A 57,671-nucleotide genomic window follows, 5' to 3' on the forward strand; every position below is an offset into this window, starting at 1 on the left:
AACTCCGGCTTAGACCCGCTCACCTCGCTGAAGATAGACGAACTGATAAAGGAAATCACCTATGAGTTCAACATCACGACGATTATCGTGACGCACGACATGAACTCCGTCATCGAGATTGGCGACAACATCATGTTCCTGTACCAGGGCAGAAAGGTGTGGGAAGGCACCCGCGACGAGATCATGGACTCGGATGTGCCGGAACTGAATGAATTTATCTTCGCCAACCGCCTGATGCGGGACGCAAAGAAAGTAGAGGACGGCGGGGGAGGCCACCACCATCCTTCCTGACACTCCCTATATAAACATATCAACGCGGAAGCCCGGCTATAGCAACCGGGCTTCCGCGTTTACATAGGGCAGGCAAAGCAGCCGCTTATAGCTCAAACAGCATCCCGGCTACGGTGGCCGTCATCATGCAGGCCAGCGACGCGCCCAGCAGCGCGATAAAGCCCAGCCGCGACAGGTTGCCCTGCTGGTTTGGCGCCATGCTTCCGATGCCGCCAATCTGGATGGCGATGGAGCTGAAGTTGGAGAACCCGCAGAGCGCGTAGGTCGCCATCACGATAGCCTTCGGCGACAGCGTGCCCGCATCCTTCATCTCTGCCAGGTCCAGGTAGGCGACAAACTCGTTGATGGCTGTTTTCTGGCCGAGCAGGCTGCCCACCTGCAGCGTATCCACCCACGGCACACCCATGATAAACGCGAAAATCCTGAAAATCTGCCCCAGTATATACTGCAGCGAGAAACCGTCGAAGCTGCCGCTGGTGGAAGCGACCACCCATTCGTTCAGGCCTGTCCAGTCTCCGACCAGGTCGGTGAGCAGGTAGTTGACGAGGGCAATCACGGCGATGAAGGCCAGCAGCATGCCACCCACGTTCGCAGCCAGCTTCAAGCCATCCGCCGCCCCCCTCGAAAGCGCGTCCACCAGGTTCACGCCCAGTTGCTCCTCGTTCATCTCGAGTTTTGTGGTAATCTTCTCCGGCTCGGTCTCCGGCACCAGTATTTTAGACAGCACAATGCCTGCCGGGGCGTTCATGATAGAGGCGGTGAGCAGGTGCGCCGCGAAAACGGCCCGCTGCGCCGGGTCGTCGCCCCCTAAAAAAGCCACGTAGGCGGCCAGCACGCCGCCGGCCAGTGTGGCCATGCCGCCCGTCATCAGGCACATCAGCTCGGAGCGCGTCATGCGGGCAATGAACGGTCGCACCAGCAGGGGGGCCTCCGTCTGGCCCAGAAAGATGTTGCCGGCGGCAGAGAGGCTTTCAGAACCCGAAAGCCGCATCCCCTTCGACATGACCCAGGCAATCCCGAATACTATCTTCTGCAGAATACCCAGGTAGTAGAGGCCGGAGGAGACCGTGGAGAAGAAGATGATGGTGGGAAGAACAGAGAAAGCGAATATATAGCCCAGCCCCCCGTTGTTAGCGGGGTTGGCCAGGTTGCCGAAAAGGAACTCCGCCCCTGCCTGCGAGAAGTCGAGAAAGATGACAAAGCCGCGGCTCACTACCGCAAATCCATCCGCCACCAGCGGCACCTGCGTCACCAGCACGCCGAACAGCACCTGCAGGAAAACACCGAAGACAACCAGCCTCCAGTTAATCAATCTTTTGTTTTTTGAGAACAGGAAAGCAATCGCAAGCAGGAGAAGCAAGCCAACGACTCCTCTTAAAATGTCAAACATACTGAGGGGAAAAATTTGCCAAAAGTAGATGTTATATCTTATAAAACAAAAAGGCCCCGCACCACAACGGTGCAGGACCTTTTTGTTTTATATATGGCCTATGTTTTAATTCCGCTTGTTCAGTTCGTCCCTGATTTTTGCCGCCCGCTCATAGTCCTCTTTCTCCAGCGCCTCGTTCAACATCTTGTTCAGGTCGTCCACCGAAGTCTGGTTAAGCGGCTCCCTGGCGCTTGAAGAAGCGGATGAGGGAGTGCTCTTCACAGCCATTTCATCCGATTCCTCCTCTTCGTCCTCCAGGTCGCTGAGGATGATGCCCGCCTCAGACAGCACGCTCTCCACGGTATATATGGGTACCCCGAAACGGAGACCGATGGCAATGGCATCGGAGGGGCGCGAGTCGAGCTCAAAATCCCGGGTGCCGTCGGTACACATAATCTTGGAGTAGAACACGCCTTCTTTTAAGTCTGATATCAGAATCTCTGTTATCGTCACGTCCACCTGCTCGGCGAAAGTCTTGAACAGGTCGTGCGTCAGGGGGCGGTTGGGGTTGATCTTCTCTATCTGGATGGCGATAGACTGCGCCTCGAACATGCCGATGATGATCGGCAGCCTCCTGTTTCCGTCTCTTTCCCCAAGCACAAGCGCAAAAGAGCCTGTCTGAGACTGGCTTGATGAGAGACCAAGTATCTCTAACTGAATTTTCTCCACAGTTTTCTTTTATTCTATTTGTCTAAAGCTTTGGCAGCTTCTATCAGTTTCGGCACTACCTCAAACGCATCGCCCACAATGCCGTAATCTGCGGCTTTGAAGAACGGCGCTTCCGGATCCTTATTTATAACGGCAATCACTTTAGAAGAGTTAACCCCGGCCAGGTGCTGTATGGCGCCGGAGATGCCGATGGCTATATATAAATCAGGGCTCACCGTGATCCCCGTCTGGCCAACGTGCTCGTGGTGCGGCCGCCAGTCCATGTCAGATACGGGCTTGGAGCAGGCCGTGGCCGCGCCGAGCACCCTGGCCAGGTCCTCGATCAGGTGCCAGTTCTCAGGGCCTTTCATGCCGCGGCCACCAGACACCACAATGGATGCCTCGGGCAGCAGCACGCCGTCCGTCTCCTGCATCACGGTTTCCTTCGGTGCCCCGGCAAAGTCGGCATCGGCCAGATCCGCTGAGAAACTCTCTACGGCGGCGGTGCCGCTACCAGCTGTAATATCTATGGAATTCTTCTTGATGGCAATGATTTTGAGGTCGGCTGTGAGCGCCACGTCGGCAAATGCCTTGCCCGAGAACACGCCGCGCGTCACCACAAAGCTCCCGCCTTCCATATTAGGCAGCGTTGTGACGTTGGTTGCCAGCGAGCCGTTCAGGCGCACCGCCAGTTTGGCCCCGATGGCCGCCCCGATGTTGGAGTTTGAGAACACCAGCACCTTTGCGCCCTCCTGCGCTGCCGCACTGGCGATTACTTTCACATAGGCATTGGCCACAAACTGGTTCAGCCGGGAGTCTCCGTCATATAAAACTTTTGATATCCCCTGTTCCCCCAGTTTTGCCAGGGCATCCTCATGCACCTCCCCGATGGCTACGGCCGTGGCCGATGTGCCCAGCTGCTGCGCCACCCGACTTCCGTAGGTGGCTGCCTCCAACGACGATTTTTTTATCTCTCCGCTGAGGCCTTCTACAAATACTAATACAGACATAGCTTATAGTACTTTAGCTTCGTTTCTCAAAAGTGTAATCAATTCCCCGGCGTTTTCGGGAGCTATCATCTTCACCCCGCTTTTCTTCTCCGGCTTGCTGTAGCCCACGTAATCGGCCTTCACGTCGGCAGCAACCGGCTCCACAGCCTTCAGGGGCTTGGTGCGGGCCGTCATGATGCCGCGCATGTTCGGGATACGCGGCTCCGACATGGGCTGCTGGGCGCTTGCGACGAAAGGCAGCTTTACCTCCACAATCTCCTTGCCCCCCTCAATCTCCCGCTCCAGGCGGGCCGTGCTGTCATCCACCAGGTCCAGTTTAAAGGCCGGCACCACCGACGGTATGCCCAGCAACTCTCCCACCATGCTGTGTACCTGCGAGCCGTTGTAGTCAATCGACTCCTTGCCCATCAGGATGATGTCATACTGGTTTTCCTTTGCGACGGCTGCAATCTGCTGCGCCACGAAAAAAGAGTCCTTCGGGAAAGCATTTACCCGGATGGCATCGTCTGCGCCGATGGCGAGCGCCTTGCGGATGTTTGGCTCCGTGTCGGCCTCCCCCACGTTCAGTACCGTTACGGTGCCTCCCTTGGCCTCTTTCAGCTCAATGGCTCTGGCCAGGGCATACTCATCCCATGGGTTTATCACGAATTGCACGCCATTTTTATCAAAAGCCTTGTTATCAGCCGTGAAATTTATTTTGGCCGTGGTATCCGGTACGTTACTGATGCAAACTAATATTTTCATGGGTAGAAATGTTAGCTTTTTAAATTTTAGATTTGTGCGAAGTTAGTTAAAATATAGCCAATACGAAATGAACGAAAGCAGACTGGAACAGCTCTACGGGTTTCTGAAAGATGACCCAAACGACCCCTTCCTTCTATATGCCATCGCCACGGAATACCGGCAGGCGGATCCGGAAAAGGCTCGTGAATATTACGAGAAGCTACTGGCTGAGCACGAGAGCTACGTTGGCACCTACTACCACGCCGCTAAACTGTACGAGGAAACCGGGCAGAACGATATGGCGGAGCAGACATATAAAAAAGGCATGCAGATCAGCCGCCGCGAAGGCAACATGCACGCATTCTCAGAACTGCAACAGGCTTACAACAAGATGATGGGCCTCGACTACGAAGACGACTGATCGGCTACCTGCCATCTCGTGCTGCTTTAATCAAAAATAGTATGCATGCAGCACATTTGCAAGTATGCTGCTAAAGCTGCTGCGATGTAGATAAGGATGTAGTTTATCCCGGGGAAGGCAGGGTTTAACACGGCGGATTGCCTGTACCAGCGTGTCACCCTGCGTAGCCTTTTCGGCTAAGCAATAGAGCAGTGAGCGGCAGGCCATATATAACAGGTCATCGATAAAACAAATCCGCACCGCCTATGCAGGGTAGACTTCTTTTATATGCTTTACTGAACGAAACCTGCCGCCCATATATAAAGTTATATATAAAGATTTGCAAAAGGCAGAAGCCAGGCTGAAGCAGTTGAGCGATACCCCGCTGCGTCTTTCTTTTTATTCGCAGATCTGTTCGAAGAAGCGCACTTTGGCGCTGTGCGGCACTAGCCTCAGCCCCTTCGGCACGTTCTGGTGCGACTCCTGCATGTGGTTTTTATACCATGCGTTGTAGCTTTCCTCGCCTGCCCAAAAGGTCATCATCCATATCTCATCCGGGTTTTCCTGCGGGCTCAGCACCTGCATCCGGATAAAACCCGGTGCGCTGTCCACAAAATGCGGCCTGTTGATAAAGGCTTCTTTCACCTGGGGCGCCATCTCATTGGCGATTGTAAAGGTACTTAACGCTACAAACATAAGGGTGTGATTGACACTCTACCAAGTGTTTTTAGGCCCTGCATCCGCGCAATGCAGGAGCGCCCCTGGCAGAATGGGTTCATATATTCTACAAAGACAACCAAATCGCGGCACAAAATCAAATCCGCCACCGCGCATTACACAGATTTGCCTGTAAGCATCCTGTGTTTACCTGCCGCCAAAACCTCCGTTTTATATCCTGACACCCTATATGGACATCATCCGTCACCCGCCTTGGCACCGGAATTTTATGTGATTCCTGGAAGTCCCGCGCCGTCGCTTTGCTTAACTGCTGCTACCTTCTTCCATATTGCGTACCTTTGGTGGGATGACCCGAAAGCTATACCGCCTGCTCGGCCTGCTTCTGCTCGTGCTGCCTGTGGCGGCGCGGGCCCAGGTGCAGCCAGACACTTCCACCCTCAGCAAACCCCGCCTGATAGCCGTGGGTGCTGGCTTTGGGGCGGCCTATACCGCCACGCTGGTATCGCTGAACAAGGCCTGGTACACTGGAGACCGCACTGATTTCCATTTCTTCGACGACAGCCACGAATGGCGCAACATGGACAAAGCGGGCCATTTCTGGGGAGCCTTCCAGCAGAGCCGCGTGGGCATCGACATGCTGCGCTGGGCGGGTGTGCCCGAGCAGAAAGCTATCTTGTATGGTGGCCTCACGGGAATTCTGCTGCAGACGCCGATTGAGATTTTCGACGGCTACCAGCCGGAGTATGGCGCATCGGTAAGCGATGTGCTTGCGAACACGGCCGGGGCCGCCGCGGTGGTGGCCCAGCAACTGGCCTGGCACGATATCCGCATCATGCCCAAGTTCTCCTTCCACACGACCCGCTACGCCGCTGTGCGTCCAAACGTGCTGGGCAGCGAGCTACACGAGCAAATTTTGAAAGACTACAACGGCCAGACCTACTGGCTGTCGGCAGATATAGGCGCGTTCCTAAAGCCTGAAAGCAAGTACCCGAAGTGGCTGAGCATCGCGGTGGGATATGGCGCGGAGGAAATGGTATATAACCACGAGCCTGGAAACGAGGCCGCAGGCTTTCAGGCGCACCGGCAGTACTACCTCAGCCCCGACCTGAACCTGATGCACTTCAGAGGCCGCAGCAAGGTGCTGAACACGGCTTTATATATCCTCAGCATGATAAAAGTGCCGGCACCGGCGCTGGAGTATAACCGGCAAGGCGGCCTGAAACTGCACCCGCTCTATTTCTGATTTTATATGCCTTCTCAGACGCAAACTACCGCCTTAGGGCACCGGACCTGATAAATCCGTACCTTTGCGAAAGCCATGTTGAGGCGCTTAGCACGTAAAGCCATATATAAGCTGCCATCAACAAACAACTAGAAACGAACAACGAAAATATGAACGTAGGAGACCGCGTGCGGTTGATGTCGGGCCGCGAGGAGGGCATTATTACCCGCATTTTAGATAATAACATCGTAGAAGTAGCCATCGACAACGATTTCACGATTCCGGTGGCGCGCCGCGAGGTGGTGGTGATTGCGAAGGAAGAGGAAACTTACCTGAAAAAGGACGAAGGCATACAGCCGGCAACTAAAAAAGCGACGGCCGCCCCGCTGTTGGCGGCGCAGGGCATCTACCTGGCGCTGGTGCATCAGTCGGATGAGTTGCTGGCCGTGACGGTCATCAACAACTCTGACCACGATGTGCTGTTTACGTCGGGCGAGGAGCGCGAAGGGAAGTACCGCGGGCTGCAGAACGACCGGCTGACACCCAAATCCACGCGCGTGATATCGCATTACCACCTGAAGGACTTCGAGAGGTGGCCCAGCCTGCTGGTGCAGTTCATCCAGCACCGCAACGGGAGCCCCACCCTGTACGAGCCGGTTACAAAGCGGGTGCAGTTCAAGGCCAGCTCGTTCTACAAAAGCAGGAAAACAGCGCCTGTGCTCAACAAAGAGGCTTATCTGTTCCAACTCGACCAGAAGCCGGTGGCAGTAAACACAGACAAGATCGCGGAGCAACTGCTGGAGGCCACAGCCCAGCACGAGCATTTTAAGCTGCAGGCACCGGAGCACGAAGTGGACCTGCACATCGAGAAACTGGTGGACGACTTTAGCGGCATGAGCAACAGCGCCATCCTCAAAGTGCAGTTGGAGAAGTTTCAGGACAGCCTGGAGCGCGCCATGGCCTCCAACATGCACGAGATCGTGTTCATCCACGGAGCCGGGAACGGCGTGCTGCGCAAAGAGCTGCAGAAAGTGCTGAGCCGCATGCCAGGCATCAAGTTTTTCGAGGATGCCCGCAAAGAGAAATTCGGCTACGGCGCCACGCTGGTGAAACTGAAGTGAGTTTGAAAGTTTAGAGTGGTACAGCTATCTGAAGCTATGCGCTAAAAATGGCTTGAATACAATGATTTATTTTGTTCGAATGAGAACGCTCAAACTCTATAATTTTCTAAATTTCTAACTCCCAAACTGCAATCCGAACCACAGGTCCGGATTTATTGTTAGCTTTACAGCACAAAAACTTAACAGCAAGCCGTCTTATCGCCGCGAAAGCTTTCGGGGAGGAAAGTCCGGGCAACACAGAGCATCCTACTTCCTAACGGGAAGGGTCTGTTTCGGGAACGAAACAGATACAGCCAGTGCCACAGAAAATAACCGCCCTGTTTTAAATTATGAATTAGAAATTCAAAATTAGAAGTGACTCATTTTTAATTCATAATTTTTAATTTATAATTAAAGCGGGGTAAGGGTGAAAAGGTGCGGTAAGAGCGCACCAGCGGCTGGGTGACCAGTTCGGCTGGGTAAACCTTAGGAGTTGAAAGACCAAATAGGTCCCGACTTACGGAGTTGCTCGCTCCTTGGCAGTTTCGGCTGCCTGTCGGGATGGGTAGGTCGATGGAGCCTGCGCGCGAGTACAGGCCTAGATAAATGATAAGATCCCGACTCATCGGGAACAGAACCCGGCTTACAGGCTTGCTGTTATTTTTTGTGTTTCTCCCTAAGCAGCTCTATATAAAAAGAGCCCCCACTGTACAAGCACACCTTTTCAGGCCTGGTATCATGATAACCCACCCACTAAAGCTGATCATGGTCCAAAGCCTTAGTGGGCAGGTATCAGAAAGGCAGTCCTACTGCAGTTGGTTCAGTTCCTCTACGGTGAATGCGTTTTGACGGCCTTTCAGGCTTTCACGCACTTTTTTCACCTCTTCGGCCGTCACCTTGCTGGCGTTGTTCTGCCACGACTTCCGGATATAGCTCAGCAGCTGTGCTACGTCTTCGTTAAGCAGATCTTCATCATAGCCAATGCCCGGCATGTCGCCGTTAATTTCGGGGGCTTTGTACAAATGGCCGTTCACCGTCACAGGGCCGGTCAGGCCGAACAGCACAATGGGAATGAGCTTGTCCTTGTCTCCGGTCACCCATTCCGACTTGTTCAGCGGCGGAGCCAGCGACCGCACACCGTTGCCGTCCGGGCCGTGGCAGGTCTGGCAGGTGGAGGCGAACATGGCTGCCCCTTTCGGGAACTCTTTTCGCAGAGCCTCCGGGTTCCGGTTTTTCCTGGCCTCGTTGGTCCGTGTAATTACCCGTTGCAGCCTTCTATTAAATGTAAGCGAAGTATCCGGTGCGATGGACGCAGTTATTTTCTGAAACGCCTCTTCCCGGTTCTCCAGGTTGCTGATGACGGCATCGGCTATATACTCATTCGAAGGATACTTTTTAACTAGCTGCTGCAGCAGCTTAGTTGCGGCTGCCTCATCAAGCGGCCGGATATGGTTCGCCAGGAAAGCCACGTAAGGCGCTGCCAGGGTATCGTTGCTGGCTACCAGTTGTTCCAGCACCGGCACGACCTGCCTGAAATTTGTCTTATCCAATACTGATGGCAGCACACTCAGCGCCTGCATCCGTACCGGCCACACCGGCTGCTTCAGCAGTGCCAGCACCTCTTCGGTTTTCAGGGCACCCAGTCCTTCCAGCGTCCAGAGCGCGTGCATCGCCTGCAGGGGCTTGTCTGTTGCTTGCGCAGCCTGCCGCAGAGCCGGTATCGCCGCGGTATAGTCCCGGTCTATCAGCATTTGCTGCGCATTGTCGCGCACCCAGCCGTTGGCGTGTCCCAGTAGTTTCACCAGTTGCGCCGGGTCTTCCGGCAGATCCACCATTTTAGCTTCTCTGTTCTCAGGAACTATCCTGTAGATGCGGCCATACTTCAGGGGCAGCGTCAGGTCACGGCTTTCAATCTGCTTCTGCAGGTAGTCAGTCAGGTAGGTTTTGTGCTGGATGATGCCGCGGTACATGTCCACCACATACAGCGCACCGTCCGGGCCGTTGTACAAACTCACCGGGCGGAAGCGTTCGTCCACGCTCGCCAGAAACTCTTTCTCTTTGTAAGCCTGCTCTCCGCCGGTGATGTAGCCGCTTTCGCTCAGGACGTTGCGCTTGATAAGGTTTGCCGAGGGCTCCGCCACAAACACGTTCCCTTCGTAGGCCTCGCCGAACAAGCCGCCCCGGTACACCGCGGGCCCGCTGGCCGCCGTAAAGTTCACCAGGCGCAGGCTGTCGTCCAGGGTGCCCTCCATATATCCCCTGTTCACGCCGGGCGTCGGCCGGATGGGGTAAACCCTGTTGTTGGAAACGATTCTTTCATTGAAACCTGCCACATCGCGCTGGTGCTCGTTCGCGGCCCCGAAACCCGGCGAAAAGTAATCCCCCAGCAGGTTTGCCGAGTTTGTGTTGTAGTACAGCCGCCCGTAGTTGTCCTGGGTGATGCCCCACTGGCCCCGGAAGTGCGTCTGCTCTATCAGCCACTTGTCGCCCACTTTCCGGTAGCTCTTGGCCGATTTGGCGTTATATATCCAGTTGTCCATGGCCCGCAGCAGGCCGTTGGGTTGGTGCTCCACGTTGCCGCCCACGGCATACTCGGCATCCACCAATGTTCTTTTCCCCGGCTTGCCGTCGTTTATCTCGTAGTACCAGAGGCTTGGCGGCTCGGCCACCAACAGGCCATTGTCCACCAGGGCAATGGCTCGCGGCAGCACCAGCGAATCCAAGAAGATGATCCGCTCATCGGCTACGCCGTCCTTGTCTGTGTCTTCCAGAATAACGATTTTACCGTTCGGGATGTCTTCGCCGGTTCCGGCCGTGTCGGGCATATAGCCGTCCATCTCCACCACCCACATGCGCCCGTCGTAATCGAAGGTGAGGGCAACGGGGGTGCTTACCAGCGGTTCGGCGGCTACCAGCTCCACGTCAAAGCCCTCCTCCACCTGCATCAGGCCAAGGGAGGCTTCCGGAGAAACGGGGGGCGATTCTTCCAGGTTATAGCTAACAGGCACCTGCCGCACGGCTTCTTCCTGCTGCGAAGCTGCGGCCTTCTCCGGCGTTGTGGTCTTGTTGGCCTGGCAGTAAAACAACGTACACGCGGCAGTTGTGGCGATAATCAGGTATTGATTTTTTTTCATCTTACGCATCCACTTTCTATATGGCAAAAGCTCTTATGGCTAACGGCGCGAGCGCCAGCTTCTATATATAAGGCTATAACTCCACCGGCTTCATGCGCCTGGTCAGCAGGTGTATTATCAGCCAGGCCAGCAGGTAGGCAAACCCGCAGATAATAAACAGGATGTTGTAGCCGGCCGTGATGTTACCGAGCTGTTCATAATACTGCAGCAGCGCCCCCACGAGCAAAGGGAAAAGAGTAGAGGCGATGGACCCGGACATGCCGCCGATGCCGACCACTGAGCTTACCGCCCTTTTGGGTACGATGTCTGACACGATGGTGAAGATGTTGGTGCTCCAGGCCTGGTGCGCCGCCGCCGCCAGACTGATGATGCCAACGGCCACCCATATATCCGTGGCGTACCTCGCCAGTATAATCGGCATCACCACAATGGCCACAATCAGCAAAGTGACTTTCCGAGCCTTCAAAACGGGCCATCCCCGCTTAATCATATAGGACGACAGGTAGCCACCCCCGATGCTGCCGAACGTAGTGGCGGTGTAGACCACGGCCAGCGGCAGGCTGGGCTTGGTCAGGTCCAGGTTAAAGGTGGTGGCGAAGTAAGAGGGCAGCCAGAACAGGAAAAACCACCAGATAGGGTCTGTCAGCACTTTACCCACGATGAACACCCACGTCTGCTTGATGCGCAGGAGCTTACTCCAGTTCAGCGTGCCTGCGCTTTCCACGACGGCCGGCTCGTTGTCTATATGGATGAAGGCGTACTCCTCGGGGGTGATTTTTTTGTGGCGCGAGGGCACCTCATAGAAGAGCCACCAGAATATCAGCCACACAAAGCCCAGCGCACCGGTAATGATAAAGGCCTCCTGCCAGCCGTAGGCACTCAGCAACAAGGGCACCAGGAGCGGCGCCGCCACGGCCCCGATGCTGGTGCCGGAGTTAAAGATGCCGGTGGCCAGGGCGCGCTCCCTCTTCGGAAACCATTCCGCCACCGCTTTCACGGCCGCCGGAAAGTTGCCGGCCTCCGCCAGCCCCAGCAAACCTCTTACGAGGCCAAACCCCAGCGTGGTGCGCGCGGCGGCGTGCAGGATGGCCGCAATGCTCCACACGGTAACAGAAACGGCATACCCCATTTTGGAGCCTATCTTATCGATGATGGTGCCGAAAATGATGTAGCCCAGGGCATAGGAGGCCGAGAAAAACATGATGATGTACCCATAGTCCAGCTCCGACCAGTTGAATTCAGCCTCCAGGGTAGGTTTCAGCAGGCCGATAACCTGCCTGTCGATGTAATTGATAGTCGTCGCAAAGAAGAGCAGCGCGCAAACTATCCAGCGGTAATAACCTGTTTTGGCTATCTCCGTGGCAGCCTCCTGGCCTGTTTTAACTTTCTCCATGGTATATACTGTTTTCTGTTGATGAGGCTATATATAAATGTGGTTCTAAAGCCTGAGGGCTTGAGCCGTTCAGACCGTGGCTAATTGATTACCCAATCAGCAGACAAGCCAAAGCTTTGTAAGAAATAATCTCGGTTTTTAACCGGTTAAGTATAAAGGCTGTGCCCTCCGGTTTCTCTTCCGGCTTTGCCCCTTTCTTTTGGGGCAAAGCCAGGCGGCGCGCCTTACAAAATGGTGATGGGCACCTCCGCCCCTTTCCGCTCGGAGGAGACGTAGCCGGCATAGATGGTGGCGATGACGTCTGCGGCCAGGCTGCTGTTACTCTCCACCGGTTCCCCGAAGGCCGCAGACCTGTAGAAGGCGTCCATCTCGTGCTGGTAGCCGGCAAACCAGGCCTCGTCCGGCGACATGGACGACCAGCCCTGCTTTGTCTCGGTTTTCTCCACCACATACACATCCTTGAAATAATGCTCTGACGGGGTGTACGCCTGCATGGCATTGTTGGGGTGGATGTTGCAGATGGTGCGGTGGTTGCTGGTGTTCACCTCTATCCAGTTGTGTACGCCGCCCAGCACCAGCTCGCTGGCAAACACATCGGCGATGGTGCCGTCCTCAAACACCACGTGCAGCATGGCAAAGTCTTCGATGTCTTTGTAGGTGGTCCTGAGGTTGCCTTCGTCCTGGTAGCCCGGCATGCGGGTGATGGCGTGCGTACGGGCGGTGATGGTCTTCGGGCGGATGGCTTTCCCGTTACGTACCCGTCCTTCCACGTGCTTCAGGTATATGGCGGCCGACAGTGGGTGGCAGCCTTTCCCAATCATGGAGCCGCCGCCGGAGAACTTCCACTGTCCGTAGGCCAGCGAGTGCGAACCGGAGTGAGACTCCTCGCCGTGCATCCAGATGATCTGGGCGCCTGTCTTCTCCAGCACCTCACGCTCTTTCTGGATGGCGGGGGCATATACCCAGTTCTCGGCATACATAATCACGCCTTCACTTTCCTTTTCGACCTCCAACATCCGGCTGAGGCTTTGCAGTGTTTCCTCCAGGCCTTTCTCCCGCGAAAAAGTGTCTCCGCTGAACCCCTCGCTGCCGTCGCCGAAGTACCCGGTGAAGGGCTTTTCCACGATCACGTGCCTGTTCTGCTTCAAGGCTTGTATCACAATCGGCTCGTGCGTAACGGGCGGGGTGCAGACGTGCAGTATGTCGCTTTGGCTGATTAAATCCTCCAGGCTGTGAAACGCCTTCAGGCCTCTGGTGTCGGTATACTCCCGCAACTCATCCGCAGAAACGGAGTACACGCCCACTATTTCCACCTTGGCGCTAAAAACACGCTGCAGCGCCTCGTAATGAAACCTGGCGGCGAAGCCGGAGCCAATGATCCCGGCCCGAATAACTTTTTTATCCATTGTGTAAGCTGGTTTGTATATGCTTCAATGCTTTATATATGGTGCAATATTTGGCGCAAGCGCCTATGCTCGTGCCTGACTTTCCTGAGCTTCTCCCTTAATAGGTAAAGTAATCCCGGGCGTTGTTGTAGCAGATGTCCTGTATCATTTTGCCTATCCAGGGGATGTCGGCGGGAAGCAGGCCCTGCTCGATGTCATCGCCAAACATGTTGCACAGCAGCCTGCGGAAGTACTCGTGCCGTGAATAGGACAGGAAGGAGCGCGAGTCGGTGAGCATGCCCACAAAGCAGCTGATGAGGCCTATGTTGGAGAGGGCGTTCATCTGGTCCTTCATGCCGTCCAGCTGGTCCATAAACCACCACGCGGAGCCGAACTGTATTTTGCCTTTGATGCCCGCACTCTGGAAGTTGCCCGTCATGGCGGCGAAAGCGGCATTGTCGGCCGGATTCAGGTTGTAGAGGATGGTTTTGGCGAGATGGCTCTCCTCTTCCAGGCCGTTGAAGAAGGCGGCCATGTTGGCGGCCTGGGGAAAATCGCCGATGGAGTCGTAGCCGGTGTCGGGGCCGTTGGCCTGCAGCATGCGGGTGTTGTTGTTGCGCAGCGCGCCTAGGTGGAACTGTTGCACCCAGCCCTTCTGGTAATACATTTTGCAGAGCGCGTGCAGCACCATCGCGGCAAACTCCTGCTCATATATGGCCGCCTCTGTGTCATCACCTTCCACGACGTCAGCAAAAACTTCCACGAGCTTCCCGATCTGCGTTTTGGAGAAAGGTATATAGGCCAGGCCGTGGTCGGAGACGCGGCAGCCGTTGGCATGGAAAAAATTAACGCGCTGCTGCAGCGCCTCCAGCAGCGTGCCGATGCTGTTGATCTTCACCCCGCTGGCCTCTGAGAGCCTTCGGAGGTAGGTTCTGAAGGCCTCCCCTCCCGCCAGGTTCAGCGCCTTGTCGGGCCGGAAGGAAGGCAGCACTTTTACCTTGAAGCCGGAGGCGGCTATCTGCTGGTGGTACTGCAGGTTATCCACCGGATCATCCGTCGTGCCGACCATCTCGACCTTAAAGTGCTCCAGCAAACCCCGCGGTGTGAAGGCAGGCTGCTGCAGCAGCTCGTTGCAGCGGTCATATATGGCTTTGCCGTTTTCCCCGTTCAGGAGTTCTGTCACGCCAAAAGGATTCTTCAGCTCCATGTGCGCCCAGTGGTACAGCGGGTTGCGCATGGTATGGGGCAGGGCCGCCGCCCAGGTCATGAACTTCTCCTCGTCGGTGGCCTCGCCGGTGATGTACTTTTCCTCGATGCCCAGCGTGCGAAGCGCCCGCCACTTGTAGTGGTCTCCGGTCAGCCATATATCCGTCATGTTGGCAAAGGGCTTGTTCTCGGCGATGGCCTGCGGCGACAGGTGGCAGTGGTAGTCGATGATGGGCATGTCTTTAGCGTAGGCATGGTACAGCTCTTTCGCGGTCTCCGTCTGCAGCAGAAAATCCTCGCCCATAAAACTGTTCCCGGTCCTTCTGTATGTTTGTTTTGCCGCTGTGGGCGCTTCTGTGGCTTCTTCTTTCATAGAGCTTTTATTTAACATTCATTGATCGTGCGATTCCCATCTCCAGCCCGCGCAGCTCGGCCAGCCCGCGCAGCCTGCCGATGGCAGAGTAGCCGGGGTTGGTGACTTTGTGCAGGTCGTCGAGCATCTGGTGGCCGTGGTCGGGGCGGAACGGAATGGGCTGTTCCCGCCTGCTGTTGAGGAGAATGAGCTCTTTCATCACCGCATACATGTCCACGTCGCCCTCCAGGTGGTTGGCCTCGTAAAAGTTGCCGTCCGCATCCCGCTGCGTGCTGCGCAGGTGTACGAAGTTGATGCGCTCCCCGAACTGCCTCACAATTCCCGGCAGGTCGTTGTCGGGCCGCACGCCAAACGAGCCTGTGCAGAAGCACAAGCCGTTGCTCAGCGACGGCACCGCCTCCACCAGGGCCGCTACATCGGCGGCCGTGCTCACCACCCGCGGCAGCCCCAGGATGCTGTAAGGTGGGTCGTCCGGGTGGATGACCATTTTCACGCCTGCTTCCTCCGCCACCGGAACTACCTCCTGCAGGAAATAGATGAGGTGCTGCCGCAGTCTGTCGGCATCAATGCCCGCGTAGGCGTCCAGCGCCTGCTGAAACTGGCCCAGCGTAAAGCTCTCTTCGCTGCCGGGCAGCCCGGCGATGATGTTGCGTTGCAGGAGTTGCTTCTCCTCCGCGCTCATGGCTTCAAAGCGCTGCTTGGCCTTTTCCAGTTCCTGCGCGGTATAGTCCTTCGCAGCGTCCTTTCGCTGCAGCATATGGACATCAAAGGCGATAAAGGCGGCCTTCTCAAAACGCAGGGCTTTCGAGCCATCCTCCACCGTATAGCTCAGGTCGGTGCGGGTCCAGTCCAGCACCGGCATGAAGTTGTAGGTGACGATGCGGATGCCGCAGGAGGCCAGGTTCCTCACCGACTGCCTGTAGTTTTCTATATAGGTTTTGAAATTCCCGGCCTGGGTTTTGATGGCCTCGTGCACCGGCACGCTTTCCACCACGCTCCACACCAGCCCGGCGCGTTCCACCTCCGCCTGGCGCTTCCTGATTTCCTCCACGGGCCACACCTCCCCATTGGGTATATGGTGCAGCGCCGTCACGATGTCGGTGGCACCGGCCTGCCTGATGTCCTGTAAGGATACCGGGTCTTTCGGCCCGTACCATCTCCAGCTCTGTAACAAGGGCATATATAAATACGATTAAATTTTTCCTAACCTAAACTCCGCTGAAGGCGTTGAAGCCTCCGTCCACCAGCAGCGTCTCGCCGTTCACAAATTTAGAGGCGTCGCTTAAAAGGTAGATGAGCGTGCCCGTCAGTTCCTCCGGGTTGCCCAGCCTGCGGAAAGGCGTGTGGTTGATGAATTTCTGTGCCCGATCCGTATAGCTTCCGTCCGGGGCCAGCAACAGGGTGCGGTTCTGCTCCGTCAGGAACACGCCGGGCGCGATGGCGTTCACCCGCACGCCGTCGCCATACCGCAGCGCCAGTTCCACCGCCATCCACTGCGTGTAGGCCTCCACCGCTTTTTTGGCCATGGTATAGCCCAGCACCCGCGTCAGGGGCCGTTGCGCCGTCAGTGATGAGATGTTGACGATGGCCCCCTTCCCCTTCTCCGCGATCACGCGCCCAAAGATGTGTGTCGGGATGATGGTGCCGAACAGGTTCAGGTCCACCGCTTTCCGGGTGTCTTCAATTTTAGCGTCGAACAGGTTCTGGTCGGGCATGATGGTGGCGCCCGGTATGTTACCGCCCGCAGCATTCACCAGCCCGTCAATCGTTCCCCAGGTTTTCAGCACTTCCTCTTTTGCGGTGTTCATCTGCCCCTCGTTCAGCACATCGCCCAGAATGGCGATGGCTTCGCCGCCAGCGGCCTTGATGGCGGCCACCCGCTCGTCGGCCCGCTCCCGGTTGCGCCCCAGAATGGCCACTTTGGCCCCAGCCTCGCCCAAGGCCAGCGACATGGCCTCGCCCAGGATGCCGGTGGCCCCCGTCATCACGATTACTTTGCCTGCTAATGAAAACTGTTCAATTCCACTCATGTGTTTGTGTCAGGTTTATAGGGTAAACTCTGGTAAATGCCTGGCTATATATGCTATATATAAAGCGTCCGGCTAGGCAGGGAAAAACAGACAAAGCTCTGCGCCAACTGCGTCGGCTCGACTGTATCACCCAGGTTCTATATGTCAGTAGCCCTGCAAGTGCTGTAGCCTATTTCAGTCGGCTTGCACACAATCGATTGCATATATGGCCCGAAAAAGACGTTCCTGCTATTATGTCTATCCAGTCCCCGGTTTCATTCATTTAAGTTAGGATAAATTATCAAGAGCGCAAACTTATCCGCCGCTTGAAGCGCGTTTGATCACTTCCACAGGGGTCGTGAGCGAGATGAGGCTTCGGCCGGGCTTTACCTTCTGCCGCACCAAATCCATGATGAGCCGCGCGGCCAGTTCGCCCATCTCATGCGGAAACTGCTCCACTGACGTGATGGACGGCTGGATGATCTGTGCGCGGGGGTCGTTGGAGTAGCCAGCCAGCTTCAGGTCATCCGGGATTCTCAGGTTGATTTTCCTGGCGTACTCCAGCACCGCAATGGCCGTGGAGTCGTTGCAGGTGAACACGGCATCCGGATATGGCTTGTCCTTAAAAAGCGTCTCGCAGGTCTTCAGGGCTTTCTCTTTGGTCAGCTCGTGGAAAAAAACGATGCTTTCGTCCAGCGGTATCCTGTGTTTTTTCAGCGCTTCTTTGTAGCCCGCGTACCGGTCGCGGTACAGGCTGCAGCTAAGTGGGCCGCTGATGTGCGCGATGCGGCGGCAGCCCTGCTCCAGCAGGTGCAGCGTCGACTGGTAGCCGCCCTGGAAGTCGTCGCCCTGTATCTTGTGGGCGGGATAGCCGTTCGGCACCCGGTCGTAAAACACGAGGGGCACGTTTGCCTTCGAGAACACATCGAATGCGGAGAAGTCCTCGGTGTACAGCGTGGCCGAAACTATCAGGCCTTCCACGCGCAGGGCATGCAGCACGTTCACGAGCTGCTTCTCCAGCGCCGGCGACTCGTTCGACTGGAAGATCATCAGGTTGTAGTCGCATTTGTGCAGCTCGTTCTGGATGGCCGTGATAACCGCCGACTGGAAGTACATGGATATGCGGGGCACAATCAGGCCGATGATGTTGGACTTGCTTTTGCGGAGGCTGGAGGCCATTGCGTTGAGCTGGTAGCCCGCCTTGTCCACCGCCTGCCGCACGCGCTGCTTCGTGTCCTGGCTTACGTGCGGGTGGTTGCTCAAAGCCCTTGAAACGGTGGACGTGGAAAGGCCAAGCTCAAGGGCAATATCCTTCAGCCTGTGCTGAGGCTGTTTACTGCTGTCTGAACTGCCACTGTCCTCCTGTTTCATATGTGTCTTCAACTATAAAGAATTCTAACTCCTCCCGGCTACGCCATTCTGTATGGCTGGCATAATATATATAATCCATCCAGGAGTAAAACTATGGCAGCCTGACCTTTATGGAGAAAACTCGCAACCCCGGAAAAGAAGGCTATAGAGGTTTTCCCTTGCAGCCCAGCCATATAGCGCGGCAGCCCCTGGCTATATGGCTGCTGGCCTATATATAGCCGCTGCCGCAAGCTTAGCTCGCGACCACTTCCTGCTTCGCCTCGTCGAAGGTGACGCGCTTGCCCGTTTGCATGGCCACCCGCGTCATGATGTTGGCGACGGAGTGGTTGTAGCCGGCCTTCACCGACGCGTGCGGGGTTTCGCGGCTGCGCACGCACTCCATCCAGTTGCGCATGTGCAGCGACGTCATCGGGTCGCCGCCCGTGTTGGCAGCCGTGGAAACCTTTGCCTGCGAGGGCAGGGTATATTCCGCCAGCAGGTTCGCCTGCATACCCATGTCGTCGGCCATATCGGCTGTCAAGCCGCCTTCGGAGGTTATTTTGTTCGTGTCCAGGTTCAGCATGCCGCCGTTGGAGTAATAGAGCTCCTTCACGCCCCCCGCCGAGTTGCTGAAGCGGGAAGAGTACACCACCTGGAAGCCCTTGCCCGGATCATCGCCCGGACCGTAATCGAACACAGCTGTCAGGGTGTCCGGGTTTTCGCGGCCGTCCGCCCACATATAGATGCCGCCGTTGGCCGCCACGCTGCGGGGGTGCTCCAGGTCCGTGAACCAGTGTACGGTGTCTATCTGGTGCGACATCCACTGCCCCGGGATGCCGGAGGAGTAAGGCCAGAACAGACGGTACTCCAGATACTTGCGCGGGTCCCATTCAACTTTAGGGCGGTTCATCAGGAAGCGGTCCCAGTCGGTGTCCTCCTTGCGGATCTGGCTCACCAGTTCGGGCCTTCGCCAGCGGCCGGGCTGGTTCACGTTCCAGGTCATCTCCACCATCTTGATGTCGCCGAACTTGCCGGACTTGATGTACTCGTTGGCGGCTATATAGTTCGGGGCGCTGCGGCGCTGCGAGCCGATCTGCACGATCTTGCCGGTGTCTTCTACCGCTTTGAGGATGGCGCGGGCGTCTTCCATGGTTTCGGCCATCGGCTTCTCCAGGTACACGTCCTTGCCGTTGCGCACGGCCTCCACGCCCATCAGCGCATGCTGGAAATCCGCGGTGCTGATGATGACGGCGTCGATGTCCTTCTTGGAGTGCAGCTCGTCGTTGTTGCGGTACTTCTTCAGTTTAAGCCCGTGCTTCTCCTTCGCATAGGCCTCGGCCTCGTCGCGGCGGCGGTTCCATATATCCGACACGCCCACAAACTCGAAGTTCATGTCTTTAGCGTGCTCCATAAAAGCCGGGTACAACGAGTGCCTGAACCGGTCGGAAAAACCGATGATGCCCACCCTCACCCTGTCGTTCGCCCCCAGGATGTTCCCGTAACTTTTGGCGCTAAAGCCCATCACAGACAAACCAACTGTTCCCATAACAGCTTTTTTGAGAAAATCTCGGCGGGCATTGTTCTCCTTGTGCTCCATGTTTTTGTTCGTTTTGGAATACGCTTGAAATTTATCTGATCCGGGTTTGCGGCAAGCTGCGCGCGGGCAGCGGCGCTGCGTTATCCGGCTTTGCTACAACTCCTTTATTTTGATGCTCCGGAAAGAGACGTTGTTGCCGTGGTCCTGAAGCAGGATGTGTCCTTTCTCCGCCTCCCCGAAATTCGGCCAGATTTTATACTTGCTCTTCGCCACCAGGTCGCGGAACTCCTCAGAGCCTCTTTCATACTCCAGCACTTTTATGCCGTTCAGCCAGTGCTCTACCGTGTTGTCGGGTTTCACGATGATGCGCGCCCGGTTCCACTCACCAATAGGCTTCAGGAAGCGGGGGTTTTTCTCTGAAGTCTTCAGGTCGTAGAGCGAGGCGATGGTGCGGTTGCCGTCGCGGCCCATTTTGGCGTCCGGGTGCCGCTCGTCGTCCAGCAACTGGTACTCCAGGCCAATGGCCGAGGCGTTCTCCACGTCCTCCTGCTCCGTCACAAAATACTTGATGCCGCTGTTGGCTCCCTCCGTCAGCTTAAACTGCAGTTGCAGGTCAAAGGCGTCGTATTCTTTCTCCGTCACAATGTCGCCGCCGTTCACCGACTCACCGCCGCCCGACTCCAGCACCTGCAGTTCGCCGTCCTGTATGCGCCAGCCGCCCTCCGGGAACTTGTCTTTGTAGGCGCCCCGCCAGCCCTCCGTGGTTTTGCCGTCCCACAGCAGCGTCCAGCCCTGCGCCTTCTCCTGCTCGGAAAGGGTGTTGGGCACCAGGTTCACCACAAAGGCATCGTGCCCCTCGCGGTGGGTCAGGTTATCCGTCTTGATGCGGATGTTGCGCCACCGGATTTCTTTCCCCGCATCTTCCGCGTCGCCAATGGAGTGTACCTGCAGCGCGATGAGTCCTTTCGGCGTCATGTCATCCACCACCGCGGCCACGGGCACGTCGTTTATCCAGGTCTTGATGTTGTTGCCGATGGCTTCGATCCGGGCCTTGTTCCACTCCCCTTTTTTGAAGGCCGACTGGGCCTCCGGATTCAGCGAGAGCGGGTACAGCCAGCCGCGCCGTGCCTCGTCATATATGCCGCCGGTCCATTTTCGGTCGGAGGGGTCCAGTTCGAACTGGTAGCCATGCACGCGGCCGTCCATCACGGCGGGGTCGGAGATGCTGCGGAACTGAACGCCGCTGTTGATGTCGTTGTCCAGCATTACCTCGAACTCCAGGATATAATCCCCATATTCCTTGTCGGCGGCCAGGAAGCTGTTGGGCGAGTCCATCACGGTGGTGCCCACGATGGTGCCGTCCTCCACCCTGTAGTCGGCCTTGCCGTTCACCTGCTCCCAGCCCGTCAGATCCTTCCCGTTGAACAGATCCGTCCAGCCGCTCTCGGCCGCAGCGTCGGCACTTTCAACCGTCTCGGTGCTCTGCACCGTGTCGGAGCTGTTCGGGGTGCATCCGTACTGGACGCCGGAGATAAGAAACGGCATAAGCAAGAGAGAGAGGCGACTTCTTTTCATTTTACGGTGGGTTAGTTTATGGTGAATTATGTGCTGTGTGCCGTGCATCACGATTACAGGAACTACTCCAGACAAGAGCAGAACAGCCTGTGCCAAGGCAAGCTATATCCTCCTATCATTGCAACAGGAGCCGTCGTCCGCTGGGTATTTTCAGCAGGAGTCACGCCCACCCTGTGCTGGAATCGATTGCATATATAATTAAAAAATATTTAATATCATACAAGGCCCGCAGTTATTATTGCAGAAAAACAGTGATTGGTCAATTACACGAACGGATATAGGACTGCCCCATCCTCCCGCCTCGCCCCCGGATGGAATGATGCGCCGGCTTTCGGTGTTCTCAGACAGAGATGGGCATCGGGCACAAATTTGCGGCGAAACAATTGAGTGACGGGACACAGTTTATATATAGCTGCGCTGTCTGCAGCAGCCCCCTTTTCCCGGCAGCGGAGGAGTTTGACGCGGGCTGCGGCTTTCCGAGTTTCTGGAACCATGTAGCGGACCACGTGCGGCAGCAAACCCTGCGCACCTACGGCCGGACGCGCGAACAACTGGTCTGCAGCCGCTGCGGCGCACACCTGGGCCACCTCTTTGCCCACCCCAACACCCCAACCAAGGTCAGGTACTGCATCAGCAAGAAAGCCATCGTAAAAGCAGGAGGCGCATAGGCCGCCTATGTAGCCGGAAATGGAATGGCGCTTGTATATAGCTTACCACAGGCTGTCGAAGCTGTACCTGGCGTTGCTCCAGAACTCGTCTAACGCGATGATGCGTGGCTTGAAAAAGGATATAAGCCGGGGCCATTCGTCCTGGTTGAATACGTTGGCCGGTGCGATCTCCTTGTATATCCTGCTGATGGTTTTCCCGTTCTCGTCGGCGGTGTGCAGTTGCCACTCCCACTCCTCTCCCAGGTAATCGTGCAGCACGCCCTTTAATTCCCGGAACTGGTCGTAATAAAGCTCCTGCAACTCCGGGTCCGGATGCGCCAGTTCGATGCCGACGCAAGCTTTCCGGTTGTCCGCCTGCATCCTGAAATAGACGTGCTTCTGGCCTGTCCTGTAATTCAGCCAGTTCACTTTTACGCCGTCGGCGCCGGGGTGTGGGGCGATATACTGCCCCAATGTCGTCCAGAAAGCCTGCCGCAGCTGCGACGCTTGCTCTTTCTTGTACATCAAGCCACAATTAATTATATACCCCTTTCAGCATGGCGTTGCACATCGGGGCGGTTCTACATAAACTGCTCCATCGGAGGCATACTCTGCCGGAGGCGCTACTTTAAAAAGGAGATGTCGCCGCCATGCCGTCCCATCACCCATATAAGCCCTTTTTCCTTTCAGCAGGCAGCGTTCGGGTTTGGGTAGGTTCCAACGTTGTCCTCTTCCGGCGCATCGAGGCAGGCAAAGTCTTTCTCCACCAGCACCTCGACCTGGCTGCCCTTCCCGGTGTCCGCCTTCCCAGTCAAGCCCACCAGTTCCGTTTCCGTCCACTGCAGCGCCAGCTCCCGCGGCACCCGGACGGTGGTGGTACACGCTTCGAAGTGAACGGTTAGCTCCGGGACAGATGACGCTTCCAGTACAAAGCGGAGCTGGTCGGCGGGCTCCGGGCCGAAGGCCGTCACTTCTGTCAGCTTGCCCTGCTGTCGGAAAGCGGCTACTTCCGGCTGCTTCAGCCTGAAGCGGATGCTGTTCCCTGCGATTCTGACTTTCATAGCTTTTTATATGTTTTTAACCTGTACGTGAAAGGCCCCTGCGGTGTCATTATTCACTCCTCCAAAGAAAACCACTTCTTCAGGAGGAAGCAAATGAAAGTGCTGTGCGGCAGGTATTGGCACAACCACCTGAGGCCGCCCATTGTTTTGCACTTACCGATGAAGGGTGCGTGGCACCAAAAAATCCACTGCTATATGCAGTACAGGCGCCTGTGCGGGACCTGCTGCCCATCAGCCTGCAACTAAACAGGTACATTACCGTTGCTAAGAAAGAAAATCCTAACACTTGAATATAAACTTAGCTGGAACTGCCGGTTTCAGCTATTTACAGACGACACTATGAGAAAAATCACCATCACAGGTTTTATAACCACCATCCTGCTTCTGTTCAACTCCTGCGTCACCAACCCGGTGACCGGCGAGCGCGACCTGATCCTGATGTCGGAGGAGCAGGAGAAAGCGCTGGGCGCGCAGTCAGACCCGGCAGTGGTCGCTCAGTTCGGGCTGTACCCGGACGAGAAGCTGCAACAGTTTATCAAGGAGAAAGGGCAGGCCATGGCGGCCATATCGCACCGCCCCGAGCTGAACTACACCTTCCGGATATTAGACTCTCCCGTGATTAACGCCTTTGCGGTGCCGGGGGGCTATGTGTACTTCACGCGCGGCATCATGGCGCACTTCAACAACGAGGCGCAGTTTGCGGGGGTGCTGGGGCACGAGATCGGGCATATAGCGGCGCGGCACTCGGCACAGCAGCAAAGCAAGGCCACCCTGGCGCAGGTGGGCCTGATTGCGGGTATGATTATATCCCCGGAGTTTGCGCAGATGGGCGATGCCGCCGCACAGGGGCTGGGCCTGCTCTTCCTTAAATTTGGCCGAGATGACGAGCGGGAATCGGACAGGCTTGGCGTGGAATACTCTTCCAAAATAGGATATGACGCCACGGAAATGGCTGACTTTTTTCTGACCCTGCAAAGAACCCAGGAGCAAAGCGGCGCGGCGATCCCCTCCTTCCTCTCCACGCACCCCAACCCGGCAGACCGCTATGAGACAGTGAACAAACTTGCCACCGAATGGAAACAGAAACTGAGCCTGACCAACGCGCAGGTAGACCGCAACAGTTACCTGCGGCTGATTGACGGGATAGTTTACGGTGAGGACCCGAGGCAGGGCTTTGTTGAGAACAGCACTTTCTACCATCCGGAGCTGAAGTTCAAATTCCCGGTACCACAGGGGTGGAAGCACATGAACTCCCCGCAGCAGTTCCAGATGGTGGCGCCTGACGGAAAAGCGATGATAGCGCTGACGCTGGCCCCGGGCGAGACGCTGGAGGCCGCCGCGCAGCAGTTGCTGCAGAATTACCAGTTACAGCCGGTGGAGTCCAGAAGCGTGACCGTGAACGGGCTGCCCGCCCTGGCCATCGTGGCCGACCAGCAGGTACAGCAGCAGGCACAACAACAGGCGCAGCAACCGCAGCTTCGCACCCTTATATACCTGATCCAGTATGGCGGCAACATCTACAGCATGATCGGCGTGTCCGGCATCAACGATTTCAACAATCATGCCCCGGTGTTCACCTCCACCATGCAGAACTTCAGCGTGCTGAACGAGCCTGACAAGCTGAACAGGAAGCCGGCGCGCATCAAGATCGAAACAGTGAGCAACTCCACTTCACTCCTGCAGATTTTCCAGCGGAACAATGTGCCCGAGGCGCGCGTGGAGGAACTGGCGATACTGAACGGCATGCAGCTGAAAGACCGCATCGAGAAGGGCACCATGATAAAACTGCTGACACAGTATTAGCCCATAAATCCATACGTGCTACGCAGCGGGCATATATGACGCTGTTTTTTGCCGGGCTTCAGAAAATCAGAACAATTTGGCCCCTGCGGTGTAACAGTATAAGTCACCAACAAAGAATGTATGTCCAGCTTATTCAGTCCACTCCAGATCAAAGACATCACCTTCCGGAACAGAATCGCCGTTTCCCCGATGTGCCAGTACTCCAGCGAAGACGGCTTCACGAACGACTGGCACCTGGTACACCTGGGCAGCAGGGCCGTGGGCGGCGCGGGCCTCGTGCTGGTGGAGGCGACGGCGGTGTCGCCGGAGGGCAGGATTACGGCCGATGATGTCGGCATCTGGAAAGAGGAGCACGTGGCGGGGCTCCGGCGCATCGCTTCCTTTTTGGAGGCAGAGGGCGCTGTGCCGGGCGTGCAACTGGCCCATGCAGGTAGAAAGGCAAGCCACACAAGCCCCTGGAAAGGCGGACATGCCATTTCTCCAGACGAAGAAAACGGCTGGCAGACGGTGGCGCCCAGCGCCCTGCCCTTTACCCCGGATGAGCCCGCTCCCACCGCACTGGATGAAGCAGGCGTTCGGAAAGTGGTTGCGGATTTCAGGATGGCGGCACAGCGGGCTTTGGTGGCCGGTTTCAAAGTGATAGAAATACACGCGGCCCACGGCTACCTGCTCCATGAGTTTTACTCGCCACTCAGCAACCACCGCGCCGACGCGTACGGCGGCTCCTTCGAAAACCGCATCCGCCTGCTGCTGGAGGTGACGGCGGCCGTGCAGGAGGTATGGCCCGAGAATTACCCGCTCTTTGTGCGCATCTCGGCCACCGACTGGACCGAAGGCGGCTGGACCGCAGATGACTCGGTGGCATTGGGAAAAATACTGAAAGCGAATGGCGTAGATTTGATAGACTGCTCGACAGGCGGCAACGTACCGAACGCAAAAATTCCGGTTGGCCCGCTCTACCAGACGCCTTTCGCCGAAAAAGTAAAGAAAGAGGCTGGCATCAGGACGGGGGCAGTCGGGATGATCACCACCGCTGCCGAGGCAGAAGCCATCATCGCAGAAGGCAAAGCCGACCTCGTGCTGCTGGCCCGCGAGATGCTCCGCGACCCTTACTTCCCGCTGCACGCCGCCCAGGAGCTTGGCGCGGATGTGCCGTGGCCCGTGCAGTACCAGCGCGCAAAGCCGAGAAGGTAAATCATATCACGATTTTCGGAGCACGTACTTCGCATCACGTAGCACGAAGAAGGACTTTGGATGATAAATTTGTGGCAGGCATCATGCCGGTACTGTGGATTTATATATAGCACGGGGCTGGAGCTTTCTCCGTAGCCCCGTGCTATATATGGCGGCAGTTTTACGAGGTCCTGACTTTGGCGATGCGCCAGGCCATAAGCGATGTGCCGTTCACATTCCCCGCCGCCGCAGAACTTGTGGCAGGGTCTGATATCAGCTTATACTACAAGAATGAATAACCGTATATGAGACACAGCCAAACCTGACATTCGCTATCCACTCCCTATATAAAATCACTCCCTATATAAAAAGGAGAGCCGATGGGCTCTCCTTTTTATATATACTTCGTGCCAGCTTTCCTGACAGATGCGTTCGCTCCGGGGTTAATATATGCCCGAGCTGTCAGTAGCCCCGGCGCTTTGCCTGCTCTTTCAGCGCATTCAGTTCATGCTCAGCTGCCTTTAGCCTGCTTTTGGCGGCTTTTTCCCGCTGCTCCGCTTCTTCTGAGTAGCGCTCTGCCTCTTCCACGTCCCTTTCCAGTGATTCGATTTCCATCTCCTGCGCCCTTACTGCCGGGTCGTCTGAATAGCCGCCGCCCCCTAATACTGAGCAGCCCATCATAAACGGGAACAGCACGATGGCGGCACCGCCCACAGCCTTTGTATATATATAAGTCGATGTTTTCATATGTTCATTTAGATTGGTTCACTCCTACTTACGACGCAGCCTCCCGCACGGTTTTGGCGCCACTGACAGGCTTCCCTACCATACAGTATAAATAGCAGGCACTCCCAAGCAGCTGCCCTCTTTTAATTTTTCCTGAGAAAAAACTCAGAACATATTTTTGTCTTTTCAGTTTTAATCGTAATTTTACGATGATAAAAGACTCCAATGGGAACAAGTAAAACTGAGGCATTCACTCAGACAGAGGTAACGCTGGCAAAATACGCCAAGGCGCTGGCGCATCCGGCGCGCGTGGCGATACTGCGGATACTGCTGGAGCGCCGGGCCTGCATCTGCGGCGACATAGTGGAGGAACTGCCGCTCTCGCAGTCTACGGTGTCGCAGCACCTGAAAGAGCTGAAAGAGGCCGGGCTGATACAGGGCGACATTGACGGCAAGAAAGTTTGTTACTGCATTGATGCGCAAGCCTGGAAGCAGGCCCAGCAGGTGCTGCACGGGCTCTTCTCCGGCTACCGCCCCTGCGACACCAGCTGCTGTTAAAAAATTTGCCCAGTATCATCGCAATAATACGATGACATTAGATACAAGATGTTAGATGCAAGACACAGGATTTTTCCGATTTAGATATACCGGCCATGAACTCATATATCCTAACCGCCACATCAGCGCATCTTCAAAGATTTGAATCAACATTTATATATAGTAACACTAAAAAATAAGACCATGAATAACGCAGAAGAACTGAAGAAGCTTGTAAAGGAAAAGTACGGCGAGATTGCCCTGCAAAGCAAGGAGCAAAACGAAACCTCCTGCTGCGGCGCCACCGGCTGCTGCACCGTGGATTATGCCATTTTCGCGGATAATTACACGCAGCTCGAAGGCTATAACCCCGATGCCGACCTGGGCCTGGGCTGTGGCGTGCCGACAGAGTTCGCGCAGATAAAGCCCGGCGATGTGGTGCTGGACCTTGGCTCCGGGGCCGGCAACGACTGCTTCGTGGCACGCGCCATTGTAGGCGACACCGGCAAAGTGCTGGGCGTGGACATGACGGAGGCCATGGTTGCCAAAGCCCGCGACAACGCCGAGAAACTGGGCTTTCACAACGTGGAGTTCCGCCAGGGCGAAATCGAGGACCTGCCTTTGGCCGCCAACCGCGCCGATGTGGTGATCAGCAACTGCGTGCTGAACCTGGTGCCGGACAAGCGCAAGGCTTTCTCAGAAACCTACCGCGTACTGAAGCCGGGCGGCCACTTCAGCATCTCGGATGTGGTGCTGGTGGGCGAGCTGCCGGAGGGACTGGTGCAGGCGAGTGAACTATATGCCGGCTGTGTGTCGGGGGCTATTCAGAAGGAAGATTACCTGCAGATCATCCGCGAGGCAGGCTTTGAGAACGTGACGGTGCAGAAAGAAAAAGTCATCCAGGTGCCGGACGAGATTTTGAAAGACTACCTCAGCGAGGACGAAATCCGCGCCTTCCGTGCCAGCAACACGGGCATCTTCAGCATCACAGTATATGGCGACAAACCCGCCGCCGCTGCCTGCTGCGCCCCCGGCTCCAACTGCTGCTAACTGGTTGCTCCCACCGTGTCCTATATAGGTGCGGTGGGGCTTTATATATGAATTGCCTATCCTATATGGAATTATATCCCCCACTAAACGCAACCGTGCAGGAACTGGAGCAGGAGTTCCACCTGATTCAGACAGAGAGGAAGCAGCGCCTGCAACAGCTGACGGCCTATATACAACAGAAGCAGGCGCAGGACCTGCCGGTGCAACTGAATTTTATCTGCACCCACAACTCCCGGAGAAGCCATATGGCCCAACTGTGGGGATTGGCCGCCGCCACGCATTATGCTATTCCATATATAGCGTGCTTCTCGGGTGGCACGGAGGCAACGGCCTTTAACCAAAATGCCGTGAAAGCGATGCAGCGGCTGGGCTTTCGCATCGATAAGGGCAGTGATGCAGCGAACCCTGTTTACCAGGCCTGTTACGCCCCGAATGTACCGCCAGCGCAGGTTTGGTCTAAAGTAGTGACGGACGCCGCGAACCCCGCTACCGCCTTCGCCGCCATCATGACCTGCACCGACGCCGACCAGAACTGCCCCTTTGTCCCCGGCACCGAGCTCCGCCTCGCCCTTCCTTTCGAAGACCCGAAAGCATTCGACGGTACCCCAGAGGAAGAAGAAAAGTATCTGGAGCGGGCACGGCAGATAGGACGTGAGTTGCTGTATGCATTTCACCAGTTAAAGAAGAAGTAGTTTTTTTAACAAAACAGAAGCGGCTGTTCTTCCTGGCCACAGGTGAACAGCCGCTTCTGTTAGATGCTGGCAGGTGATTAACAACTTAAGAATCTCGGCGACCGCCCTAAATTGAACGATCCCTTTTACCCCTACTCAGCCGTGAAGGCGAAAGCCAAAGCAGGATAGGCTCCTTTTTCCTTCGCCAGAGAGGCAGGCAAGTGTACTTTCACTTTGTCTCCATCCTTTGTCCACTTCACGGCCTTCCCGTTCTGCAGAAGCTTTATTTTACTCCCCTTCCTTGGGGAATTCCCTGTCCACTCAATTGTTCTCGGTACGGCTCCGCCTTCTGGCAGGCAGGCAATGGCATAGCGCTGGCCCTTCTTCCCTTCGGTGAAGTAGGTGCTGCCATCCTGGTAATGTGCTGTGGCCCGCGTGTTATAGATGGCCTCGCCATTCGCATCAAGCCATTTCCCGACAGCCGCCAGCCGCTTTACCGCATCTTCCGGCAGCGTTCCGTCCGGCTTCGGGCCCACGCCCAGCAAGAGGCTTCCCCCTTTGGCTACTACTTCCACCAGGGTGTGTATGACTTTGGTGGGAGACTTGAAATCGTCTCCCGGCACATAGCCCCAGTTGTTTCCGAGGGTCATGCAGCTTTCCCAGGGGTTGTTGATCTGATGCTCCGGCACCCGCTGCTCTGGCGTCTGGTAGTTCTCGTAAGGGCCGTGCACGGTGCGGTCCACGATCAGCAGCCCCGGCTGCGCCTCCCGCGCCATGGTGGCAATGGCGGGCATGTCTACCTCCTGGCTGAACTCGGGTATGGGAGCGCCCCAGGAACGCACCTCGTCGTTTACCGTGTGCAGCGGCCTTACCCAGCCGCCGTCCAGCCACAGGATGTCCATCGAGCCATAGTCGTGCATCAGTTCACTGATCTGGTTGTAGGTAAATTGCTGGTACTGCTTCCAGCGCCAGGGGTGCTTGCGGATGTCGTAGTTCACGTTGCGGTTCGGGGTGGCGTACTTTGGCCACCAGAAATACTCCGAGTGCCAGTCCGGCTTCGAGAAATAGGCCCCTATCATGAAACCCTCTTTCCGGAATGCGTCAAACACATGCTTTGCCACATTGGCGCGTGGGTTGCTGCCGAAAGGCCCGTTCGTGATTTTGAAGTCCGTCTGCTTCGTGTCGAACATGTTGAACCCGTCATGGTGCTTGGTGGTGAACACCAGGTAACGCATGCCTCCCGCTTTGGCGGCGCTTGCCCACTGCTCCGGGCTAAAGTTGACCGGGTTAAACTCTTTGTTCAGCCCCCAGTACCATTCCTTGAAATCGGGGTAGGCGATGGTGCTGTCGCGCTCAATCCAGTCTTCGGAGCACAGGGCCCACGACTCGATGATGCCCGGCACCGCATATAGGCCCCAGTGGATGATCATCCCGAACTTCTGATCCTGCCACTTGTCCAGTTTTTTCAGCACCAGCGGGTCGGTGGGCGCCTCGTAGCTGGCAGACTGGCGGTGCAGGTTGTCCGTCTGGGCCTGTAAAGGGGTAGCGGCACCCATGGTTAAAAGCAGCAAAGCAACCGCCTTCGCCGAAGCTGCTTTTTTGTATGTACTCAAAATCATAAAATTCTATAATTCACACCTGCCCCGGTAAGCTGGCCATATATACTTTCGCTGAAATGCAACACCTGCCGCCGAAAGTTACGTGCAGTTTGATGTCTTAGCATATTGTCTGCTGTAAAACGCGGCAGCGTCCAATCTTAATAAAACATATATGGATAAGCAACCTGCGATTCGCTTTAGCTACTTATCCATATATAGGTTCTGGGGAATATATTTTTTACTGCCCCCCCTCGCCAAAGTCCGGCGCGGGCTTGTCGTACCACACCCGCTCCTGGCTCAGCACATTCAAATCTCTGCTGCCGAGGGTAAAGCCTTGCTCCGTTAAGGCGTCAGACCAGTTTTCGCGGTTCAGCTCGCCCGGGTCGATCAGCCAGAAACGACGCGGAATCGGCTCGTTGAACGGCTCCCGGCTGTAGTAATCAGAGCCGTAGGCAGGGTACCCTGTTCTGCGCACAAACACAAAAGCCTCGTTTGCCAGGCGGTAGAAGTTGATGTACTGCTGTATGTAAATGCGCTCCAGATCGTTCTCCCCGTTCAGTTTCACCTCCGGGCCTTCTATATAGGCCTGAATGGCGGCCTCTGCGTTATCTTCCGAAAAGGCGGTGGCAGAGCCTGCCTCCCGCGCAATCTCGTTCATGGTCCGGATGGAGGAGGCGATGCCCTGCTCGTACCACTCTGCCGCCGTTCCTTTCGTGTCAATGCCGCCGCCATAGCCTTTCTGGATAAACTCGGCTATATAGAAGCAGGTCTCCGCGTGCGTTACCAACACATGCACGAAGTTGCCGCTGGCGTTGTCGAGGCGCGGCGAAAAGAAGCGCCGGTTGATGGTCGATATCAGGTTGTACCGGAGCGGACCCACCTCCAGCGGTGCGCTCATATAGGCGGCTATCTCCGGCCTCGTGGTCCAGTCGGCAGGGCCGCCCTGGTACATGATCAGCGGATCGCTGGGGTCAATGAAGGCTGGGAGTTGCACGTTGTATTTGTCGAGCGAATCGCGGAAGCTTCCTGTCAGGTCGTTCGCATCGAAGTACACGGGCAACCGGGGGTCTTCTGCCTCCTTCATGAAACCGACCAGCGAGAGGCTGCCAAACCTGCGGCTGCGGTAGTCTATGTCGCTGGGGTTGAAGGGCGAGAAGTTTGTGTTCCGGTACGACAGTTGCTCCTCGTCTGCCACAATCGGCCCGGTTTCGTCCTGCATGACCTCCTGGAAAATTGCCTGGGCTTTCGCTGCATCCTGGTTCTGGTAGCGCACGGCAATCCGCAGTTTCAGCGTGTTGGCCAGCTTCGCCCACTTGGTGTAGTCGCCCTGGTAATAGATGTCGGAGGTGCCATAGGATTCCTGATCAGTCAGCGAATTGTTGCCAAGCGCGCCGATGGCCCTGTCCAGCTCGACCAGCCAGGTGTCGAGCAATTCCTTCTGCGCGTCATATTTCGGGCTGTACATGGCATCGTAGCGCCCCTGCACCGCTTCGGTGTAAGGAATGGAGCCGTTCATGTCCGTCACCTTCAGGCCATGCAGCACCTGCAGCACATAGGTGACGGCGGCCGCCTTCTGATACCTGTCCTTGTCCGGCTTTGCCTCTATCTGCCGCCGAATCTCAAAAAGGTTTGGCAGGATTTCGTTGTAGTAAGCGCTGTAGCGGGTGTTTACGTTATCTGAAAGCTCAAAGGGGCTGGCGCTCATATGCTGGGTGTACCGGAAAAGCTGCTCCAGGCTCTCCCATATCCACTCGGTGCCCTGGTAAGACGCAACCCGGTCCTCGGCGTAGGCCAGCAGGAATTTTATATCCGGATCATCGACTACGGTCTGGCTGGTGTTTATCTCATCGAAGTCTTTCTCGCAGGAGTAAGAGATGCCCCCCAAAGCGGCAATGAGCGCGAGCGCCGCATATTTCTTTATCTTTATCATGTTCTTTTAAGTTGAATTGGTGGATGTGGCCTCCGGCTTAGATGCCGAGCCTCAGGGTAAAGCCCATGTTGCGGACCATTGGCAGGAAACCGTACTCTCCTGCCACCGCCGTGCTGTTCGACAGGTTGGAGGCCGGGTTGATGTCAAACGGCAGGCTGTTGTACAGGTAGCCGAGGTCTCTGCCCACCAGGCTCAGGCTCAGCGAAGTCAGTTTCAGCTTGCTGTAGATGCTCTCCTGGAAATTGTAGGACAGCGACACCTCCCGCAGGGCCACCCACGAGTTTTCCCAGATCATCAGGTCAGACACGCCGGTGGAAGAGGAACCATAACGGTAGTAATACTGCGGCGCGTGCGTCGGCTCCACAAAGCCCTGCTCATATGCCTCCTCGAAAGTCATGCCTCCCACGTCCACGCTGCTGCCGTCCGGAAGCGTCACCATCTGGCCTGGTGCAAACACGCCCTCCACGATGATACCGTCGTCGTAAGTCTGGCCGTCGTAGGCGCTGGTCCAGGTAATGCCGCCATGCTCCGCGTCTCTTCCGAAAAGCGTGTTCGGCAATACGCCCGTGTGCGTGCCCAGCCTGTAAGACGACAGAATGATGTCGCCGCCCACTTTGGCATCTATCAGCACGCCGAGGTTCAGGCGGCCCAGCGTGAAGTTGTTCTGCAGGCCCCAGCGGTACTTTGCGTTTATATCACCTATCGTCTGCAGCTCGTTGCTTCGGGCCGGGAAAGCGGCCCGGGCATCAGAGCGCCACGACAAAACGGGCTTCCCGTTGTTGGGGTCGTCCACGGGGTTGCCGTTTTCATCCTCCGCCTGGTACTTCTTGGAATGGATTCGCGAACGGATGATGCCGTAAGACTCACCGGCTATGGCGTACGTGCCCACCTCGAAGATGTCACCGCCCAGTTTAAACTCCTTCACGCCCTCGCTCAGGCTGATGATTTTGTTTTTGTTGTGGGAGATGTTGCCGCTGATGTTCCACTGGAAATTGTTGGTCAGCACCGGCGTGGCGTTCAGGGCAAACTCAATTCCCCGGTTCTGGATGTTGCCCGCGTTGATAATCACGGACCGGACGCCTGACTCCTGCGGCACCTGTATCGGCAGAATCTGGTTTTTGGTATTGTCCTGATACACGGTCACATCGAAGCCGACCCGGTCGCTGAGGAAGCGCATCTCCAGGCCCAGTTCTTTCGCAAGTTTCCGTTCCGGCTTCAGGTTTGGCTGTATGCCGTTGGAGTTGTTGAACGTGGAGAGCGAGATGTTCTGCCCGTTGATGGTCGCGAAGCCGTTGAAGATGAAGCCGGGGTTCAGGGTATAGGGGTCCGTGTCCTTTCCGAGCGCCGCCACGTTTGCCCGCAGTTTCGCGAAGGAAACGGCTGTGGGCAGTCCCAATGTCTCTGAAAACACCCATGACAAACTGGCCGATGGGTAGTTATAGAAATTGTTGCCGGTTCCGTCAGAGTAAGTCAGGGCCGAAGACCAGTCGCCGCGCCAGGTGGTTTGCAGGTACACCTGATCCCGGAAGGCAAAGTCGGCGCTCGCGTACAGCGAGTTGAGGTGCTTGTTGTAAGTGATGCCGCCAGCCACCTCGTTCGGCAGCCGCGAGTTCGTCACGAAATAACCGGCGGGGATGTTCAGGCCGCCTGAAGTGCCGATGCTGTTGAAATCGATCTGCGTGCGCTGCGTCTCGCCGCCTATATAGCCGTTAAAGTCGAAGTCTTCGCTGAGGGTTTGGGTAAAAACGGTCATCCACTTCAGGAAGCCGGTGTTCTTGGAGGTCTGGGCAAGCGAGTAGTAGCCGCCATCGCGGTTGCTCTGTCCCGCGAAATTGTATCCCTGTCCCAACTCGCGCACCTCGTTGTTCTTATAGATGTTGTTCACGTTGCCCTCCAGCACCACCTTCATCCAATCCGTTACTTCAGCTGTCAGGGCGATGCGCCCGCGCATCATCTGCTCCTTCTGCACATAGTCGTTCTCGTAGAGGCTGAACCAGAAGTCGGCGCCGGGCACCTTGTTCGGCTCATTGGGGTCCAGCGGGCGGGGCACGCCGCCGAAGGCGCCGATATAGTTTTCGCGCTGGCGCCAGTAGTCGGTGTCGTAGTTGCGCGGGAAAATCCAGGTATAGGCCTTGCCGAAGTTGCCGGAGGCAAAGGCATCCTGCGAGTTCAGGTTCGGCGGGTTCTTCGCCTCTGTGGCCGTGTAGTCTCCGCTTAGGTCAATGCTGAATATATCGTTGAATATATGGGTGGCGCGCGCGCTGAAGCCGTTCTTCAGCATCTCGTTGCGCGGCACCACGCCCCGGTTCTCGTCGTGGCTGTAAGACACCCGGAAGGTGGATTTATCGGTGCCCCCCTGTATGGCCACGTTCGTGTTAGAGGACACGCCCCTGTCAAAAGCCTCCAGGAAGTTGTCGGGCTGCGCCTCGTAGCGGGTAATCGTGCCGTCGTAGTTCAGCACCTCCTGCCCGTCCAGGCGCGGGCCCCAGTTCTCCAGCTCGCGGTTGATGCCCGGGTCTATATAGGGCATGCCGGTAATCGGGTCGATGGGGAACACCTTTGTCCGGAAGTTCTGATCGGAGCCGTAGTTGGGCTCCCGGAAATCCGTGAAATAGGCGCCTACGCTGCCGCCCCCGAACTCGTTCTGGAACTGCGGCCCTTTGAACGGATCGGCCACATGCACCGACTGCGTCACGGTTATGCCAAGCCCTTCCTGCTTCGAGCCTTTCTTGGTCGTGATCAGCACCACCCCGTTGATGGCCCGCGCGCCATATAAGGCGGCGGCGGCAGATCCCTTCAGGATGGAGATGCTCTCGAAGTCCTCCATGTTCAGGTTCTTGAGGTCGTTGCCGAAACTGCGCCCGCTGAGGCCGTTGACGTCATTGTCCAGTATCACCCCATCGATCACGAAAATTGGTTGGTTGTTGGTGCTGAGCGTGGAGTTACCGCGAATCTGGATTTTCGAGTTGCCGAAAACGCCTCCCGCGCTCTGGTCAATCTGCACGCCGGCCACCTTGCCCTGCAGCGCGTTCACGGGGTTGGCTTCCAGTTGCGTCTCCACATCAGAGGCCTTGAGCTCTGTGACGGAGTAGCCCAGTTGCCGCTTTTCCCGGCTGATGCCGAGCGCCGTCACCACGACCTCCTCCAGCCGCTTGGTGTCTTCTTCCAGGACGATGTTCAGGACAGCGGCATTGTTCACCGGCACCTCTTTCGTGGCATAGCCCAGGAACATGACCTGCAATACCGCATCCGGGGCCACGGCAATGTTGAAATTACCAGTGGCATCCGTGGCAACGCCGTTGCCCGTGCCCGATTCAATCACGCTCACGCCGGGCAAGGGCGTGCCTGAGGCGTCTTTCACCGTGCCCGTCACGTTGCTTTTGGTCTGCGCAAAACCAACGGCGCTGCACAGGAGCGTCAGGAATAGAAATAGTATCCGTTTCTTCATATGGATTGGGGGTTATATAAGGTGTAAAAGCAAGCACAGAATATTCATCGGCCATATATAGCTGGCACAACTAAAGGCAAATCAGCTGCCTACGCCCGTTTCAACGCGGCTGGTAAAACCTGCAGAAGCAGGTGACCGCCAGCCTGAGCCTACAGGGTAAATAATTTATATATGGTTACTAACTGGTAATCAAAGGGCTTTGGTCCGCTGCAGTCCCACAGTTCCAGGGAGGTGCGGACTGTGGAAAGCCTCCCGCCGGATGCATTGCGCCCATGTTTGGGCAGCTCCTGCAGGATAGATAGAAGCATCCTGTTCTCTGTGGCAGAACTTCCACTGGTGGAGGCGCATACCCGACAGCGTGCTGCTAATTTCGAATAAGCCCGGCTGCTTCCTGAAATAGTGTTCTAATGTATATGTTAAAATAAGTAAAAACAAGTATTTTTAAATTATGTTTGCGCGCACACCACCTATGTTGCCGCAAACACCGCTAAAGCGCATGCCATGAACATATTTAAAGTTGCAACAGAAAAAGGATTATATAGGACGTTGAATTTTGACTTAATTTAGCAACTTAGCAGGTCCCGGACTGCTCCGCCCCGCTCTTCCTGTATCAGGCAGATGCCGGTGCCCACAGACCGTGACGCAGTTTCAGCAAGCCATAGCCAGACACCTTTTATACCAGATTTATACCAGCGCCCCACCGTATGAGCAAGAAGAAAATCAGGATCAAAGACATTGCACAACTGGCGGGCGTCTCCGTGGGCACCGTCGACCGGGTGCTGCACAAGCGCGGGAAAGTGTCGGAAGAGGCCCTGCGGAAGGTGCAGGACACCCTGCGCGCCATCGAGTACAAGCCCAACCTGATAGCGCGCACCCTTGGCTCCAAAAAGATATACCGCATCGCAGCGCTCATCCCGGATCCGTCTTTAGACGAGTACTGGAACCTGTCTTACCTCGGCATCGGGCAGGCGGAGGAGGAATGGGCGCAGTACGATTTCCATGTGGAGCCTTTCTTCTTCAACCTCTACGACAGCAACTCCTTCCGGAGCGTGGCTGAGGCTGTGTGCGCCAGCGCGCCTGACGGTATTCTGGTGGCCCCTGTCTTCTATCAGGAGGCCCTGCCTTTTTTCGGTTTGTTAAATGCCAAAGGGATTCCCTACGTGCTTTTCAACACGAACATACCGGAAGTGGAGCCGCTGAGCTTTATCGGCCAGAATCTTTTTGAGAGCGGGAAAGTAGGCGCAGAGCTTCTCTATCTGCAACAGAACACAAAGGGCACGTTTGCCCTGCTGCACATCAATGAAAACAGCCTCAACTCCGTGCACCTGCTCGAGAAAGAAAGAGGCTTCAAGGAATATTTCAGGGAGAACAACCTGCAGGCGGATATCCAGGTGTTGGACTCAGGCAACGGAGAGGGGGCTTCGGTGGAGAAAAGAATCGGGGAACTCCTGCTGCACCCGGAACTGAAAGGCATACTTGTCACTACCTCGAAGGCCATTCCGCTGGTGTCGTCCCTGCTGGAGAAGCATGGGAAGCGCGACATCCGGCTGGTGGGGTATGACTTGTTAGAGGAAAACATTCACTACCTGAAAACGGGCGTCGTCAACTTCCTGATAAACCAGAACCCGAAGCGCCAGGCATTTCTGGGCATCACATATCTGGCCAATTACCTGCTGCTTAAAAAAGAGCCCCCGCGCACCGACCTTTTCCCGCTCGAGATCATCACCCGCCAAAACCTGAAATCCTACCTGGAATCGGAGATACACTGAGGCGTCCATATGGCAGTGTGTGCCTCCATATCGCCGCCGTTGTTGGTTTTATCACCAACACCGATATAGTTACTCCCCCGCCTCAAAACTTAATCCGCTGGATGCGCACGGCGTTCAGGATGGCCAGCAGCGCTACGCCAACATCGGCAAACACGGCACCCCACATGGTAGCCAGGCCACCGGCACCTAAGAGCAGCACCGCCGCCTTCACGGCAAAAGCCATCCCGATGTTCTGCCACACCACCTGCTTCGTTTTCCGGCCAATGGCGATGGCCGTGGCGACTTTAGAAGGCTGGTCGGTCTGAATCACCACGTCGGCTGTTTCGATGGCCGCGTCGGAGCCCAGGCCGCCCATCGCCATGCCCACATCCGAGAGGGTAATCACAGGCGCATCGTTAATGCCGTCTCCCACAAAAGCCACCTTTCGCTGCTGTGCCTTCAGTTCCTCCACTTTCGCTACTTTGTCCTGCGGCAAAAGTCCGCCATAGGCCGCATCCAGTTGCAGTTCCTTCGCTACCCTCTGCACAATGGCTTCCTTGTCGCCCGACAGCATGATGAGGTGCCCCACCCCCTGCTGCCGCATCGCTTTCACGGCGGCAGCCGCATCTGCTTTTAGCTTGTCGGCAATGATGATGTGGCCGGCGTAGCTGCCGTTGACGGCCACCAGCACCGTGGTATACGGAACGGCATCGATGGTTACGTCATAGGCCACGCCCTGCTGGAGAAGCAGTTTCCCGTTACCGGCCAGCACTTCATCGCCTTCCACCAGCCCAATTATACCATGACCAGCTATTTCCTGCACCTGCGTTGCCTGCAGGCTCACTTTGCCAGCATAATTGGCAATGGCCTGCGCCACCGGGTGGGTGGAAACAGCCTCCACAGCCGCCACATACGCCAGGAACTCCTGTTCATCGGGCCACACCGTCTGCACTTCCTGCACCTCAAACACCCCCTCCGTCAGGGTACCGGTCTTGTCCATCACCACGGTGTCCACCTGCGTAATCAGGTCGAGGAAGTTCGCCCCTTTGAACAGGATGCCGTTGCGCGAGGCCGCCCCGATGCCCCCAAAGTAGCCAAGCGGAATAGACACCACCAGCGCGCAGGGGCAGGAAACTACCAGGAACACGAGGGCCCGGTAAAACCAGTCGCCGAACACATAGCTGCTGACGAAAAAGTAAGGCAGCAGCGTAATGGCGAGCGCCAGAAAGAAAACAATCGGGGTATATACTTTGGCAAAGCGGGTGATAAACTGCTGCGTCTTCGCTTTTCTGCTGCCCGCCTCCTCCATCAGTTGCAGGATCTTTGACAGGGCACTGTCTTCGTATGCGGCTGTTACCTGCAGGGTGGCGGCTGTGTTCAGATTAAGCATACCAGCCAGCACTTTGTCGCCCCGGCGCTTGATGTCAGGCTTCGCCTCGCCGGTGAGGGCTGCGGTGTTGAAGGCCGCCGCTTCTGTCAGCAGTTCCCCGTCCAGCGCCACCTTCTCCCCCGGACGCACCAGGATGCGCTCGCCTATCCAGACATCTTTAGCGGGAACGCTGGTGGTGCCGGTGGCTGTCTGCAGGTTCACCATATCGGGCCGGTTGTCTATCAGTTCCTTAATCGATTTGCGCGACCGCACCACCGCCGCCTCCTGGAAATGCTCGCCTATCACGTAAAACAGCATCACAGCTACCCCCTCGGCATATTCGCCCAAATAGAAAGCACCCAGCGTGGCCACCGTCATCAGCAGGAACTCGTTAAAGAAGCTGCTGCGCAAGCTGGTGACGGCATGCCACACCACCCGCCAGCCAACCAGCGCATAGGCCAGCCCGTACGTCACAAACCGGGCGATGCCCGTGAACCAGGCGGCGTCTATATAGTCCAGTATTAGTCCCGTAACCAGCAGCACCAGGCTCAGGATGGTGGGCAGGTAAGATGCCTTTGCCTCCTCGGCCGCCTGCTGCTGCCCAGCCGCAGCGCTGCACGCCCCGCCCGAGCAGCAGGCATCGTCCTGCGGTCCGGGTGCCGCGGCTGTTCTGGGGGAGGTAATCTCGAGTGGTTTGAAATCTGTCGTTATATCTTCCTTATCGTGCGTCATCAGGTACTCCCTATCTGTTTTAAGATTCTTACGCAAACAACTGGCTCCTGCCCCTTGTGTCTTCTATAGAGGCATATGGCATGAGGCTTTGCTGCTGCTTATGATACAAACATACCAAACCTGTTACTGTTTTCTGTTACATCATTCTGAAGAAGCGTTGCTTGTTCTGTGCCTGAAGGGCAGCAGCTTTTACCAGATGTTCCTCCTATGCGCAGCCTGAATGAGAAATTACTCCGGCCTGAACCCACCGCCCTCCATATAAGCCAGCTTGTTGCCGTGTCTCCCGACGGCGAGGTGGCCATTGCGTTCAACAATAACCCGATGAAGCACTCCTGCCGCGTGCAGGGCGGAGAACATGTAGTGGCCGCATTGAAAGAAGAAACCGGCTAATAAACCCAAGTTGCGATTTACTCTTGTCGTGGCGATATGACCTACCTATCCGGGGAGGGGAATCTCCTCGGAAACAGGCAATCCAAGGAAAGTGCAGGTTAATTTTGTCCGGGTAATTATATCTCCTTGTTACTGCGTATCAGCCCCTTGCCGCCTGCCCCAAGCCACAGCAGGATAAGCACCAACTCGCCCGCCGCGTCCAGCAGATATATGTCCCGGATCACATCCGCCAGGGCGTAGTACACATCGATGCCCGTCAGACCGACTGCCCCTGCGATGCCAAGAAATTTTATCTCCGGCGTCACGCGCCCTCTGAGGCCAGCCAGCAGCAGCACAACCCCTATGGCGGTGATAAGCACGCTCACGGTGTAGAGCAGCCATATATCCTCTTTGGGGCCTGTCACCCACAGAAAGCTGGGCAGGTGCAGGAAGGGCCACACCCCTGTCAGGAGCCAGTAGATGCCCTGCAGTTTTGCCACCAGGTTCAGGTCGGGCTTCATATAGGGTTGGTGCCGGTTAGATATGCAGTTGGTCGTAGGTGGGGATGGTATACCGCTCGCCGTTCGAGAGCAGGTGTACTTTCAGGTCACAGACCGTAAAAGGCTCACCCGTCTCAATCTCATATATGTTGGTGCGGGAAATGCCGGTGCCGTCAACTATTGTCACCAGCCCACTCCCCAGCACTTCTATCTCTTTCCCTTCCCGCACATAGATGGCGGTATCCTCTTCCAGTCCAATGCCGATACAGCCGGGGTTGGTGGCAATGCACTGCGAGATGCGCACAATGCGGCCCCGCTGGATAAAGTGGGTGTCGATGGCGATGTTTTTCAGGAACTCCAGCCCGGTGGTGATGCGCACGTCTCCTTTTATAGACCCTCCTTTTGCTACGCCTTCGTAAATCATGGGCGTAGACATGGCAGTGGCGCCGGCGCTGGTGCCGGCAATCAGGATGTCGTCGTAGGTGTAGCGCTCCTTCATCAGTTCCAGCACCGCCGTGCCTCCCAGAATGGAAGTCAGGCGCAGCTGGTCGCCGCCCGTGAACATGATACCTGCCGCCGCCTCCACCAGTTTATGGAAAGCGGGGCCTTGGGCTTCGCTTCGCTGCCGTATGTCCAGCACCTCCACGCGCTTAACGCCGAGGCTTCTGAAGGTACTGATATATTCCTTGGAAACCTCTTCGGGTATGGCAGAGGCCGTGGGCACCACCAGCACCATCGGGTCCGCGCCCCGCAGCTCGCTCACCAGAAACTTCAGGATTTCCTCGCTCTCAAAATCCACGTTCCGCTTCTGTTCCTCCTTCAGGTCCCCATTTCCTCTGTCCTCATGGCCACCAATAGCCAGCAAACGGCCTTTGGGCACTGGGGCCTCCTGCTGATGCGTGTGCCGGTCCGACACTTTTTTATTCGCCATTTTTTTCTTGGGATAAAGCCAGATTCGTCTGTTAAGTATTATGGTTTCTGGTAGCTGGCTACCCGGGCCGACACAGTGGCGCCAGCGGCGGGCTTCTGTGAAAAGTTCACCCATCCCTCCCGCTTCGACCCCTGCGGCACAAAATTGAGCTGCAACTCTGCCTTTTCCACCTCTTCCCCGCCCTGCTCCAGCACCAGTTCCACCAGCACCGACTCAGCTGTCTCGCCGCCAGTGTTGCGCACCACCACGCGGTAGCGGTTGGGCTGCGCCTCCGAGGGCTCTGGCCAGTACTCCACCAAAATCTCGGGAGGGCTTGGTTTGTGGTTGTACACCTGGTACCCCAGGTAAGTGAAAATTGAGAGGAGCAGTGCCAGCCCCAGCCAGAACACGGCCCACTCCAGCAGGTTCTTCTTGTCTTTGACCTCTTCCTTCTCTTTTAAATTTTCCATCAAAGTGCTATTTAATCAGCAGCCTCCCGGCGGAAGCCCCGAGGGAGGATAAGACGCCAAGGGTGATGCATTGGGCGAAAGCGTTCCAGAAGCTCATGTTCTCGAAGCGGCCGAAGAACCACAGCACGAAAGCCGAGGCCGCCAAAGCGACTATATAGGATATGCACGTGTCGTGGATGATGCTGTAGGCCGTGACTTTGTCCGGTTTTGGGTTTGTGCCTTTGAAATCGCTGAAGGTCATGACCACCGTGCTCAGCAGCAGCGACACCACGGCCATCAGCAGCACATGCACTGGGTCGGCCTCTACGGCAATCATCAGTATTTCCTCGGTTGGGGCCACGTTGCCGCCCACCAGAATGGCCCCGCAGAGGGCAAGCACCGCCGTGCCCAGGCTGCCGGTCCGGCTTCCTTCATCCTGCCCGCCTACTTCGCCAGCGCTGCCCTCTTCCTCGCTGCCACCGCTGTCCGCGCCCAATTGCGCAGTGCCCACCGACACCCCGATGGAAACAGCCATGGCCTCAACAATGACCTTGCCCATCAACTCCTCCACCGACATGCCGCTGAGCGAGATGCGGCCCAGCATCAGCAGCACCCCGAACGAAAGCGCCAGGCCAATGCCCATCTCCTCCACCGAGTCCACGAAGACGCTGCGCCACGAAGCATCCTCCCGCATGCCGGCATAGCGGTTATAACCCAGCAAGAGCAGGTAGGTGGTGATAACGAGTAGAATAAGTTGCGCGGGCGAGGCAATGAAACCCGCCCACCACACCTCCATGGTATAGAGCAGCGGAAAGCTGAAAAGCAGGCCCCCGGCTATCCCGCGGGCATACTCTTTCAGCGACTCCGACACCGGCCTGTTCAAGCTATCCTTCATCTTTCCTTTCCCGGGTTTATGCTGTATAGGTTCGGCACCATTCCACCCTAACATCGGGCGGGCTTTCTATTCTGTTTCTCCCTTGGCCATGCTGAACCGGAGACTCGTCAGGAGTTACGGCGGCAGATGCCAAGAGTTAGACAAAACCGACACTTTAAGTACTTAAACTTAAATCTGTACGGCTTTTACTCAAAATTCCAAACTTCCGGTGCCTGTTTGTTTAATCGCTAAATTCCTGAACACCAAGCTGGGCCCAAACGAAAAAAGCCTGCAAAAACGCAGGCTTTTTTCGCCATTTAAGTACCCCGGCTTGCTCGAAGGCCGGGGAAACAAAGCTGCGGCTTCGCGCCTGCAGCCTGGCTCTATCCCTTCCCTGAACTGTCAGATGGTGTGTGGTACCGTTGGCTGGCGGCCCCGTAGTTGTAGTGTATAAAGGCGTGGTAAGACATTGTTTCTTCGTCCGCGTGATGCAGTTGCGCTGAGGCGTTGAGCAGCGTAGCCACAGGCTGATAGCCCCCATTGCCATGCTTGCCCCTGTTTGTAATATCAATCCTGATAATGCGTGTCTCCAGCATGGGGAGGCACATGGCAGTGCCCTGCGGCACTGCAGCCAAAGCGCTTCTGTGCCGCTCCGGAATGTTAATGTTGTGGTGCGGCCTGCTTTTGCTACCCCAAATCTCTGTTGCTTTCATGGCTTTAGAAGTATGTGATCGGGTGCGCTTGTCTGTACATCCTGCGCCGTAGTAAAGGGTAACTGGCCGGTTGGGGATGTAAAAAGTTGGCGGCTGCATCGCAGATTCTTTAACAAGGCAGAAGGAGCGCCGCCCTCAGCACCCATAAAAGGTTGGCTGCTCCTTCGCCTTGTAAATCTAAAGAAACTATAAAACCAGAGGCATTTGCCTAAAGAACCTTCCGTGAAACTGCTTCCGGCCGATTGCTTCGATCATCTGTATGTACGCCCCTTGTGCGCGTATGTCAACTCGGCGGAGGTCAATTAAGTGTTTCTTCCCTCAAATACCGTATTAACTCAGCGAAAAACAGTTGTGCGGCGACTACAGCAACAAAGTCACTATCATCAGGAAGCAGTGTGCCTTTGCAGCGCTGCTTCGAGCGCCTGCCTTAGTTCCTGCAGGCTTTTCAGCGCGTTCAGCTCTTTGGCATCCAGCAGCACTTCCACCTCATTCTCCGCAGTTTGCAGCGCCACCAACGGATACACCATACGCTCGGCTCCCGCTTTCCACGCATCGCGGTATATAAACTCCGCCTCCAGCGGCAGACTTCTGATATAGTCCGCCCACTCCTGCTTCATCGTGAACGTGCCGTGGGTGAGGGCGCACAGGCTGCAACTGTATGTGGCAGGCGAAATGGCTTTGTGTGCAAAGTCCGTCAGTTTACTGAAGAAACCACTATCCGCGTTATATATAAAGAGTAGTTTGGGGAAAGCAGGACCTAAGGTTTTGGACATTAGATGCTATACGTTAGACAATTGATGCTAGAGCGACGGGGCTTGAATTCGGAGGAATCTACAAGGAAAATTGTCATCGCAACCCTACATAAACAGTTTCATGCCTTGTGTCAAATATTAAACCTGTAATGTCTGTTGTCATGCGCCTCCCAACTCACTGCCATATCGTGGCGGAGTCGTTGCCGGTCAGGATGGGAATGTCGGTGATGCGGCCTTGCTCGGGGCCGTTCTCGAGTTTCAGCACCCCGCGCGGGCAGACGGTGGCGCAGATGCCGCAGCCCACACAGGAGGCACGCACGATGTTCTGGCCGCGCTGCGCGTACCAGCGCACGTCGATGCCCATCTCGCAATAAGTGGAGCAGTTGCCGCAGGAGATGCACTGGCCGCCGTTAGTCGTTATCCTGAACCTGGACTTAAACCGTTGCACAATGCCGATATAGGCTGCCAGTGGGCAGCCGTAGCGGCACCACACGCGGTTGCCCATCAGCGGGTAAAAGCCGACACCAATCACACCGGCAAAGGCGGCGCTTATCAGGAAGCCGTACCATTGCTGCACCACGCCCGTCGCGCCGCCCAGCCACTGGAAACCGGAGAAATAGTTGGCAACGGTCATAACCGTCATCACCACGGCAAACACCAGCACGCTGTGTACCAGCACCCGCTCCACGTTCCAGGCCTTCAGCGACTTGTCGGACAGGTGGCGGAACGGGTCACCGGCGGTTTCGGCGAGGCCCCCGCAGCCGCACACCCAACTGCAATACCAGCGCTTGCCGTAAAAGTACGTCATCAGCGGCACGCCCAGCACCACCAGGATAATGCCCCACATCAGCATGAACATGCCGACTCCGCCGCTGCTCAGGAAATTTTCCACACGGTGCTCAAAAAAGAAGGTGTAATCGAGGGGCCATATGTTCTTGAGGTCCTGCCAGGGCTTGTTAAGCAGCACCAGTATCTCCGGAATCAGGAAGGCGAAGGACAGCTGGAAGAACATGACCGAGGCGGTGCGCAGCGTCTGGTACTTGTTGCCCCGGTGCTTGCGGAACATCCGTACGCCCATCACCAAAATGGCCAGCGTATATATAAGCCCGTACATAAACCACTGGCTGGCAGGGTTGCCGGAGAGCGCCAGGCTGATGGGGTCGGCCAGCAGCACCAGGTTGGCGATATAGGCCGGGAACCAGTACAGCACGATATAAAAGAGAATCAGGTAGGTACCGAGCACAATGCCCAGCCAGCCCCGTGATTTGAGGGAGGAGAACATGATGCCGTTGTGCTTCACGCCTTCCGGCTCGTGCCGGTACTGGGGCAGCACATACAGCAAGCTTCCCAGAGCGCCCGCAAAAACAGTCAGCAGCAGCAGAAGCAGCTTGTTCTCAGCCACAAAGCCCACACTGGCCGCCCTTGTGACGGAGAAGGCATAGTCGTCCCATATCACCCGCTCGTACTGCCCCTCCGTTTTCAACTGGTCGTTATAGGTGCCGAAATACCCGTTGAAATCGCTGACGAAGGCGAAGGTGGAGGGGTAGGTTTTGTTCAGCATGGGCGTAAGTTCCTTCTTCAATACAGCGTAATGCTCCTGCTTCACGGTTTGTTTCAGCACCGTATCCGTCAGCCGGAACTGCCCCAGGAACACCAGCGAGGTAAAAAAGACAAGCGCAGCCAGCAGTAAAATCAGTCCGGATTTTTGTATAAAGTTCATATCGGATTATCGGCTGAAGAATGAGAAAAGCCCCTTTTTCTTTCGGGGTTGCAGGGATGTGTTGAACTGCTCGTTATATGCCTGCAGGATTTCGGCATGGTGCCTGTCGTAAAATTCCGGGTTGAAATCCGCCTCCTCCAGATGCAGCAGCACGTTTTCAATGGTCCAGCCTTCTTTGAGGGCCTTGTCGAAGAAGTTGTGGCGCAGGCGCATCCCAAAAGCGTTCACCCCGGTAACTGCCTTTGTCCCGGCGTCAAACACGGCTCTGAAACAGATTTTGCCATTGGTGTGTTCCCAGTACAGCGACTGCAGTTCCTCGCCCCACGCAGGAGGCACCACGCCATATGTCTGAAATTCGATGTCGAGGAACTTGGCGGAGTTGAACCAGGGGCCTGGCCGGTACGGCACCCGCTTCTCGGTGAGGCTGTAGGCGAGGGTTTCGCCGTGCATGCGGCCTGTGTACCACGTCTGCTCCACGCTCCGGCGGCCGGGCGGCGGCGTCCGGAACTCCGCGCAATCCCCGATGGCATATACCTCTGGCATGTTGGTGGCAAAAAACTCGTCTACCAATATGCCCCGGTTCGTTTCGAGCGGCGTGTCTTCCACCAGCGCAATGTTCGGGCTCACACCCACGGAGATGCCGACGAAACTGCAGTCAATCTGCTCGCCTGTGGAGGCCACCACGCCCTTCACGCTGCCGGTGCCGTCGTCCTGTATTTCCATCAGCTCGTGTATCAGCCGCAGGTCGATGTGGTGCTCCCGCACGTGGCGGTTTACGAGCTGCGCCTCCTGCACCGGCAGCACATTCCCCCAGAAGTTCTCCTCCCGCACCAGAAACGTGACCGGTATATGGCGGCTGTGCAGCATCTCCGCCAGCTCAATCCCGATCAGGCCGCCGCCCACCACCACCGCCCGCCGGCAATTCCGGGTGTTCACCTCCATTTCCTCCAGGTCCTGCAAACTGTAAAGCCCCTGCACGCCCTTCAGGTCCTGCCCCGGCCAGCCGTATTTGTTGGGTGTGGAGCCGGTGGCCAGAATCAGCGTGTCATATATAACGGGGGGCTGCTGTTGCAGCTGCAGCGTTTTTTGCTCAAAATCGATGTGCGTGACCCAGTCATATATGAGCTGCAGCCGGTTTTTGGCCCAGAAAAAGTCCTCGTACGGCTTGAGGTGCGCATACTTCATATGCCCCATGTAGAGGTACATGAGCGCCGTGCGCGAGAAGAAATGCTCGGTCTCCCCGGAGATGAGGGTAATGTTCGCGGCGCTGTCGCGCTTGCGGAGATGGCGCGCGCACGTAACCCCCGCAATGCCGTTCCCGATGATCACGATGCGGCGCCCTCCGGCCTGTGCTCCAATCGCTTCTTTATTCCTCACGCGCTGTTTGTTTCTGGATGATATGGATGGCTTATTCTATATAGGATGCGAACATGCCGCATGAGTAAAATTAAGTATTTTAGGGTTGTTAGTCCCTGTTTAAAAGGTTGACAGTGCCAGTTGCTTCAGAAAAGCAGTGGTCGAAAAATCCCACAGAAAGCCTTTGGACTTATATAAACGTGAACTCAGGAATTATTCTGCCTAAGCTTGTAGCCGCTGTTCATCCCTCTGGCTTGACTTACTTTAAGTTCTATAGCTGGTTTTGGTGCTCTCAGGCCGAGAGGCCTCCCCGAAATGCTTCGGGGTAAACTAATCCCCTTCAGCACTGTGTAGCGGAAGCTGCCGGGGTAGGGGCCCTCTATTCGCTCTGCTCAGGCTGCCTTACTGCGTGCGGCACCGCAACATCTACAAGGTGCCTCAGGTGAAAACTGGAAACGGTTTCGCTCTGAGCCAGTGAGTATGATATTATAATCATTTAAATATCAAACTTCTACATTCAATTGATTCCCGAGTTCACGTTATATAAAATACCGCTTCTACAACAACCACCCGCAGTGTCAGTTGTTCACAGCACGCTCCGACGACAGCTATATATAAAGTGCTGTTTATTATTCAACTGCTGCGCCACATATTCAAGCTGTACATCCGTTTCCTCGTCCGATAGGGCAATTCAGAAACATGGAAAGGGGATTTGATGCATCCCTGCCCGAAGGCAGCAGGCCGGGCATATATAAATTTCCCGAAGCGAAGCAGGAACTTCTGCTGGTACGGACCTTTTTTATATCTTTAACGAAGCGGCGCCCTATATAGCGCGTAGCTTTTAGCTTATATCCGCCAGTCACTTCCCTATCGCTATGCCTGCTACAAAAGTAAACAAGATACAAAGATTCGGGCTATCCAAGGCCTCCTGCATGCTGCCACTGCTCCTCGCCTCCTGCGCCACCGGCTCCCAGGATTCATCCGCCTCCACGGCACAGGCCCCGCCGGACGAAAACCGGGCTTTTGCCGCCACGCCGGTCTGGGCGGATGAGTTTGACTACACCGGCGCGCCCGACACGGCCAGATGGGGATATGACATCGGCGGCAGCGGCTGGGGAAACAACGAACTGCAGTACTACACCAACAGCACGCACAACGCGCACGTCGCCGACGGCAGGCTCACCATTACGGCCCGACAAGAGGACAAGGAGGGCAATGCCTACACCTCCGCCCGGATGGTGACGAAAAACAAAGGCGATTTCCTGTATGGCAGGTTCGAGGTAAGGGCCAGGCTGCCGACCGGCAAAGGCACCTGGCCCGCCATCTGGATGCTGCCCACCGACAGCGAATACGGCGGCTGGCCGAAATCCGGCGAGATTGACATCATGGAACATGTGGGCCACGACCAGAACAGGGTACATGTCACGGTACACACGGAGGCGTACAACCACAGCATTGGCACCCAGCAGGGGAAAAGCAAAATCATCCCGACCGCCAGCGCCGAGTTCCACCTCTACCGCGTGGACTGGACACCCACTGCCGTGCGCGGATATATAGACGACGAGCAAATGTTCGAGTTTGTGAACGAGGGCAAAGACTACAGCTCCTGGCCCTTCGACAAGCGGTTCCACCTGCTGCTGAACATTGCCGTGGGCGGCAACTGGGGCGGCGCAGAGGGCGTTGACCCGACGGTTTTCCCGCAGGCGATGGAGGTGGATTATGTGCGGGTATATGAGATGGTTCCGCAATAGGCTTTGCTTCCGTTTTGCTGGCCATAGTATATTAAACTAAACGGAGACGGCGCCTGCCTATCAGATTTACATCGTTATATATAGCTTCTCTTTCAAGTTGATTGAATGTCATGCTCCAACTCAGCAACCTCCATCACATCGCCATCATCTGCTCTGATTACCAGAAGTCGAAGCACTTTTATACAGCTATTCTTGGGCTGGAGGTAATCCGGGAGGTGTACAGGCAGGAGCGGCAGTCTTACAAGCTGGACCTGGCCCTGAACGGGCACTACATCATCGAGCTTTTCTCTTTCCCCGCGCCGCCGCAGCGGCCCTCGCGACCGGAAGCCCGCGGTCTGCGCCACCTCGCCTTTGTTGTAGCAGATTTGGAGGCCGCGGTGGAAGAACTCAAACGGCAGGGCGTGTTGCCGGAACCCATCCGCACGGATGAGCACACCGGCAGGCGCTTCACCTTCTTCCCCGACCCCGACGATCTGCCGCTGGAGCTTTACGAAAGCTGATAGATAAAATGCCATTTCAGCGCTTGGCAATTGCCCGAGCATATATAAGCTTTCCGGAAAGGGCCTGCGACAGCTGCATTCGCCAAGACCTTTTTATTTTGATGTTCCGTAAGCAATACCCTATGGAAGTCCCTGAAAACGCAGAAAACCCGCTTTACACCAAAATTACCGTCACCGCCATCCGCCAAGAAGCCCCAGGCGTAAAGACATTCGAGTTTGGCGGCGAGGATGCAAAAAATATCCCCTACAAGCCAGGCCAGTACCTCACCTTCGCGCACCGGGTACACGACGAGGAAGTCCGCCGCTCCTACTCCATCACCTCCTCCCCGGCGCTGCACGAGCCCTTGACCATCGGCGTAAAGCGCATCGACAACGGCTTCTTCTCCAGGCTGCTGGTGGACGACACCAAAGTCGGCGACCAGCTCTATACCATCGGCGCAACCGGGCTGTTCACGCTGCCAGACGATCTGGCCAGCTACAAACAAGTGTTCCTGCTGGCCGCCGGCAGCGGCATCACGCCCATATACTCGCTGCTCAAAACCCTCCTGTATGCGCACCCGGAGCTGAACGTGGTGCTCATCTACAGCAACAACAACCCACAGAAAGCCATCTTCCGGAAACAACTGGAGCAATTGGCGCAGGAATTCCCGCAGCAGCTCACGGTGGAGTTCCTGTACAGCGTATCCCCTGATTTGGCGCGGGCCCGCTTGTACAAGGACCTGCTGCAGCAGCTGTTGCGGCAATACGCGGCGGCTCCGTATGCCGAAATCCTGTTTTACCTCTGCGGCCCCACCACCTATATGCGCATGTGCTTCTATGCGCTGCGCCAGGCGGGCGTGCCGAACGACAACATCCGGCGGGAGAGCTTCAGCAGCGTGAAAGTAAAAGTCCCTCTCCTGCCCCCCGACACCGAGGAGCACCGGGTGGTACTGCACCTTAAAAGCCGCGAGTATCGGCTACAGGTGCAGTATCCGAAGACGATTCTACAGGCCGCCAGGGAAGCCGGGGTGCCGCTGCCCTACAGCTGCGAGGCAGGCAGATGCGGGAGCTGCGCCGCCCGCTGCACCAGAGGCCAAGTGTGGATGTCGTACAACGAGGTGCTGACAGAGAAAGACCTCGCCCAAGGCCTGACTCTCTCCTGCGTAGGCTATCCGGTGGGCGGTGAGGTAGTGTTGGAGGTGATGTAAGGAGGTATGAGTAACTGGAGGTTTGGCAGTTGGATGCCGCTCCTGCCGCAGCGATGTTACTCCCCGGTTTATAGCGCCCCGGATTCGGGATACTCATATATGCAACTGTCGGTTGAGATTAAGACGGGAAAGCTATACATAAATTCTGTTCCGGCAAGGCAGCCACGGCATCTGCTGACAGATTCCTTTCAAAACAAAAATCCCCGCCTGTTCTATATGCCAGGCGGGGATTTTATGTAAAAAATTGCTTATTCGGTGTAGGCGGTGATGGTCTGGATGGTGCCGTCAGGATTGTGCTTCAGCTCCGTCACTTTGATGTTGCGCAGGTGCGTTTTGCCGGACAGTTGCGTGTCGTGGTAAAACAGGTACCACTTGCCCTCATGCTCTATCACCGAGTGGTGGTTTGTCCAGCCCTGCACCGGGTTCAGCAGCACGCCTTTGTAGGTAAATGGCCCGTAGGGGCTGTCGCCGATGGCGTAGGCAATGTTGTGGGTGTCGCCGGTGGAGTACGAGAAGTAGTATTTGCCGTTGTACTTGTGTATCCAGGGCGCCTCAAAAAAGCGCCTCTCGTTGTCACCGGCCAGCAGCGGTTTGCCGTTCTCATCCAGAATCTGCACATCCCGCACCTCTTCACTGAAGTTCAGCATGTCGTCGCTCAGGCGCGCCACTTTGGGCATCAGGGCCGGTTCGTTGTCAGCCGGGTACACGTCTTCCTCCTTGTAAACCCCGGAACTCCAGCGCTGCAGTTGCCCGCCCCATATACCGCCGAAGTACATATAGGCGGCACCGTCCTCGTCCATATATACCGCCGGGTCGATGCTGTAGCTGTTTGCGATCGGCTTAGGCTCCGGCTTGAACGGGCCTGTCGGGGAAGAACTGGTGGCCACTCCTATCCGGAACACGTCCTCCTTGTCCTTCACCGGGAAGTAAAGGTAGTAGGTGCCGTCCTTATAGGCCGCATCGGGTGCCCAAAGCTGCCGCCCGGCCCACGGAATGTCCTCAATGTCCAGCGCCACGCCATGGTCCACTATTTCCCCACTTGGGTCATCCATCGAGAAGACGTGGTAATCGCGCATGGCAAAGTGGGCGCCGTCGTCCTTCTCCGGAACTCCGGCGTCGATGTCGTGCGAGGGGTATATATAAATCTTGCCGTTGAAGACGTGGGCCGAGGGGTCCGCCGTATAGATGTCCGTCACCAGCGGCTGCGACAAAAACTGCGCATCCTGTGCCGTCGAGCCGGTGCTGTCAGCAGCCACGGCCTGTGTGTCGGCTTCTTCGCCTTCCGGGGTACTGCTGTTGCAGGCGGTGGTGAGAGCCGAGGCTGCCAGCAGCGCAAAAACTGTTTTTCTGGTAAAGGAGCGGTTTTTCATATGATTCTCTTTTTCTTTTTTATGCACAACCAAAATAGGCAACAGCGGGATTGCACTCCTCATCCGGCTGCATTATTCCAACCCACCTGTGCAAGGTCATCCAAACATAAGGATTTATGAAATCGGTTGCAAATAAAGATGCGGAAGGTATGGGCGTATATGGCCCGCACGAAAAAACTACGCCAGTTGATCTTCCCAAAGCGCGGCTGCCCCCAGCAGCGCCGCCGCCTCCCCAAGCTGCGCCTGCCGGATGGGCACGGGGGAGGCGTGCTCAAAAAGCGTCTGCTCTAACTGGGGCAGGAAGAGCGCCAGCGTCTGTCCAATCTCTCCCCCAATTACCACCGTGTCCGCATTTTCCTGCTGGATATACGGCACCAGGATCTCCCCCAACTGCCGCCCGAACTCCTCGAACACGTCCTGCACCTGCTGGTACTCCGGCAACAGTTCCACGAGCGCTTTCACGTGCGCCACTTCCAGTCCCGTCAGGTCCTTGTACCGCTGCACGATCCAATGGGCCCCCAGGTAGTCCTGCGCGATGCCTTCCTTGTATGGCGCACACCACAGAGCCGCGTCCACTGCGAGGCCGTTCTCATATATGGCTGAGCCCAGACTCGTGCCCAGGGTCAGGCCGATGGGGCGGGCCGCTCCTTTCGCGGCCCCGCCAAGGGCCTCGCCCTGCAGAAAACAGGCGGCGTTGTTCATGAACCGGATTTGCCCCGGCTGCACCTGCAGCGCCGCCGCCAGCAGTTCTTTTACATCCAGGCCATACAGCGCATCGTACTTGTCCTGAAACTTCATGAGCGCTATGCCCTTTTCATAGTCGAAGGGGCCGGGCATGGCTATGCCGAACCGGAGTCCGTCGGCCGCGTTTGTTCCGGCGGCGGCCGCCATCGCATGCGCCCAACTGCGTATGATTTCCGACTTTCCCCCGTTTGCCTGCACCGGTGTACGGACAGGCGCCTGCGCCTGCAGCGCTCCCGCCTCCAGATTTACCTGTGCGGCTGTTATGTGTTTGCCGCCCACCTCCACGCCTACCACGGTAGGGTCTGCCATATTCTTTTTACTACTTTCCAGTTCATGTCTCAAGTTTAAAGATACGGGCACAGGCCCACCAATAAAAGCTGGAAGCCGATTAATTGCGTCTCCCGGCCTGCTCTCCTCTTGTACAGAAGTCTCCTCAGCCAGTCATCAAAACGCACACAAAGCCCGGCTTTACTGGCCCATAGGTAGGCTCAGGCAGGTTTTTCCCGAGCGAAATCCCTACCTTTGCGACAGCCGCCGCGTGCGCGGCAAATCATTCCGAAAGAAGCACTATATGAACTCTGACATACGGAAACTGGAGCCAAGGGCGCTCTGGGAAAACTTTGCCGACCTGAACGCCGTGCCCCGCCCATCGAAGAGGGAGGAACGGGTTATCCGGTTTGTGAAAGACTTCGGGCAGCGCCTCGGGCTGGAGACCTATCAGGACGGGACGGGCAACGTCATCATCCGGAAGCCCGCCACGCCGGGCATGGAGCACCGGCAGACCGTGGCCCTGCAAAGCCACCTCGACATGGTACACCAGAAAAACGCCGGCACCGACTTTGACTTTGAGACGCAGGGCATCCGGATGTACGCGGATGGCGACTGGGTGAAGGCGAGAGGCACCACGCTCGGCGCGGACAACGGCATCGGGGTGGCCGCCATCATGGCCGTCCTTGCCTCCAAAGACATTCCCCACCCGGCCCTCGAGGCGCTTTTTACGGTGGATGAGGAGACGGGCATGACCGGCGCACTGGGGCTGAAAGGTGGCCTGCTTAACGCCGACATCCTCCTCAACCTCGACACCGAAGACGACCGGGAGCTGACCATCGGCTGCGCGGGCGGCGTGGACGTGACGGCTACGGGTATATATAGCCAGGAAGAGACACCGGCTGGAATAAAGGGCTGCAAACTCACCATCAAAGGCCTGACAGGCGGACATTCGGGCATGGACATTATACTGGGCCGCGGCAACGCGAACAAGCTGATGAACCGCCTGCTGTACCAGATTACTTCCCGTTTTCAGGTGTGGGTTGGCACCATCGACGGCGGCGGCCTGCGGAACGCCATTCCGCGCGAGTCGTTTGCGGCGGTGGGGGTTCCGGAAACAGAAATGGCTGTTTTAGAGGCCTTTGTGCAGGAGCAGGCGAAAGTGCTGCGGCAGGAATACAGCACCACTGACCCTCAACTGCAGGTGCTGGCAGAGCCGGTGGAAGCGCCGGAAAAAGTGGCCGATCCCGAGTTTATATATAAACTGCTGCGTGCCATATATGCCTGCCCGAGCGGCATTTACCGCATGAGCCCGGACATCGCGGGGCTGGTGCAGACCTCGAACAACGTGGCGCGCGTCGTGCTCAAAGACGGCAGCTACAGCGTCCTCTGCCTGACGCGCAGCTCGGTCGACAGCGAGAAAACAGACCTGGCGCAGGCGATACAAAGCGCGCTGGAACTGGCCGGAGCCACCGTGGAGCAGGGCGGCTCCTACCCTGGCTGGGCACCCAAACCCGGTGCCGCCATCATACAGCTGATGCGCGACCTCTACCGGGAGAAATTCAACGCCGAGCCGGATGTGAACGCCTGCCACGCCGGGCTGGAGTGCGGTATTCTGGGGGCCAACTACCCCGGCATGGAGATGATTTCCTTCGGGCCGAACATCCGCGGCGCCCACTCCCCCGACGAGCAGGTGCAGGTCAGCTCGGTGCAAAAGTTCTGGGACTTCCTGCTCGCCACACTCCGGCGCATCCCCGAAAAAGCCTGACAAGTGCCGAGCCATATATAAACAAAGAAGCCGCTCCATATCTGCAGGGCGGCTTCTTTGTTTATATAAACTCCTGCTTTAAAAGAGCTACCGGATTTCTCTGTCAGCTCCGCATCTGGTAGTTGTACATCATCTCGTAGTACTGGTGCGCCATGCGGTCTGAGTCGAACTGCGGCACCACGTTGCGCATGCTCTGCTTCACAATGCGAAGCCAGCGGTCGCGGTCGCGGTAATAGGTCGGCACCACCTGCTGCTCCAGTATCTTCATCATGTTCTCGTAGTCCTCCTCGTCCTGCATGTCGTCGGGCAGCGAGGTGTCTACAATCGGCAGCACGTAGCTGTTCTCGCCGTGGCGGGAGAACTCCGGCAGCCAGCCGTCCTGCACCGAGAAGTTGACGGCCCCGTTCATGGCGGCCGTCATGCCGCTGGTACCGGAAGCCTCGCGCGGGCGGCGCGGCGTATTCAGCCATATATCGGCGCCCTGCTTCAGCTTCCGCGAAAGCGCCAGTTCGTAACCCGTCAGCACGGCCACGTTGTCAAGCTTCTGCGACAGATACACCAGCTTGTTGAAGGTGTGGATGGCGTTGTGGTCGAAGGGGTAAGGCTTTCCGGCCCATATCACCTGCACCGGCATGTCCTTGTTGTTGATGAGATTCACGAAGCGCTCCATGTCGCGCACCAGCAGGTCGGCGCGCTTGTAGGCGGCAAACCGCCTGGCCCACACGATCGTCAGCACATCCGGCTTGAAGAGCTTGCCCGCCTGGTTGGCCACCACGTAGAAAAGCTTCCGCTTCATCTCTGCCTTGCGGTGCTGCAGGGCCCTGTCCTTGTTGTGCTCCTGCGCCTCCCACAGTTGCTTGTCCATCCAGAAAGGCACGTTCTGCGCGTTGGTGATGGATTTTATCTCGCAGACGCCGTCGTTGTCGTACCACATCTCGCGCGACACCTCGCCGTGCAGCTGCGACACGCCGTTGGCCACCTTCGAGAGGCGCAGCGCCACCAGCGTGTGGTTGAACATCTGGCCGGTGGTGCTTGTCAATTCCCGCACCTCGTCCAGACCCAGTCCGTTGAAAAAGCTCATGTCGTGCAGCAGTTGGATGTCGTGCTCCTCGTTGCCCGCTTTTTCGGGGGTGTGGGTGGTGAACACCATGCGGCGGCGCACCTCCTCCTTCTTGCCATACTCCTGGTACAGGTGGAAGGCCAGCGGAAGGGCGTGCCCCTCGTTCATATGGTATGTCTCCGCGCCGCCCAGCGCTTCTATCACTTTGGCGCCGCCAATGCCCAGCACAATGCTCTGCGCGATGCGGGCGTTGGGCTCCGGGTCGTAGAGGCGGTTGGTGATGGTGCGCGCCAGGTGGTCGTTCTCCGGCACGTCGGTGGTCAGGAAGTAGATGGGGGCCGTGCCGAACACCTCCGGCTTCAGCACCATCGCCTTCACTAGCACCGGGTGGTTGTTCACCACCACGCGCACCGTAATGCCGCTGTCCTCCAGAAAACTGTAGAACTTCTGCGTGAAGTGCGGGCGCATGCTCTGGTCCTCGTTCCGCTCCTGGTCGTAGTAGCCGTATTTCCAGAGCATGCCCACTCCCACCAGGTTCTGGCGCAGGTCATAGGCGCTGCGCATGTGCGATCCCGCCAGGAAGCCGAGGCCCCCCGAGTATATCTTGAGCGACTGGTGAATGGCAAACTCCATGCAGAAGTAAGCGGCACGGCGGGTATATTTTTCGTTGACTTCGTACGGGTGATACCACCTGTTATATGCTGATGCCATAAACTATCCTATTCTTTTAAGGTCCATAAAATAAGAGGCTTATACAGACACAGGGGTGCTGAGCTTTTGCTCTGGACACAGCCCGTACGTATAAGCACGCTTCCAATTCCGTATAAACCTACGCAATTGCCAAGTATAAGCCTACGATTCTTTTGGATGAATAGGTTGTGTTCCATCTGATAATCTACAGTAACAGCAACCAACGGCTGCATAAAATGCACCGACAGGCTGTAGCGGCATGATTTCAAGGATTTCGGAAAAAGAATAAAAAATTTTGGTTCTTTATTTTGAGAACCAGAAGAACTAATCCTTACCTTTGCAGCGTTCTTCCTACACGGGAACAAAAGTACGCTGAACATGACCTTAAATAAAAAGAAAAAAGAGCTCATTGAGAAGATAGGCATCATGCAGGAGAAAACGGGCATGCAGCCAGCCGCCAGCCGCATCGTTGGCCTGCTGTATGTTGCCGATAACCCGGAGCTTACGTTCGATGAGATACGGGAAACGCTGTGTATCAGCAAAAGCGCCACCAGCAACGCCCTGAACCTGCTGCAGCAACTCAACCGCCTCGACTACATCACTTACAACGGCGACCGGCGGCGCTATTTTCGCCTGAAGCTGGACAGATGGCGGGAGTTGGTTACAAAAGAGATAGACGGCATCACTAATTTTTCGGAGATACTGCAGGAAGTGGTGGCTGAGCGCACGCCGGAC

Annotated in this window: 49 protein-coding genes and 1 other RNA gene (2 of these 50 only partly in view); 18 read left to right on the plus strand and 32 right to left on the minus strand. The window is 56.6% G+C overall.

Annotated elements, in window-relative coordinates; genetic code table 11:
• Window positions 1-291 carry the end of an ABC transporter ATP-binding protein gene (locus GSQ62_RS03080; RefSeq protein ID WP_161888148.1) on the plus strand. It extends 495 nt beyond the left edge of the window, so 291 of the gene's 786 nt are visible here — the last part of the coding sequence; its start codon lies beyond the left edge, outside the window; its stop codon occupies window positions 289-291.
• A gap of 85 nt (window positions 292-376) precedes the next feature.
• On the opposite strand, the gene GSQ62_RS03085 is transcribed toward GSQ62_RS03080, so the two are convergent.
• The 4 genes from GSQ62_RS03085 to GSQ62_RS03100 form a co-directional block, all read right to left on the minus strand.
• Window positions 377-1,681 (minus strand): NupC/NupG family nucleoside CNT transporter, encoded by a 1,305-nt coding sequence (locus GSQ62_RS03085; RefSeq protein WP_161888149.1) that lies wholly within the window; start codon window positions 1,679-1,681, stop codon window positions 377-379.
• Window positions 1,682-1,786: 105 nt separating this feature from the next.
• Complete coding sequence (locus tag GSQ62_RS03090) at window positions 1,787-2,389, minus strand: bifunctional nuclease family protein (protein WP_161888150.1); 603 nt, start codon at window positions 2,387-2,389, stop codon at window positions 1,787-1,789.
• 14 nt (window positions 2,390-2,403) lie between these two features.
• Window positions 2,404-3,378: an electron transfer flavoprotein subunit alpha/FixB family protein gene (locus tag GSQ62_RS03095; RefSeq protein WP_161888151.1), complete on the minus strand. Its 975-nt coding sequence runs from the start codon at window positions 3,376-3,378 to the stop codon at window positions 2,404-2,406.
• A gap of 3 nt (window positions 3,379-3,381) precedes the next feature.
• On the minus strand, window positions 3,382-4,122 hold the full coding sequence (locus GSQ62_RS03100) for an electron transfer flavoprotein subunit beta/FixA family protein (RefSeq protein WP_161888152.1): 741 nt from the start codon (window positions 4,120-4,122) through the stop codon (window positions 3,382-3,384).
• A 67-nt stretch (window positions 4,123-4,189) separates the two neighbouring features.
• Here GSQ62_RS03100 and GSQ62_RS03105 point away from each other — a divergent pair, with 67 nt between their 5' ends.
• Window positions 4,190-4,522: a heme biosynthesis protein HemY gene (locus tag GSQ62_RS03105; protein ID WP_161888153.1), complete on the plus strand. Its 333-nt coding sequence runs from the start codon at window positions 4,190-4,192 to the stop codon at window positions 4,520-4,522.
• Window positions 4,523-4,900: 378 nt separating this feature from the next.
• Here the strand turns inward: GSQ62_RS03105 and GSQ62_RS03110 are convergent, their stop codons facing one another.
• The gene (locus GSQ62_RS03110; RefSeq protein WP_161888154.1) at window positions 4,901-5,197 is read right to left on the minus strand and encodes an antibiotic biosynthesis monooxygenase family protein; all 297 of its coding nucleotides are present in this window, start codon (window positions 5,195-5,197) and stop codon (window positions 4,901-4,903) included.
• 328 nt (window positions 5,198-5,525) lie between these two features.
• Here GSQ62_RS03110 and GSQ62_RS03115 point away from each other — a divergent pair, with 328 nt between their 5' ends.
• The 3 genes from GSQ62_RS03115 (at window position 5,526) to rnpB (ending at window position 8,163) form a co-directional block, all read left to right on the plus strand.
• Entirely contained in the window at window positions 5,526-6,422 is an 897-nt protein-coding gene (locus GSQ62_RS03115; RefSeq protein ID WP_161888155.1) for a DUF2279 domain-containing protein, read from the plus strand.
• Window positions 6,423-6,571: 149 nt separating this feature from the next.
• Complete coding sequence (locus GSQ62_RS03120) at window positions 6,572-7,522, plus strand: Smr/MutS family protein (protein ID WP_161888156.1); 951 nt, start codon at window positions 6,572-6,574, stop codon at window positions 7,520-7,522.
• Window positions 7,523-7,704: 182 nt separating this feature from the next.
• An RNA gene (rnpB, locus tag GSQ62_RS03125) (RNase P RNA component class A) lies at window positions 7,705-8,163 on the plus strand.
• Between the two features lie 144 nt (window positions 8,164-8,307).
• Here rnpB and GSQ62_RS03130 read toward each other — a convergent pair.
• The 9 genes from GSQ62_RS03130 to GSQ62_RS03170 all read right to left on the minus strand — a co-directional run bounded on the left by GSQ62_RS03130 (window position 8,308) and on the right by GSQ62_RS03170 (window position 21,463).
• Window positions 8,308-10,635 (minus strand): DUF7133 domain-containing protein, encoded by a 2,328-nt coding sequence (locus GSQ62_RS03130; protein ID WP_161888157.1) that lies wholly within the window; start codon window positions 10,633-10,635, stop codon window positions 8,308-8,310.
• A gap of 73 nt (window positions 10,636-10,708) precedes the next feature.
• Window positions 10,709-12,028 carry an MFS transporter gene (locus tag GSQ62_RS03135; protein WP_161888158.1) on the minus strand — a complete coding sequence of 440 codons (1,320 nt, stop codon included), beginning with the start codon at window positions 12,026-12,028 and terminating at the stop codon, window positions 10,709-10,711.
• A 224-nt stretch (window positions 12,029-12,252) separates the two neighbouring features.
• Entirely contained in the window at window positions 12,253-13,434 is a 1,182-nt protein-coding gene (locus tag GSQ62_RS03140) for a Gfo/Idh/MocA family protein (protein ID WP_161888159.1), read from the minus strand.
• A gap of 97 nt (window positions 13,435-13,531) precedes the next feature.
• Complete coding sequence (gene uxaC, locus GSQ62_RS03145; protein WP_161888160.1) at window positions 13,532-14,992, minus strand: glucuronate isomerase; 1,461 nt, start codon at window positions 14,990-14,992, stop codon at window positions 13,532-13,534.
• 7 nt (window positions 14,993-14,999) lie between these two features.
• Entirely contained in the window at window positions 15,000-16,172 is a 1,173-nt protein-coding gene (uxuA, locus tag GSQ62_RS03150; protein ID WP_161888161.1) for a mannonate dehydratase, read from the minus strand.
• A gap of 28 nt (window positions 16,173-16,200) precedes the next feature.
• The gene (locus GSQ62_RS03155; RefSeq protein WP_161888162.1) at window positions 16,201-17,022 is read right to left on the minus strand and encodes an SDR family oxidoreductase; all 822 of its coding nucleotides are present in this window, start codon (window positions 17,020-17,022) and stop codon (window positions 16,201-16,203) included.
• A gap of 294 nt (window positions 17,023-17,316) precedes the next feature.
• Window positions 17,317-18,372: a LacI family DNA-binding transcriptional regulator gene (locus GSQ62_RS03160; RefSeq protein WP_161888163.1), complete on the minus strand. Its 1,056-nt coding sequence runs from the start codon at window positions 18,370-18,372 to the stop codon at window positions 17,317-17,319.
• A gap of 232 nt (window positions 18,373-18,604) precedes the next feature.
• On the minus strand, window positions 18,605-19,948 hold the full coding sequence (locus GSQ62_RS03165; RefSeq protein ID WP_161888164.1) for a Gfo/Idh/MocA family protein: 1,344 nt from the start codon (window positions 19,946-19,948) through the stop codon (window positions 18,605-18,607).
• A gap of 93 nt (window positions 19,949-20,041) precedes the next feature.
• Entirely contained in the window at window positions 20,042-21,463 is a 1,422-nt protein-coding gene (locus tag GSQ62_RS03170; protein ID WP_237586941.1) for a 3-keto-disaccharide hydrolase, read from the minus strand.
• A 350-nt stretch (window positions 21,464-21,813) separates the two neighbouring features.
• On the opposite strand from GSQ62_RS03170, the gene GSQ62_RS03175 reads away from it, so the two are divergent.
• Window positions 21,814-22,131, plus strand: coding sequence for a peptide-methionine (R)-S-oxide reductase (locus tag GSQ62_RS03175; protein WP_161888165.1), 318 nt, complete (start codon window positions 21,814-21,816; stop codon window positions 22,129-22,131).
• A gap of 42 nt (window positions 22,132-22,173) precedes the next feature.
• Here GSQ62_RS03175 and GSQ62_RS03180 read toward each other — a convergent pair whose 3' ends face one another.
• Both GSQ62_RS03180 and GSQ62_RS03185 read right to left on the minus strand, forming a co-directional pair.
• On the minus strand, window positions 22,174-22,635 hold the full coding sequence (locus tag GSQ62_RS03180) for a DUF4268 domain-containing protein (RefSeq protein WP_161891296.1): 462 nt from the start codon (window positions 22,633-22,635) through the stop codon (window positions 22,174-22,176).
• A gap of 161 nt (window positions 22,636-22,796) precedes the next feature.
• Window positions 22,797-23,171 carry a DUF7009 family protein gene (locus tag GSQ62_RS03185; protein ID WP_161888166.1) on the minus strand — a complete coding sequence of 125 codons (375 nt, stop codon included), beginning with the start codon at window positions 23,169-23,171 and terminating at the stop codon, window positions 22,797-22,799.
• A gap of 339 nt (window positions 23,172-23,510) precedes the next feature.
• Between GSQ62_RS03185 and GSQ62_RS03190 the strand changes: the two genes are divergently transcribed.
• Window positions 23,511-24,974 carry a M48 family metalloprotease gene (locus tag GSQ62_RS03190; RefSeq protein ID WP_161888167.1) on the plus strand — a complete coding sequence of 488 codons (1,464 nt, stop codon included), beginning with the start codon at window positions 23,511-23,513 and terminating at the stop codon, window positions 24,972-24,974.
• Window positions 24,975-25,094: 120 nt separating this feature from the next.
• The gene (locus GSQ62_RS03195; RefSeq protein WP_161888168.1) at window positions 25,095-26,168 is read left to right on the plus strand and encodes an NADH:flavin oxidoreductase/NADH oxidase; all 1,074 of its coding nucleotides are present in this window, start codon (window positions 25,095-25,097) and stop codon (window positions 26,166-26,168) included.
• A 441-nt stretch (window positions 26,169-26,609) separates the two neighbouring features.
• On the opposite strand, the gene GSQ62_RS03200 is transcribed toward GSQ62_RS03195, so the two are convergent.
• Window positions 26,610-26,894, minus strand: a complete 285-nt coding sequence (locus tag GSQ62_RS03200) for a hypothetical protein (protein ID WP_161888169.1) — start codon at window positions 26,892-26,894, stop codon at window positions 26,610-26,612.
• Window positions 26,895-27,098: 204 nt separating this feature from the next.
• On the opposite strand from GSQ62_RS03200, the gene GSQ62_RS03205 reads away from it, so the two are divergent.
• From GSQ62_RS03205 to GSQ62_RS03215, 3 genes are all read left to right on the plus strand, one after another.
• On the plus strand, window positions 27,099-27,431 hold the full coding sequence (locus GSQ62_RS03205; RefSeq protein ID WP_161888170.1) for an ArsR/SmtB family transcription factor: 333 nt from the start codon (window positions 27,099-27,101) through the stop codon (window positions 27,429-27,431).
• Window positions 27,432-27,614: 183 nt separating this feature from the next.
• A complete protein-coding gene (locus GSQ62_RS03210; protein ID WP_161888171.1) occupies window positions 27,615-28,460 on the plus strand; it encodes an arsenite methyltransferase in 846 nt (281 codons plus the stop codon).
• A gap of 65 nt (window positions 28,461-28,525) precedes the next feature.
• Entirely contained in the window at window positions 28,526-29,152 is a 627-nt protein-coding gene (locus tag GSQ62_RS03215; protein WP_161888172.1) for a low molecular weight phosphatase family protein, read from the plus strand.
• Window positions 29,153-29,283: 131 nt separating this feature from the next.
• Here the strand turns inward: GSQ62_RS03215 and GSQ62_RS03220 are convergent, their stop codons facing one another.
• The 3 genes from GSQ62_RS03220 to GSQ62_RS03230 form a co-directional block, all read right to left on the minus strand.
• A complete protein-coding gene (locus GSQ62_RS03220; RefSeq protein WP_317164389.1) occupies window positions 29,284-30,744 on the minus strand; it encodes an alpha-L-fucosidase in 1,461 nt (486 codons plus the stop codon).
• Between the two features lie 223 nt (window positions 30,745-30,967).
• Window positions 30,968-32,659 (minus strand): SusD/RagB family nutrient-binding outer membrane lipoprotein, encoded by a 1,692-nt coding sequence (locus tag GSQ62_RS03225; RefSeq protein WP_161888173.1) that lies wholly within the window; start codon window positions 32,657-32,659, stop codon window positions 30,968-30,970.
• Between the two features lie 37 nt (window positions 32,660-32,696).
• The gene (locus tag GSQ62_RS03230; RefSeq protein WP_161888174.1) at window positions 32,697-36,107 is read right to left on the minus strand and encodes a SusC/RagA family TonB-linked outer membrane protein; all 3,411 of its coding nucleotides are present in this window, start codon (window positions 36,105-36,107) and stop codon (window positions 32,697-32,699) included.
• A gap of 704 nt (window positions 36,108-36,811) precedes the next feature.
• Between GSQ62_RS03230 and GSQ62_RS03235 the strand changes: the two genes are divergently transcribed.
• Window positions 36,812-37,876, plus strand: a complete 1,065-nt coding sequence (locus GSQ62_RS03235; RefSeq protein ID WP_161888175.1) for a LacI family DNA-binding transcriptional regulator — start codon at window positions 36,812-36,814, stop codon at window positions 37,874-37,876.
• A gap of 82 nt (window positions 37,877-37,958) precedes the next feature.
• Here the strand turns inward: GSQ62_RS03235 and GSQ62_RS03240 are convergent, their stop codons facing one another.
• Window positions 37,959-39,956: a heavy metal translocating P-type ATPase gene (locus tag GSQ62_RS03240; protein WP_161888176.1), complete on the minus strand. Its 1,998-nt coding sequence runs from the start codon at window positions 39,954-39,956 to the stop codon at window positions 37,959-37,961.
• Window positions 39,957-40,163: 207 nt separating this feature from the next.
• On the opposite strand from GSQ62_RS03240, the gene GSQ62_RS03245 reads away from it, so the two are divergent.
• A complete protein-coding gene (locus GSQ62_RS03245; RefSeq protein WP_161888177.1) occupies window positions 40,164-40,346 on the plus strand; it encodes a hypothetical protein in 183 nt (60 codons plus the stop codon).
• A gap of 116 nt (window positions 40,347-40,462) precedes the next feature.
• On the opposite strand, the gene GSQ62_RS03250 is transcribed toward GSQ62_RS03245, so the two are convergent.
• The 8 genes from GSQ62_RS03250 to GSQ62_RS03285 all read right to left on the minus strand — a co-directional run bounded on the left by GSQ62_RS03250 (window position 40,463) and on the right by GSQ62_RS03285 (window position 47,620).
• Window positions 40,463-40,846 (minus strand): hypothetical protein, encoded by a 384-nt coding sequence (locus GSQ62_RS03250; protein WP_161888178.1) that lies wholly within the window; start codon window positions 40,844-40,846, stop codon window positions 40,463-40,465.
• A 16-nt stretch (window positions 40,847-40,862) separates the two neighbouring features.
• Window positions 40,863-41,756: a cyanophycinase gene (locus GSQ62_RS03255; RefSeq protein WP_161888179.1), complete on the minus strand. Its 894-nt coding sequence runs from the start codon at window positions 41,754-41,756 to the stop codon at window positions 40,863-40,865.
• A gap of 38 nt (window positions 41,757-41,794) precedes the next feature.
• On the minus strand, window positions 41,795-42,205 hold the full coding sequence (locus tag GSQ62_RS03260) for a hypothetical protein (RefSeq protein WP_161888180.1): 411 nt from the start codon (window positions 42,203-42,205) through the stop codon (window positions 41,795-41,797).
• 7 nt (window positions 42,206-42,212) lie between these two features.
• Window positions 42,213-43,079, minus strand: a complete 867-nt coding sequence (locus GSQ62_RS03265; RefSeq protein ID WP_161888181.1) for a TIGR02587 family membrane protein — start codon at window positions 43,077-43,079, stop codon at window positions 42,213-42,215.
• 362 nt (window positions 43,080-43,441) lie between these two features.
• On the minus strand, window positions 43,442-43,771 hold the full coding sequence (locus tag GSQ62_RS03270; RefSeq protein ID WP_161888182.1) for a hypothetical protein: 330 nt from the start codon (window positions 43,769-43,771) through the stop codon (window positions 43,442-43,444).
• Between the two features lie 383 nt (window positions 43,772-44,154).
• Window positions 44,155-44,544 carry a hypothetical protein gene (locus GSQ62_RS03275; protein ID WP_161888183.1) on the minus strand — a complete coding sequence of 130 codons (390 nt, stop codon included), beginning with the start codon at window positions 44,542-44,544 and terminating at the stop codon, window positions 44,155-44,157.
• Window positions 44,545-44,698: 154 nt separating this feature from the next.
• Complete coding sequence (locus tag GSQ62_RS03280; RefSeq protein WP_161888184.1) at window positions 44,699-46,243, minus strand: 4Fe-4S binding protein; 1,545 nt, start codon at window positions 46,241-46,243, stop codon at window positions 44,699-44,701.
• A 6-nt stretch (window positions 46,244-46,249) separates the two neighbouring features.
• Window positions 46,250-47,620 (minus strand): NAD(P)/FAD-dependent oxidoreductase, encoded by a 1,371-nt coding sequence (locus tag GSQ62_RS03285; RefSeq protein WP_237586943.1) that lies wholly within the window; start codon window positions 47,618-47,620, stop codon window positions 46,250-46,252.
• Between the two features lie 854 nt (window positions 47,621-48,474).
• Between GSQ62_RS03285 and GSQ62_RS03290 the strand changes: the two genes are divergently transcribed.
• From GSQ62_RS03290 to GSQ62_RS21020, 3 genes are all read left to right on the plus strand, one after another.
• Window positions 48,475-49,350, plus strand: coding sequence for a glycoside hydrolase family 16 protein (locus GSQ62_RS03290; protein WP_237586945.1), 876 nt, complete (start codon window positions 48,475-48,477; stop codon window positions 49,348-49,350).
• Window positions 49,351-49,460: 110 nt separating this feature from the next.
• A complete protein-coding gene (gene gloA2 / locus GSQ62_RS03295) occupies window positions 49,461-49,850 on the plus strand; it encodes an SMU1112c/YaeR family gloxylase I-like metalloprotein (protein ID WP_161888185.1) in 390 nt (129 codons plus the stop codon).
• A 122-nt stretch (window positions 49,851-49,972) separates the two neighbouring features.
• Window positions 49,973-51,037 carry a 2Fe-2S iron-sulfur cluster-binding protein gene (locus tag GSQ62_RS21020; protein ID WP_161888186.1) on the plus strand — a complete coding sequence of 355 codons (1,065 nt, stop codon included), beginning with the start codon at window positions 49,973-49,975 and terminating at the stop codon, window positions 51,035-51,037.
• A 248-nt stretch (window positions 51,038-51,285) separates the two neighbouring features.
• On the opposite strand, the gene GSQ62_RS03305 is transcribed toward GSQ62_RS21020, so the two are convergent.
• A complete protein-coding gene (locus GSQ62_RS03305) occupies window positions 51,286-52,407 on the minus strand; it encodes a glycoside hydrolase family 43 protein (protein WP_161888187.1) in 1,122 nt (373 codons plus the stop codon).
• Between the two features lie 177 nt (window positions 52,408-52,584).
• Window positions 52,585-53,460 carry an ROK family protein gene (locus GSQ62_RS03310; protein WP_161888188.1) on the minus strand — a complete coding sequence of 292 codons (876 nt, stop codon included), beginning with the start codon at window positions 53,458-53,460 and terminating at the stop codon, window positions 52,585-52,587.
• A gap of 262 nt (window positions 53,461-53,722) precedes the next feature.
• Here GSQ62_RS03310 and GSQ62_RS03315 point away from each other — a divergent pair, with 262 nt between their 5' ends.
• A complete protein-coding gene (locus GSQ62_RS03315; protein WP_161888189.1) occupies window positions 53,723-55,186 on the plus strand; it encodes an aminoacyl-histidine dipeptidase in 1,464 nt (487 codons plus the stop codon).
• Between the two features lie 103 nt (window positions 55,187-55,289).
• On the opposite strand, the gene glgP is transcribed toward GSQ62_RS03315, so the two are convergent.
• Window positions 55,290-56,957, minus strand: a complete 1,668-nt coding sequence (gene glgP / locus GSQ62_RS03320) for an alpha-glucan family phosphorylase (protein ID WP_161888190.1) — start codon at window positions 56,955-56,957, stop codon at window positions 55,290-55,292.
• A gap of 357 nt (window positions 56,958-57,314) precedes the next feature.
• Here glgP and GSQ62_RS03325 point away from each other — a divergent pair, with 357 nt between their 5' ends.
• A protein-coding gene (locus GSQ62_RS03325) for a GbsR/MarR family transcriptional regulator (RefSeq protein ID WP_161888191.1) crosses the window boundary here: on the plus strand, window positions 57,315-57,671 show its 5' portion. 105 nt of this gene lie beyond the right edge of the window; 357 of the gene's 462 nt are visible here — the first part of the coding sequence; it begins with the start codon at window positions 57,315-57,317; its stop codon lies beyond the right edge, outside the window.

The organism is Pontibacter russatus (assembly GCF_009931655.1).
In the GTDB taxonomy this organism is placed as follows: Bacteria; Bacteroidota; Bacteroidia; order Cytophagales; family Hymenobacteraceae; genus Pontibacter; species Pontibacter russatus.

Coding starts and splice junctions, on each gene's coding strand:
- GSQ62_RS03085 (WP_161888149.1), bottom strand. CDS start 1,681: ATGTTTGACATTTTAAGAGGAGTCGTTGGCTTGCTTCTCCTGCTTGCG.
- GSQ62_RS03095 (WP_161888151.1), bottom strand. CDS start 3,378: ATGTCTGTATTAGTATTTGTAGAAGGCCTCAGCGGAGAGATAAAAAAA.
- GSQ62_RS03100 (WP_161888152.1), bottom strand. CDS start 4,122: ATGAAAATATTAGTTTGCATCAGTAACGTACCGGATACCACGGCCAAA.
- GSQ62_RS03105 (WP_161888153.1), top strand. CDS start 4,190: ATGAACGAAAGCAGACTGGAACAGCTCTACGGGTTTCTGAAAGATGAC.
- GSQ62_RS03110 (WP_161888154.1), bottom strand. CDS start 5,197: ATGTTTGTAGCGTTAAGTACCTTTACAATCGCCAATGAGATGGCGCCC.
- GSQ62_RS03115 (WP_161888155.1), top strand. CDS start 5,526: ATGACCCGAAAGCTATACCGCCTGCTCGGCCTGCTTCTGCTCGTGCTG.
- GSQ62_RS03120 (WP_161888156.1), top strand. CDS start 6,572: ATGAACGTAGGAGACCGCGTGCGGTTGATGTCGGGCCGCGAGGAGGGC.
- GSQ62_RS03130 (WP_161888157.1), bottom strand. CDS start 10,635: ATGAAAAAAAATCAATACCTGATTATCGCCACAACTGCCGCGTGTACG.
- GSQ62_RS03135 (WP_161888158.1), bottom strand. CDS start 12,028: ATGGAGAAAGTTAAAACAGGCCAGGAGGCTGCCACGGAGATAGCCAAA.
- GSQ62_RS03140 (WP_161888159.1), bottom strand. CDS start 13,434: ATGGATAAAAAAGTTATTCGGGCCGGGATCATTGGCTCCGGCTTCGCC.
- uxaC (WP_161888160.1), bottom strand. CDS start 14,992: ATGAAAGAAGAAGCCACAGAAGCGCCCACAGCGGCAAAACAAACATAC.
- uxuA (WP_161888161.1), bottom strand. CDS start 16,172: ATGCCCTTGTTACAGAGCTGGAGATGGTACGGGCCGAAAGACCCGGTA.
- GSQ62_RS03155 (WP_161888162.1), bottom strand. CDS start 17,022: ATGAGTGGAATTGAACAGTTTTCATTAGCAGGCAAAGTAATCGTGATG.
- GSQ62_RS03160 (WP_161888163.1), bottom strand. CDS start 18,372: ATGAAACAGGAGGACAGTGGCAGTTCAGACAGCAGTAAACAGCCTCAG.
- GSQ62_RS03165 (WP_161888164.1), bottom strand. CDS start 19,948: ATGGAGCACAAGGAGAACAATGCCCGCCGAGATTTTCTCAAAAAAGCT.
- GSQ62_RS03170 (WP_237586941.1), bottom strand. CDS start 21,463: ATGAAAAGAAGTCGCCTCTCTCTCTTGCTTATGCCGTTTCTTATCTCC.
- GSQ62_RS03175 (WP_161888165.1), top strand. CDS start 21,814: ATGGGCATCGGGCACAAATTTGCGGCGAAACAATTGAGTGACGGGACA.
- GSQ62_RS03180 (WP_161891296.1), bottom strand. CDS start 22,635: ATGTACAAGAAAGAGCAAGCGTCGCAGCTGCGGCAGGCTTTCTGGACG.
- GSQ62_RS03185 (WP_161888166.1), bottom strand. CDS start 23,171: ATGAAAGTCAGAATCGCAGGGAACAGCATCCGCTTCAGGCTGAAGCAG.
- GSQ62_RS03190 (WP_161888167.1), top strand. CDS start 23,511: ATGAGAAAAATCACCATCACAGGTTTTATAACCACCATCCTGCTTCTG.
- GSQ62_RS03195 (WP_161888168.1), top strand. CDS start 25,095: ATGTCCAGCTTATTCAGTCCACTCCAGATCAAAGACATCACCTTCCGG.
- GSQ62_RS03200 (WP_161888169.1), bottom strand. CDS start 26,894: ATGAAAACATCGACTTATATATATACAAAGGCTGTGGGCGGTGCCGCC.
- GSQ62_RS03205 (WP_161888170.1), top strand. CDS start 27,099: ATGGGAACAAGTAAAACTGAGGCATTCACTCAGACAGAGGTAACGCTG.
- GSQ62_RS03210 (WP_161888171.1), top strand. CDS start 27,615: ATGAATAACGCAGAAGAACTGAAGAAGCTTGTAAAGGAAAAGTACGGC.
- GSQ62_RS03215 (WP_161888172.1), top strand. CDS start 28,526: ATGGAATTATATCCCCCACTAAACGCAACCGTGCAGGAACTGGAGCAG.
- GSQ62_RS03225 (WP_161888173.1), bottom strand. CDS start 32,659: ATGATAAAGATAAAGAAATATGCGGCGCTCGCGCTCATTGCCGCTTTG.
- GSQ62_RS03230 (WP_161888174.1), bottom strand. CDS start 36,107: ATGAAGAAACGGATACTATTTCTATTCCTGACGCTCCTGTGCAGCGCC.
- GSQ62_RS03235 (WP_161888175.1), top strand. CDS start 36,812: ATGAGCAAGAAGAAAATCAGGATCAAAGACATTGCACAACTGGCGGGC.
- GSQ62_RS03240 (WP_161888176.1), bottom strand. CDS start 39,956: ATGACGCACGATAAGGAAGATATAACGACAGATTTCAAACCACTCGAG.
- GSQ62_RS03245 (WP_161888177.1), top strand. CDS start 40,164: ATGCGCAGCCTGAATGAGAAATTACTCCGGCCTGAACCCACCGCCCTC.
- GSQ62_RS03250 (WP_161888178.1), bottom strand. CDS start 40,846: ATGAAGCCCGACCTGAACCTGGTGGCAAAACTGCAGGGCATCTACTGG.
- GSQ62_RS03255 (WP_161888179.1), bottom strand. CDS start 41,756: ATGGCGAATAAAAAAGTGTCGGACCGGCACACGCATCAGCAGGAGGCC.
- GSQ62_RS03260 (WP_161888180.1), bottom strand. CDS start 42,205: ATGGAAAATTTAAAAGAGAAGGAAGAGGTCAAAGACAAGAAGAACCTG.
- GSQ62_RS03265 (WP_161888181.1), bottom strand. CDS start 43,079: ATGAAGGATAGCTTGAACAGGCCGGTGTCGGAGTCGCTGAAAGAGTAT.
- GSQ62_RS03270 (WP_161888182.1), bottom strand. CDS start 43,771: ATGAAAGCAACAGAGATTTGGGGTAGCAAAAGCAGGCCGCACCACAAC.
- GSQ62_RS03275 (WP_161888183.1), bottom strand. CDS start 44,544: ATGTCCAAAACCTTAGGTCCTGCTTTCCCCAAACTACTCTTTATATAT.
- GSQ62_RS03280 (WP_161888184.1), bottom strand. CDS start 46,243: ATGAACTTTATACAAAAATCCGGACTGATTTTACTGCTGGCTGCGCTT.
- GSQ62_RS03290 (WP_237586945.1), top strand. CDS start 48,475: ATGCCTGCTACAAAAGTAAACAAGATACAAAGATTCGGGCTATCCAAG.
- gloA2 (WP_161888185.1), top strand. CDS start 49,461: ATGCTCCAACTCAGCAACCTCCATCACATCGCCATCATCTGCTCTGAT.
- GSQ62_RS21020 (WP_161888186.1), top strand. CDS start 49,973: ATGGAAGTCCCTGAAAACGCAGAAAACCCGCTTTACACCAAAATTACC.
- GSQ62_RS03305 (WP_161888187.1), bottom strand. CDS start 52,407: ATGAAAAACCGCTCCTTTACCAGAAAAACAGTTTTTGCGCTGCTGGCA.
- GSQ62_RS03310 (WP_161888188.1), bottom strand. CDS start 53,460: ATGGCAGACCCTACCGTGGTAGGCGTGGAGGTGGGCGGCAAACACATA.
- GSQ62_RS03315 (WP_161888189.1), top strand. CDS start 53,723: ATGAACTCTGACATACGGAAACTGGAGCCAAGGGCGCTCTGGGAAAAC.
- glgP (WP_161888190.1), bottom strand. CDS start 56,957: ATGGCATCAGCATATAACAGGTGGTATCACCCGTACGAAGTCAACGAA.